Consider the following 57,671-nt stretch of genomic DNA (forward strand, 5'->3'; position numbering starts at 1 on the left):
AAAATACAAAACGCCCGATGAAGTTCATCGAGCGTTTTAAACTGAAAAAGTGTCAACCTATTTCAGGACTAGTCAATGCTTTATAAATTAAAGACGGTCAATCACAGCTTGGGTGAAATCAGTTGTACCGTGGGTACCACCTAAATCACGAGTTGTGCGATCACCTTCTTCAATAACAGCTGATACTGCATTTCGAATGGCTTCTGCTTTATCAGCCATACCCAAATACTCAAGCATTTGGATAGAAGCTAAAATTACTGAAGTTGGGTTGGCTAAGTTTTTGCCAGCAATATCTGGTGCGCTGCCATGTACGGCTTCAAAAATAGCGGCGTCTTTACCGATATTTGCACCAGGTGCCATACCTAAGCCACCAACAAGACCGGCACATAGATCCGATAGAATGTCACCAAACAGGTTGGTGGTTACAATCACATCGAAATTTTCTGGGTTCATCACCAGCTTCATGCACGTTGCGTCAACAATCATCTCTTCAGTGGTAATATCGGGATAGCGCTCACTGACTTCACGGGCGACCTTCAAAAATAGTCCAGAAGTCGACTTCATGATATTGGCTTTATGGACGATAGTGACCTTTTTACGGCCTTCTTTACGCGCGAGTTCATAGGCAAATGTGGTGATTTGCTCGGCACCTTGGCGGGTAATAATACTGGTTGCTTCAGCGGTTGCACCATCATCTGAAACGGTTTGGCCTAAACCTGAATACATACCTTCTGTGTTTTCACGTACGGTAATAATATCAATGTTGTCATAACGTGCTTGGGTTCCTTTAAAAGAAAGAACCGGTCTAACGTTAGCGTATAAGCTAAAGATTTTACGCAAGGTTACATTGATAGAAGTAAAGCCTTCACCCACAGGTGTGGTTAATGGACCTTTAAGAGTGATACGATTTTTTTCAATCAATTCTAAGGTGCTTTGCGGGAGTAATTCGCCTTGTTTCTCTAGTGCAGTTAGACCAGCATCGGCAAATTCATAGTCGAAGTTGCAGCCAGCTTTATCGAGAATCTTTAATGCTGAGTCGATAATGCTAGGTCCAATTCCATCACCAGGAATCACGGTTATAGTTCTTTTTGACATGGAGAGTCCTTCCACGGTTGGTCGTTACTGCTATTGCCTAACCATGTCATAGGACATGGTATTAAAGACTGTGAAATTTATTATTTGTCGTCCCATACATTTTAAACACTTTTAAACACTTTTCACAGAAAAAGGTGAGCAATCTCACGTTTTTTTCTGTAGGGTAACTTGCAATAAATGACGCTTATCACCATGATTGTTCGTTAAAGGTTAAAAAAGACGACTTTAGTCTAATACTTACAACCTAAGCGGATTAACCATAATAACAAAACGGGGAAGACCTTGAAGCCATTATCATTCGCGACATTGGCGGTAGTCAGTGCCAGCATATTCAGCCCTCACTTGCTTGCAAGCAATATAACCCCTCAAACTGTGATGCAGTTTGAGTCTCTTAAAAAGCCAGTTATTTCTGCCGCCGGCAACACGCTTGCTGTTGAAGTTGCCCCCGATCGCGGTGACAGTCATGGCTTAGTGAAAACGCTAACATCTTCGCAACAATTTAATATTGAAAACGCCTCTAAGCCAAAAATAAGCCGAGATGGTCGTTTTGTCGCATTTAAACGCGATACCTTATTGCTTACCAAAGAAACGGCTAGCGATAAACAAAAGAAGAAACTTAAAGCTGGCATGGTGTTACTTGACACAAAAACCGGTAAAGAAACTAGTTTTGAGCGCGTTAAGTCATTCGCCTTCAATGATAAAGGTAGCCATTTAGCAATTTGGTTTGAAACCGATGACGATAGCAAAGCCAACAAAAAGTCGACTGATGAAGAAAAGCAGGCTGAAAAAAAGCCTAAAATAGATAAGTTTGATAAAGGTAGTCGTTTTACCTTGTTGACGCTGAGTGACATGCAGCAACAACAATTTGAGCATGTAACCGACTATGCGTTTAACCGCGTTGGCAGTCACGTCGTTCTGGCTAGCAATGATATTGTTAACGGCAGTCATCAAGTGCACTTAGGTGATCTTAAAAGCGGTAAAGTTCAATTGGTCAAAAGCTACACTGATCAGCAGATCGGTGAAGTCTCAGTCAGCGAAGACGGTTTGCGTATCGCTCATACATATGGCGCAGTCAATGAAGAGCCATATGGGCGTGAGTACCAATTAGCTATCTATTATGTTAGTGACGACCGTTGGTTTACCGTTGCTAATTCAGATGAATGGACGTTAAATCGCTACAGTGAAGTGAGCTTCTCTGACGATAACAAACGCCTATTCTTCGGTCGAGTACCTCAAGTAAGTCAACAATTGAGCCTACCTGAAGTCAAAGGTGCGGCAGACTTGCTTGATAGCAAAGTGATCACCGGTCAGCGAGATCTTGTTATTTGGCATGGTGATGATCCTCGCATCAAACCTAATGAAATAGAGCAATATGATAAAGAGCAAAAGCGCACTTATTTAGCGGTACTGCACTTAGGTAGCAATAATATTGTGCAGTTAGCCGACCAGCAGGTGCCAGATGTTAGCTTAGATCAGCAATCGCGCTTTTTATTGGCTAGTTCAGATATCCCGTATCGCAAGATGATTACCTGGGCTGGTTTTTATCGTGATTATTATTTGATTGATATTAATACCGGGCGAAAAATTGCGTTTTTAAGTCAACAACCTTCTTCGGAAAAACCCACTTTGTCGCCTAATGAGCGCTTCGTTGCTTATTATCAACAAGGGGATATCTTTTTATACCAAATAGCACAAGACCGCCGAGTTAATCTGACGAAGTCTTTGAAAACTCAGTTTAGCGATGAAGACCATGATTATCCGTCAATGGCGCCAAGTTATGGCTTTGGTCCTTGGTTAGAAGACGGCTCTGGATTGATAGCCTACGACAAATACGATGTATGGCAGTTCAATACAGACTCTTTTGATGCATTTAGCTTAACAGCCAAACAAGGGCGTAAAGCTCAAATTCAATATCGCGTGGCTGGGCTGTATGAAGATAAACAGTCGCCAGCAAAGCTAAAGCCAGGACAGAATGTGTTACTGCATGGCTACAATGAGCGCACTAAAGCCGATGGCTTCTATCAAGTTAGCCTAGGTGTGAGTGGCGTTAATCAGTTAATGGCCGGTGAGTATAAACTAACACCCCTTGCAAGGGCGCAGGACAGTGATGAGTTTGTGTTCTCTAAGCAACGTTACGATCTATTCCCGGACCTTTATGTGGGAGATGTCTTAGCACCGCAAAAGGCCAAGCAACAAACCGATTTGGATGCCCAGAAAGATAATTTAAATTGGAGTCATGCCGAGCTGGTAAGCTGGGCTAATGCAGACGGTAAGCCACTTGACGGTGTATTGATCAAACCGACTAACTATCAAGAAGGTCAACGTTATCCAGTACTGGTGTATTTCTATCGTTTTATGAGCGACAGGTTACACGCCTTCCCGCAAATGAAGATCAACCATCGTCCCAACTTCGCATGGTTTGCTGATAACGGCTATGCGGTGTTCTTGCCGGATATTCGCTTTGAAGTTGGCTACCCGGGCCCTAGCTCAGTACAAGCACTAAACTCTGGTGTACAAAAGCTAATTGATATGGGTATCGCCGACCCTGAAGCCATTGGTATTCAAGGCCATTCGTGGGGCGGTTATCAAACGGCTTTTGCTGTAACACAAACCCATATCTTTAAAGCCGCTGTGTCGGGCGCGCCGGTATCGAACATGACCAGTGCTTACAGTGGCATTCGACACGGTAGTGGACTGGCGCGACAGTTCCAGTATGAAACAGGGCAGAGCCGAATAGGTGAAAGTTTGTTTAAATCACCTCATAAATACATTGAAAATTCGCCAGTATTTTATGCTGAACGTATTAAGACGCCAATGATGATCATGTTTGGTGATAAAGACGATGCAGTGCCCTGGGAGCAAGGTGTTGAAATGTACCTTGCCATGCGCCGTGCTGGTAAAGATGTGGTGTTGTTGCAATATGAAGATGAACCGCATCACTTGAAAAAATACCCTAACAAGCTCGATTACAGTATTCGCATGATGGAGTATTTTGACCATTACCTTAAAGGTAAGCCTGCACCGCAGTGGCTACAACAAGGTGAAGCGTATCAAGAGTATAAAAAAGCAGATTAATCAATAAACTGCTAAAACAAGCCGAGCCATATAGCTCGGCTTTTTTGTGCTTGACTTCCAGTAAAGGTCACGGCAATTTAGTGTGTTTAGAAAAACAAGAGTGCTTAAGTAGATGGCAGTGCTTAAGTCGATAGGAGTGCAAGACGTTATGGATGATATTCGCGGCCCACATGTTCGCTTTCCGCCACCTTTGATGTTTATCAGTATGATCTTTATTGCTATGGCGATGGAACTGGTCATCCCTTTAGGGTTTAACCTTGCTGAGCCCCTCCACTACATAGCGTTATTGTTACCGTTAGTGGGCTCAATCGCCTTACTCAAAATAGCGATAAACTTTCGTCAGAAGTCGACCCACATTGAACCTTGGAAACCCACATCAACCATGATTGTTGATGGCATTTATGGCGTGAGTCGTAATCCCATTTACCTATTGTTTTGTAGCTATCCGATCGGTATTGGGTTTTTTATGGGCAAAGGTTGGGTGATTCTCAGTACCATACCGTCATTGGTATTAGTGTATAAATTTGCTATTGCGCCTGAAGAGCGTTATTTAGCCGCCAAGTTCGGTGAGCAATATCACCAGTACTGTCGCAAGGTACCGCGCTTTTTGCTATGGTTTTAGTTTAAATGGCAGCGTTTCTGCACCGCAATTTTGCAGTGCAGTGACAAATCAGGGGCTATTGGGTCGACTCTGCGGCGGGAGTTGCAGCGGTTACATACTGATTATAGGTATCATCGCCCCAAGCTATCAGTTTATTGTCTTTAAACAGCAGTGGCGTACATTCATCTCGGGTGGTTTCACCGTCAGACTTGGTATGGTGGGTGCGGTAAAATAGGACTTGTAAGCTGATACCTTGGCTCATTTTGGCTTCACTGAAGTCAGCTTTGCCGAGCAACTGGCGGATCTCATCAATAGTTTGACCTAAGGATATTTCAGTGAGCTTGGCTGCATTATAGGCCTGCCTGTCTTCCCAATCCATTTCATCTGGGGTTGGTTCATAAACTAATACCACCACGGCCACAAATGCTAGGTAAGCGGCAAAAATAGATCCAATAATGACTGGCGCTTTTGATTTCATATCAATCAACAATCCTTGAGCGTGCTAACACGTGTTATCCGTGTGTTAAGTATTTTTTAATGAGTGATTCTACACTGTCTACTGTCGTTACCTAGATAAGATAACCAGATTCTGGCGCTGGGTAAACGTGATATAAGTAACTTAATGTTTACATTTGCTGTTGTCTTTACTCACGCGGAACTGGCTAAGGTTTACCTGTAGCGGTATATCAGTTTGTAATTGAACAAGTTTATAGCTCAATCTTGCTAGCTGTTTCCCCGCTTGTAATTTTTTGGCCTGCTTAGCACCGATATTGTCGATTGACGCATAAATATTTGCCAAGGTGCGATAGGTGCGAAGTAACTCCATGGCTGACTTGGGGCCAATTCCCGGCACCCCAGGCACTTTATTGCCACTATCACCAGCAAGGGCTAAGTAATCGATAAACTGGCCATGGTCGACACCAAGTTTGCTTTCTCGTTCTGCTATGGTTATCGGCGCCTGAGCAAAATGGTCCCATTGACTAATTTGCGGATGAGTTAATTGGGTAAAGCCTTTGTCGGTAGAGACAATAATCGCTGCCCCTTTGGCCTTTACCAGCTTAGTTGCCAGGGTGGCAATTACGTCATCGGCTTCACTGTCCGCATCTATGGAAAAAACGCCATCGTCTGCCAAGGCACCTTTGATGTGACTGAGGTTGCTTTCCAGTGCCGCAGGCATAGGTTTGCGATCTTTTTTATAATCTTCAAATAAACGCTTGCGCCAAGATTCTTGTTTACCATCCCAAACGATAACGGCATGGCTAGGGTGATGGTATTTTATGAGTTTTTGGCAAGCGCTGCTTAATCGCTGCGCTAGCCCATCAACATGGGAGTCATCTTTTTGGGCGGCGTGCATCCGCCGCACCAAATTGAGACCATCAATAATCAACAGGGTGTTCATTGGGTTAAGCTTTTATCCTTTATTGCTATCCATTAAGTAATGATGCGATAGCAAGGTTCGTAGTCACTACCAGGTAGCTTCATTCTTTGCTGATCGACAAAGGCTTGCAATAGTTCATCCATCATCGCCATTAAGGTTTTATCGCCTTTTATTTCAAATGGGCCATGGGTTTGAATTGCCTTAATGGTATCCATTTTCACATTGCCGGCTACGATACCAGAAAATGCCTTGCGAAGGTTAGCGGCCAGTTCAGCTTTATTGTCTTGAAAGTGCAAGTTCAAACCATGCATAGCTTCATGACTGGGCTCGAAAGGCAGTTGAAATTCTGGCTCAATTTTCAACGACCAATTGTATTGGTATGAGTCGCCGCTTTGCTTACGATTAGTTTGAATTTCATCAAGTCCATGGCTCATAATCCGCGCAACTCGAACCGGATCGTCAATGACAATTTCGTATTTTTGTTGCGCTTGTGGCCCTAGGGTCGCCGCAATAAATTTATCGATTTTATTGAAGTAATCGGCACTGGCTTTTGGCCCGGTTAGTATCAATGGAAAAGGGATATCTTGATTATCTTCGTTAAGTAAAATACCGAGCAAGTACAGCAATTCTTCAGCGGTACCTGCGCCACCGGGGAAAATAACAATACCGTGCCCCATGCGCACAAAGGCCTCTAAACGTTTCTCGATATCGGGAAGAATCACCAGTTCGTTAACTATCTGATTTGGAGGCTCAGCGGCGATAATGCTCGGTTCGGTGAGGCCAATATATCTTGCTGTGGTAATACGTTGTTTAGCATGGCCAATGGCTGCACCTTTCATCGGTCCTTCCATTGCGCCTGGCCCACAACCGGTACAGATATCATGGCCGCGCAGACCTAGCTCATAGCCTACTTCACGGGTATAAAGAAACTCATTGTCGTTAATACTGTGTCCACCCCAACAGACGACGATGTTGGGCTCTTGCCGCGGCATCACCTTGGCGTTTCTTAAAATATCAAACACCACATTAGTGATATGGCTTGGGTTGGTAAGGTTGATATGTTTAAGGTTCTCGTAACGGTCGTTGATATAAACAATGTCCCTTAACACCGCAAATAAATGTTCTTGAATACCGGTGATAATCTTGCCATCAACAAAGGCGGCTTCTGGTGGGTTAGTCAATTCTATCTTAATGCCGCGCTCGCGCCTGAGCACACGGATATTAAAATCTTGGTATTGGGAAAACAGGTTTTCGGCATTATCGCTGTTAAGGCCAGAGGCGAGCACTGCTAATGAGCAGCTGCGGTATAGCTGGTATAAATCACTTTTTGCGTTTTGCTTGAGGCGATCGACTTCCAGTTGAGAAAGTTGATCCATACTGCCTCGGGGACTGATGTTCACTAACATAGCAACTCCTTAGTAGAGCGGCGTGCAGACCCTGGGAATGATGAAAAATCGAATTAAATTGTCTGCCGCTTATACGTCAATAACCACTCTATCTCTACTTTCGTGTTTAGCTTTATACAGGGCTGCGTCGGCTCTCTCAAATGTTTCGTTGATGAGCTCATTATCCATGATTTGCGCAGCACCTATAGATACTGTAACTGTAATTCGCTGATTTTTAAACTTAAAGGGAATATTTTTCACCTTTTCACGAACGCGGTTTAGCAATTGGTCTATGTCTGTTGCTGAAACGTCAGGAATAAGCATGACAAATTCTTCGCCGCCATAGCGAGCGACAAATTCAGTTTCACGGAGCGAATTTTTCAATGCCATTGAGATGACTTGCAAGGTTTTATCACCCGTGCTGTGGCCGAAGGTATCATTGATGGATTTGAAGTGATCAATGTCAGCAACAGCGACCCAAAGTGGATTTTTGTGACGCTGATGATTACGGTATTCTTGCTCCATACGCTCTTCTAATGCAGCGCGGTTAGGCAGTTGAGTTAGGGTATCAAGCAGGTTGAGTTTTTGCTGCTCGAATAAACGCTCTTTATAGGTATTGGCCTCGCGGCTGAGCTCATTGAGTTCAGTACGCATGGTTTCCATCGATTTACGCAGTAGCGCTTGCTCTCTTTGCTCAAGGGCTTCTTTGCGACCAAGGGCGGTGCGCAGTGAGGCAAGGTGTTCGGTTATCTGTGATTTGAGGCTATGAATATCATCGATATCGATAATGGCGTCACCAACATTATCAACACGACTGTTAATTTCACGATTTAACTGCTTTTTGAGCTGATAACTGCGTTGATTATTGTTGTATGAATCACTGACTACTTCACGTACAGCAGATAGGGCATCATTAAGGGCATATAAGAACTCTTGTGATGCGGATTTTTCTAGCGCGATATTCTCAAGTAACAGGGTTAAAATAGTTTGGTAAGCGTCGATTAAACTCTCAACTTCAATATCATCGGTTAAGGTATCTTTGACGACAAGTACTTGGTCGCGCTGATCTTTACGAAATTCAATTTCGGAAATCATCTGTGCTAGTTCATGGGCTAGCTGTCTGTGCTTGGGAAGAATGGTGAGTTTGTCGCCTTGTCTCAATTGCTCTTGCAGTATGGCGTCATAAAAGCCAACTAAACGTTCAACTTTAGGGATGTAGTCCCAAAAGGTATGAAATGGTTTAGCCAGTTCTTGTTTAAAGTAGTTTATCTCTTTTTTGAGCTGCTCTGGTGCAGAGTCGACCCGTTGAAGCTGGCGAATGACTTTTGACAAGCTGGTGCGACCATCTTCAAGTTGCACCATCACGTGGTTGTACTGTTTTTTGAGGATCTGTTCGACTTCAACTAACTCTGGTAATGCCTCTTCGACACGATCAAACCCACCCAACTTGTGGCGTAACTTGGCCAGTTTATTGTCCAGCTCCAGGCTTTGTCCTTTACAGGCAAGGCTTAGGTGACCAATGAACTGCAATAACGACGCTAGCTTTTGATTATTATCTTCATTCATCTCCTCTAGTGCGGCACGTGCTGAGTGCAGCTTTTGTTTGAGGAGCGTTATTTGCGATATGTTAGCTGTCGTGTCCTTCATGTTTACCTTTGTTTTGGCGCCCTTGTGTAAAGATCGATATGGATGGTTTACCAAAGTTTAACACTTGTCATGTTAGCGCATAAATTGCATGCTGAAAATTAGTATTTTATCGGCAAGATTATACGCTAACTTTAACTAAATTAGGCTATCTACATCAATATCTTGATGGCTTTTCCATCTTGGCCACACAATTGTGTCTTTATCACCATTGCAAGTGACCTTCAATAAGCCCCGAGCTATCGCTTTTTCCAAGTGTAAGTATAGCGGAGATGTGAAAATAGCCACTGGGGTAAAATTAAGTGGTTTAAAGGTGACATAGTAATCTTGGCTATTGCCTAAACTCTGCGCGCCAGCCAGTACCATTTGCAACGTGGTGAAGTAAGTTTGTGGCGAAAGCTTGGCATTTGGGTTGTCTAGCAGCGGCAGGTGTAACACGCCCAAATGAAGGGGGGAATCACCGTGATGTGCCGTGATAGCAGTACGAACTTGCTGTAATAGGGCTTCGGGTTCTATTTTCTGCTCGGTGCATAGGGCAAATAAGCCGGGACGAATAACAAACACTTGCGCACCTGTTTGCTCAGCAATAGCCTGGCGTTGGTTAGCCAGCATATCGCTGTTGCAACTAAGCCCTTGGCTAAGATCACTATTAAGCTGTGAGGTTAATGACAAGCAAGCGATGGTTGTGGGTTTATTTGGCAAGCTGACTTGGGCAATAAATCCTCGGTATCCAGGCAGTTCGCTAACCGGCTCTTGCTCAATTAGTGAGGTTAAGTGCTGCTCGCGTTTTGCCAATTTATTGCGTCCTTGGCGCTGATTGAACAGGGTTAGCAGGCTAAATGCCAAAATCAAACTGATTACTGTTAGCGCGATTTTTGTTTGCTCTAAACTCGATTGGCTATCTTTTTGTTTACTGTTTAATTGATTGAGCTCTAACTTTAATTTTTGCTCGGTTAAGGATGCGGTTTGATTGCTGTCTTCAGTATTTGTCTGTTTACCGAGCGCATTAGTATGACTCAGTAGCTGCCCGATAATTTCTAACGTAGTCTCTATTTCACCAAGGTGTTTCAGCGCGTTAGCACGATAAGTGAGTGCTTCAATTTGCTCTTCCAGCAAGTCTTGTGAAGTTGCTATTTCATAGGCTCGTGCAGAATGGGTATCAACCAATTGCCATCGGGCGGCACTTTCTGCCACCTCAGATACCAGTAAATCACTATAGACTAGATAATGATGGCTTTTACGTTGTACGAAAATTTGGTTCGACTCTTTTAACACTTGCAGCGCTAATTCAGTTTGGCCGTTGTTAAAATAAGCTTCGCCTAAGTTATGGTAGTTCAGTGCTTGAGCAGTAAGATTTTTTCTTTTTACATCAAGTTGGTGGGCATTAAGGTAGTAGTCAATCGCTTGATTCCATAACCCTTGCTCGCCATACACCATCGCAATGACAGTCATGGCACCTGATACATAGTTATCATGCTCTAAGCGAGTAAACTCTTCTGCCGCCTTATGGGCATAATCAAGTGCTTCATCCCACGAGCGCAAGTCACGGTATACCCTTGCTAGGCTTAGCTGCAGTTGCGCTTTTAGATAAGGTTTGTTTAGTTGCTCCGACAAACGAATGGCTTCAGCATAATGCTGCAGAGAAAGGGTGAGCTGCTCGGTCTTATTGTAATAGTGTCCCATCGCTGCTTCAGCTTTCGCTATCAAGTAACCATTTTTCAATTGATAGGCCAATTGACGGTACTGGTTTAAATGATATAGCGCCTGATCGTTTTGGCGCACAATACGATTGAGGTCACCGAGGTGTTGATGGATGGTATGTTGCAGCAATAAAGCATCTATATCTTTAAGGTTTTCAACTTTATTCAAGGCTTTGTTGTAGTGCTCTATGGCGTTTGGGTAGTCCTGACTATTGCGGCCAGCGTAGCGACCTTGTAAGGAATAGAGATAGCCAAGGTCATATTTATTGTGAGAGATAATCTCCAGCAATGTTAAAAACTGCTGCGCTTGCGGCAATTTGTTTTCAACCCGCACACCATTGGCTAATAATAGCCGAGTGGTAAGCTGTAATTGACGGGTTAACTCTTGTGCGGTAAAGCCTTGGGACTCGGCAATTTGGTTAAACTCTTGCTCACTGTTAAAGCTGATTGGTAGCGGCAATGATTGGGTGATCTCTTGATACAGTTCACTTGCAGATTCACGGAGCTTTACCTCGGTGGCAATATTGTCCGCCGCTATAGTTACCTTAGGCAGCAGGAGTATGCTGAGTAACGTCAGAATGAATAGAGAGCGCATTGATATAGGGTTACCTACCCATGTTAACTGGGTTTGTTAATTTATTATTACTTATAAAGGCTATTTTTGCCGATACACGATATACTTCTGGCACTTTTCCCTAACAATAATAACAGAAGGAAGCCAGAGTGAAACTAGCTGCTGTCTTGATTTTATTTGTAACTGGGCTTTTTAGTGTCAACACTCGTGCCCAAGTTAGCTATCACATTGATTTAACTGAACCTGAACATCACTTAGCTCAAGTGACCGTGTCGTTTCCTAAAGCCGATAGTGAAGTACTTGATATCAACCTGCCAGTGTGGCGTACCGGTAAATATCAAGTACTGCCACTGGGCGATGTTATTCGCTATTTCACTGCTACAGATTCACAAGGTCAACCACTTGATTGGCAGCGCACAGCCAGTGGGCAATGGCGGGTTCAATTGCCTGAGCCAACGGCGGTGACGGTCAACTATCAAGTTTATGCCAATAAATTGGGGCAACGAGTATCACATATCAATGACAGTCATGCTTATCTTGATGCCAGTGGTGTGTTTGTTTATAGCCCAAGTTATAGAGATGAACCGCTACAAGTGGATTTAACCGTTCCGAGTCATTGGCAAAGTTATTCCGGCATGATCAGCGGTCAACAACCACATCAATTTAAAGCGTTAAATTATGACGTGTTAGTGGACTCACCCATAGAAACGGGCATTAGTCAGCATCGCCAATTTAGTGCAGATGGCCGTGACTACGAGCTTGTTGTTTGGGGAGAGGGTAATTATAACCTTGATGATATGGTTAAGGATTTAACGGCGTTGAGTGGTCAAGCAAATGCGATTTGGTCTGATTACCCCCTTGAGCGTTATGTTTACATGGTCCATGCAACCAGCGGCGCAAGAGGCGCTACGGAGCATTTAAACTCGACGGTGATTCAACGGCCGCGTTTTAGTTTTCGTGAGCGCAAAGATTATTTAGGCTTTATCAAAACGGCATCTCATGAGTTTATTCACACCTGGAATGTCAAAGCGTACCGCCCACAAGGACTCGTTCCCTATAATTATCAGCAAGAGGGGATCACTGAGCTATTGTGGATTGCTGAGGGGTCAACCAGTTATTTCCAAAGCCAGTTGCTGTTGCGAGCAGGTGTTATAACCGCAAAGGAGTTTTTGGTTGATCTGGCAACAAGGGTTGAATCTAGTCTGAACACTCCAGGTCGTGCCGTGCAGTCTATTGCTCAGGCGAGTGCTAACCAATGGGTATCTAGCGGCGGGGATTACGCTAAAAATCACAGTGCCAATATTTACTCTGAAGGATTTATTGCGTCTTGGGCGTTAGATTTTTCCCTGATAAAAGACACTAAGTTGCAGCGCTCTTATCGAGATGTGCACCAAGCATTATATCAACAACATCGCATACCGCTGGGATACAGTGTTGAGGATGTGCAAGCGATTTTGCAGCAAGTCAGTGGCAAAGATTATCAAACTTGGTGGCAACAACATATCAATCAACCTTTAGTACTCGACTATCCCAAATTATTAGCGCAAGCGGGATTAGCGATTAGCTATAGTGATGAAGAGCAACAAGTCGATGCAGGCTTTACTGCTAGAAGTGGTAGTTTAGTTCTGGAGCATGTCGCATTGCATGGGCCAGCGTGGAAAGCGGGTATTGTTCATGGAGATGAGATTATTGCTATTAATGGTTTGCGCGTTACCGCCAAGGGGTTAAAGCAACGACTTGCTGACTTTAAGGCGGGTGATAGCATTGATGTATTGCTGTTTAGTGATGATAAGCTCAAACGTGTTAGCTTGCCATTAGGGTCAAAGCCCAAAGGCGATCTTAAGTTAGTGAGTGTAGATAACCCCAGCCGTGCACAAAAAGCGTTTTTTAAAGCTTGGGCGGGCATTGATTGGCCATTTGATAAAAATGGTGAGCTGTAATTGACTAATTTAAAAGTAGCCAATAAAAAACCACCGTTAAGGTGGTTTTTTATTGGTGTGTCAGTTTGCAGTTATAAACTGTCTTCTAGTCCACCTAGGACTTCAACTAAAGAGTTCATTAATGCAATCAATTCGCTGCCCATCAAAGCAAAGTCAGCATCTAATCGTGCGATGGGGTCATCATTACCCACATCATCATTGCCAGCTCGGAACTCTTCAGAGAATTTCAATCGCTTAATACCAGCATCAGATTGCAATACAAAAGCGATAGACTGACCAAAATGCAGTGCAAGCTTGTGGACTTGTTTACCGACTTCTAAATGCGCAAGTACCTCTGCCTCAACCAAACTTTGCTGTTTGAATTTAACGATGCCGCCTTCATCTGAGTCTGACTTGAGCTCAGCTTCATCTTGCATTTCAAACGGTGCAGGCGCGTGATTATCTTGCAGCCATTGGGTCATTTGAGTTTCAATTGGGGTTTTAAAGCTTAAGGGGATAACTGGCAAGCTTCCCAGTGCTTTACGCAATAAGGCCAGTAACTCTTCCGACTTAGCGGCGCTTGAACTGTCCACCAAAATCATATCAATTTCAGGCAAAATTAGTGCGTGGATCTGACTTCTGCGAGAGAATGCTCTTGGCAGTAATGTCGTGGTAATTTCTTCTTTTAAGGCGTCTTTCTCTTTTTTGGCAAGCTTGCGGTCTTCTTCAGCTTCTAGTTGCGCGACTTTTTCTTCAAGTGCTTCTTTAACAACCTGAGCTGGCAGAATCTTTTCTTCTTTAGTGGCGCAAATCAAATGGCGGTCGTTGGCACTATGCACTAGTGCATCACCATGTTTTCCAAGGGCTTTAGAAAAGCCGAACTTGCTAATGTCTTGGCTAGAGCAGGGAGAAAAAGTGAAGTCTTGTAATGATTTCTCTAGCGCTTCTGTGTCGACAGAGAAAGGTTTATTGAAACGGTAAACGGTGAGATTTTTAAACCACATAACAGGCGCTCAATCAAAAATAAAACGGCAGTGTATGCCATTGTGAGTCCTCGGTAAACCATTAGATAAATACAAATATATGTTATCAAATTGATAATTCATCAAACTGTCATATTTTTTGTGACAGCCTGAAAGCCCAGTTGCAGCGCGGTTTTGCGCTGATGGTAATAACAAATTTGCAACAGTTGTGACTAATTTAGCATTTAATTGAAATAAAACTGCAATATTTTCGATGCACACTTCCGGCCGTCCAAACCAATAACCAGACGAAGTAAACGTCGAAAGGATTAAATGATGAACGCTTTTTGTAAAACTCTACTAGCCTCTGCTCTTGCTACTGCGACTCTTGCCTCAGCACATGCTGCAGATCCTCTTACAGTTTACGGCAAATTAAACGTTACAGCGCAATCAAATGATGTACAAGGCGACTCTGAAACGACAATCCAAAGTAATGCCTCTCGCCTAGGTGTTAAAGGTGCGTTCGAACTAAGCAGCTCACTAGAAGCTTTCTACACTATCGAGTATGAAGTTGATACTGGTGATGATGTAAAAGAAAACTTTAAAGCACGTAACCAGTTTGTCGGTTTACGTGGTAGCTTCGGTGCGGTTTCTGTAGGTCGTAATGACACCATGTTGAAAAAATCACAAGGAAAAGTGGATCAGTTCAACGATTTGTCAGGCGACTTAAAGAGCCTATTTAAAGGCGAAAACCGTCTAGCACAAACGGCGACTTATGTGACGCCTAAGTTCAGCGGTTTTCAGTTTGGTGTGACTTACGCCGCGAGTGGCGATGACGATCAGCTTGAGCAAGATGGCTACAGCTTAGCAGCAATGTACGGTGACTCAGGTCTGAAAAAATCACCTATCTATGCATCGATTGCTTACGATTCAGATGTTAAAGGTTACCAAGTTGCTCGTGCTACCGTTCAAGGTAAAATCGCTGGCCTTAAATTAGGTGCGATGTACCAGCAAGAAGAAAAAGTGTATACAGTCGATGAGGGTGTTGTTAACCCATTTGACGGTGATAGCTATTCAGGTTACCTAGTGAGCGCAGCTTACGCTATCGATGCTGTAGTGCTAAAAGCACAATTCCAAGACATGGAAGACAAAGGGGATTCTTGGTCAGTGGGTGCAGACTACAAACTAGGTAAGCCAACTAAGCTGTTTGCTTTCTACACTGCACGTAGCTACGAAGGCAAAGACCAGAATGATAACTTCATCGGTCTAGGTCTTGAGCACAAGTTCTAAATTGTTTTAAATCATAAACAATAGTGATTAAAAAGGAGGCCTTAGGCCTCCTTTTTGCTATTTAAATCTTCAAATTTATGACATTTATTCGGTCATTATGACAATATGCTCGATGTCGATCATAATTTTGTAATAAAACTGACCAATAATAACGGTGAACATATTCACTGATAAAATTCACTGATAGAAGATCGCAATATGACTGCTAGGATATTAATTGTTGAAGACGAGTTAGCCATCAGGGAGATGCTAACATTTGTATTGGAACAACACGGCTTTACCACCACCGCAGCGGAAGACTTTGACTCTGCATTAGACATGTTGTCTGAGCCTTATCCAGATCTTGTGTTGTTAGACTGGATGTTCCCAGGGGGCAGTGGTATTCAATTGGCGAAAAAGCTGCGCCAAGATGAATATACCCGTCATATTCCGGTCATTATGTTGACCGCACGCGGTGAGGAAGAAGATAAAGTTAAAGGCTTAGAAGTGGGGGCTGATGACTACATTACTAAACCTTTTTCCCCCAAAGAGCTTGTTGCTCGTATTAAAGCTGTGATGCGCCGCAGTGCACCGACAGCGCTTGAAGAGCCGATTGATGTACAAGGTTTAGTGCTTGACCCTGTGAGCCACCGTGTGACCGTGGGTGAGCAAGTATTAGATATGGGCCCCACCGAGTTTAGATTATTACACTTCTTCATGACTCACCCTGAGCGTGTTTATAGTCGTGAGCAACTGCTTGATAACGTTTGGGGAACCAACGTTTATGTTGAAGATCGCACCGTCGACGTCCACATTCGTCGTTTAAGAAAAGCGATTGAACCTTCAGAGCATGACCGTCTAATTCAAACTGTTCGCGGTGCAGGCTACCGTTTTTCTACCCGTCTATAGCAAATGAGTAGGCACAGAATCGCTTTTAGTTTACTCTGTGCCTGTTACTCATATTGGTTACCCTATGTTTGATTCGTATTCTGGTTATCGACTGCTGTCGCGGCTTTTTACTGTGCTTGCAGTGTCGCTATTAGTCGGGCTATTAGTTGGCAAAGTATTGTGGGTGATGTTGCTGGCCTGTATTGCATTGCTAGTGTGGCATTACCGACAAATATCTCGGCTTAACTTCTGGTTATGGCGCGACAGACGATTAACACCGCCTAATGGCAGTGGCAGTTGGGAAGGTATCTTTAACGGGATTTATCGCCTACAAGGTAAAAACCGTAAAAGGGTGTCGCAATTAGCATTCTTACTTGGACGCTTTCGGCAAGGGGCTGAGGCGTTACCTGATGCGGCTGTCGTGTTAGATGCCGAGCATAATATCATTTGGTGTAATAAGTTGGCGCAATTGATGTTGGGGCTAGTGTGGCCGCAAGATAATGGCCAACGCATTGACAACCTGCTGCGTTACCCTGACTTTTCTAAATACCTTAAAGATAATGATTATGACGAACCATTTGAATTAACGGATGGGCATACTGATGGTCGCGTGCTTGAGATCCGCATTATGGGGTATGGTGCAGGACAGTCGCTGCTGATTGCCCGTGATATCACGCGGGTGCGTCAACTTGAGGGAATGCGCAAAGAGTTTGTTGCTAACGTATCCCATGAACTCAAAACCCCGTTGACGGTACTGCAAGGTTACCTTGAGATGATGCAAGGCATGGCTGAGCCCAACTCGCCGAATGTTAAAGCCATGGAGCAGATGCAGCAGCAAACGAATCGCATGCGCTCAATGGTTGAACAGCTATTAGTGTTATCGCGCATTGAAGACGCTCAAGGGGTCAATCTTGAAAATAAGGTCAATATGACTTTAATGATGGAAACCTTGAAAGAGGAAGCCAATGCCTTGTCCCTTGATCGCTACACCATTGATGTTAAGTTCGAGGCAGATTTGGACATTTATGGTAATGAACTACAACTGCGTAGTGCATGCACCAACTTGGTTTCAAATGCGATACGTTATACTGAACCTGGTGGAACTATCACCATCGCTTGGCAGCGCGTTCCCTTGGGCGCTAAGTTCAGTGTTACCGATACGGGTGAGGGGATTGCACCGCAACATATTAACCGCTTAACTGAACGCTTTTATCGGGTCGATAGTGCTCGTTCAAGACAAAATGGCGGTACTGGTCTTGGCTTAGCAATTACAAAGCATGCTTTGAGTCATCATCAAAGTGAATTGCAAATCAGTAGCCGATTAGGTGAGGGAAGTTGTTTTAGTTTTATTATTCCTAACCGTTTATTGATCGGAGAAGACGCCAAAGACAGTGTTGTGGGTGAAACCAGCTAAGCTCAGCGTTTGCAAATTTGCAGAACATAGAATTTAAGCGGCCAAAGGGTCGCTTTTTTATGCTTAGTGACTGACCTCTTTGCCACTCAATACTTTTTACTGAAGATCCGTTTATTGAAGAGCTGCTTTGTGAAGAAATAGCCGTATAAAAAAGTGACTGTGACATTTGTTGTAAACCAAGTAATACCAATCGGCATAAGAAAGTGCTCTACTCAGAGCTATTTTTGGCAAACTAGTTCGAGACGAATAACTTAAGTAATAGTGGTTCTATTGGGAAGTTATTCAACGAAGAAGTAGGCAGCCAAAAAAGCTCCCAAAGGGCGAGTTTTAGCACTTCTGATACTGTGTAAACGAACTTGAACGTAGAGTAACTATGCCCTTCATTCGTTGCCTTGTCTCAGAAGCGCTAAACTCTCGCTGAGCGATCACATCTTTATGCCGATTGGTATAAGGATTTAGTTAAGGCCGGTGAGGGTGATGGCTAAATAAGAGTTAATGCCACTTTGGGGTTGCAAGGAACGTCAGTTTAATAAGGCGGAATTTTTGCAGAAATTTGACGAAACACGGCAGGTTTTCGTTATCAAATGAGCAATAACGCCAAAAATAACCGTTTTTAAGTGAAAATATCGCGCTTTGTCATTTAAGTGTCACATCTTGGTCATAGACTTGTCACTGTTGCGATTGATACTAGCTGCAACTTAATAAAGTTACTAAGCAAGTTCGCTTAACATTGGAGCAAAGAATGAAACTTAAACAGCTTGTCGGTGCGGTTAGTCTTACAGCCGCTAGTGTCTTTTCTGCAGCATCTATGGCTGCAATTGACCAGACTCTACCAGTATATGAAAAAACCAGTGGTGTTTCAGGCAACCTATCTTCTGTAGGTTCAGATACCTTGGCTAACATGATGACTTTGTGGGCCGAAGAGTATAAAGAGCTTTATCCAAACGTAAACATTCAAATTCAAGCAGCGGGTTCTTCAACTGCGCCACCAGCATTGACTGAAGGTACTTCACAATTTGGCCCAATGAGCCGTCAAATGAAGCCAAACGAAGTTGAAGCATTTGAAAAGCATTACGGTTATCAGCCAACAGCGATTCGTGTAGCGATTGATGCACTTGCTGTTTTTGTACACAAAGATAACCCAATCAAAGGACTAAGCATCGATGAGATCGATGGTATCTTCTCTGCAACACACAAGTGTGGCGGTAACGACGTTAAACGTTGGGGCGATGTTGGCCTAGAAGGTGGTTGGTCTGCACGAGACGTACAGCTATATGGTCGTAACTCAGTATCAGGTACTTATGGTTACTTCAAAAAGAAAGCACTGTGTAAAGGTGACTTTAAAGCTAACGTGAACGAGCAACCAGGTTCTGCATCAGTTGTACAGTCAGTATCACAATCACTCAACGCGATTGGTTACTCAGGTATCGGTTACAAGACTGCAGGTGTTAAAGCGGTAGCAGTATCGAAAAAAGGCGACAAGTTTGTTGAAGCAACAGCAGCAAACGCAGCAAACGGTACTTACCCACTATCACGTTACCTATACGTATACGTGAACAAGCACCCAAATAAAGACCTAGCACCGCTAGAGCGTGAGTTCCTACGCTTTGTACTGTCTAAGCAAGGTCAGAAAATTGTTGAGAAAGATGGTTATGTACCACTACCTCGCTCAGTGACTGCAAAAGATTTAGCTAAAGCCGGTATCCGTCTTTAATTAAATAGCAAGATATTGAAAAAGGCCTCTATTGAGGCCTTTTTTGATCGTTTAACGGTTAGCTTGTGAGATGACTTTGATTATTTAGTTCGATTAGCGAACTTAGCTTCTGATGAGCGCCAAACGATAAAACCAAAAGCGAGCCCGCCTAGGGGAAATAATATTAATGCAATTAGCGGCCTTACCCAGATAGGCTCTGTAGGTTCAATAAAGTGCATGATGACTGACCACATCAGCGCAGTAGAGATGCCCCAATATAATACGCCATGTTGAACCACAAAACGTGTTTTACCTTTTGCTCTAATAACTTTCCATTTTTCGATATTCATTAGGAATCCTTTCTTTAATCGCCTTAAATGTCCGACTTAGCTATTTGCAAGGACATGTAATAAAACCTGTCTTCCTCTGAGTCTATGGTAAAACCCACCGCTTGGTATAATCCTACGGCAGGGCTGATTTTAAAAACCCGTAGCCTAAGTTGATTGGCTCCCGCTTTTATCGCCAAGCGTTTGACTTCAGCAATCGCTTCGCGACCTATGCCTTTATTTTGATAATCCTGCGACACTTGCAAGTCACGCAAATAACAACCTTGGTTGTCATAGGCTAAACGAATCGCACCGACAATCTCACCCTTGTAAACAATATCCCAGTTATCTAAATCCGTTAACTGCGCATGGATTTGCGATATCTGCCAGTCAACCGAGTAATGTTCATAGTAGCTACGCATATTATCAAAAGTGATTTGCGCAGAAGCTAACAAGTCACTACAAGGTTGAAACGATATCACGGTTGATGATCTCCTAATCACGTTGCCAACATGAATCTTTTAACAGGTGTTTTAACGTTTAGGTTATTTAGAGAGTAAAAGACTAATTATCGTATTTTCTAAAAATTATGATCCACAGGTAAAATAGAATCAAAATTAACAGCTTGTGGTTCACCATAGATTGGTGTTCCAGACTCTTCTGTTTCCGCCCATAAAGAGTTGCCTAATGGTTGTAGATTATATGGGCTATGAAATTTCGCAAAAGCAACCTTACCAAGTAATTCATCTTGTCCATTTGTGTAAGACAAAGTTATTAGACCATTGGGCTCAACTTTGAATACCTCTACACGGCCTGTATAGAAACCAGTTGCATCAAGAGAGGTAACCTCAAAGTTACTGTCAAAAGATGTTGTATTGGCCGTAAAATCAAGGGAAATGTTTAAATCATTTGCTCCATTATTTAACGGGATGTTTATACTATCAATTAGTCCATTGTCTGTGGTTGCAAAACCATCGTGGTCACCGTCATCAATATCTAGTAAACCATTGTCATCAAAGTCAATAATTTGTTCGATAGCGGGGTGCACAATATTATTATTAAGTGCTAAGCGGAACTCCCATGTATTCATATCAGCGCTAACATGAACAAAGTAGAAAGTAAGAATATGTGTATCACCTAATGAATCAATTACTGGCGTAGATGCTGAATGATTAAAGGTCAAAGGGTCACTATTGTTAAATTCATCGATATAAAGCTCGTTACTATTTTGCGGCAAATTTGTGCTGATTTTTATTTTGTCCGTGGGTTTTGGGCTGCCTGAACTGTAACTTATCCGTATCGGTTGGCTTGTATCAATGCTCACGCTTGATAGGCTTCCATCAGGATTTACAGGAAAAGCTAATAGAGGTGAGCCTTGTTTATTAACTAAATATCCATTTTTGTTAAAGTGTAGAGAGTTTGAATTGGAGTAGTATAGGTCTAGAGACTCAAGTGATTTTCGAAAAACAAAAAAGTCAGTCTCAACTGCTGTTTGTAACTTAAATTCTCCTATGCGACCTTCCTCACTAGGAGGTGTTATGACAGGTGGCTCCGGTATGACCACAGTGACATTATCTGATTCAGAGTTACAAGCAGCTAGGAACAATATTATCATAAAAATATAGTGGGCCGATTTCATTTTATATTCCTTTAAAAATTAAAAATCTATATTCAATAATTAGCTTTGTTTTATGGTGGGCGGTAACAGGCTTTTGGATGATAAGTTATCGACTACAATAATTTCAGTGTTTTATACATCGAAACTGCTGTTTGCTTTTGGATAAGCTAAATTTAACTATTTTGTTTACTTGTTATTTTCTCGGCTGGTAGCGATTGTGTATACATACTAGTTAGACTTTTGAATAGCTTCCTCATCCATATGTGGCGCGCTTGATTGCTGAAGTCATGCTAGCCCAGACTTATCCTTAATTGGTTATACTTTAGTCTATTATATTGCGTTAAATCAATAATCTAGATCAAATATACTCCCAATAACAATTTATATTCTTTGCGCTAAATTACTGTTGGCTCAAAGAGACGCTTCTTGTGAGGATGCGTGTTGACTTTCTGTGGCAGGCTGTCGTGTGTCATCCGTGTCAGTTGTTCATGAATACAGAGGTTGGTACAGCTATCAATTATGTTCTAGCACATTCTCACCGTTGTAAACGATATCCCAGTTATCTAAATCCGTTAACTGCGCATGGATTTGTGTTAGCTGCCAGTCAACCGAATAATGTTCATAGTAGCTACGCATATTATCAAAAGTGATTTGCGCAGAAGCTAACAAGTCACTACAAGGTTGAAACGATATCACTGTCGATGCTCTCCTAATCACGTTACCAACAAGAGTCTACTTTGTACCGGTCTTTTTAGGTAGTCTATCAGTTACGCATTCATTATTTGAAAAAGGTCAATTGGTAGGTCAATGTCCTGCGACCATTTCAAAAGCGAATTTCGCGACGGGAAAATCTTGGTAGCCTCTAACAATACTAGATTTATAAAAGGGGAAATAGCAAACAATCCCTAATGCATTTAGATAACGCAAAATCGAAGAGACAATTAACTTAGTGTGAATGTGTGTTGACTCTCGGCGACAGGACGTCGCCGTGAAGCCTACACGGATGTATTCATGGCGTGTCATAAGCATAATCACACATATCCCCCGCTGGAGGCGCAAACCTGCAATTACTCACCAGGCCGTCGATGGCCACAACTCCTCTCTGCTGTAGCGAAACTCTTACCGCCAGCAATTAGGTTAATGGTTACATATCCACATTCGAATTAGACTAAGTATTTGTTTGATTGATTCTTTTAAGCATACAAATACGAAGCTTCACATTGAAGGCAAATCGAAGCGGCAATTAACCTAGTGTAGATGCGGCTGAGGCCTTTGACAGCATGGATGCTGTCGTAGAGCGCCCATGGGTGGGTTTACAGCGAGCCGAAGAAGTATCTGCACAAACCACGCTGGAAGCGAGACCTTATTTCCAGCCATCAGGCCGATGGCCACAACTTCCCCCGCTGGAGGCGAAAACCCATTGTCGGCCATAGTGGTAAATCGTACTGTCACCCGTTGGCTTTAGAGAAAAGAGCATATGTACCGATGATTAATACTGTGAGCATTGTAATTTGAAGCTTCACATTGAAGGCAAATCGAAGCGGCAATTAACCTAGTGTAGATGCGGCTGAGGCCTTTGACAGCATGGATGCTGTCGTAGAGCGCCCATGGATGGGTTTACAGCGAGCCGAAGAAGTATCTGCATACACCCCGCAGGAAGCGAAAGACTACCACCATCCACAAACCTTGATTCACCAAAATCAAGGCAAAAAAAAGCGACCAAAATAAGGTCGCTAAGGTTCCAATTCGGAATCCGGTGACAGTGGCGCTAGACACTGTCTAAAGGGAATGATGATGAACAATGAAAACATAAATCGACTCACTTCAAAAAAAATCAATCGATACAAATTCTGTTCATATAATCAGAGTCGAATAATCACAAATAGTTCCAAAATTAAGTGAAAAAAATCACATTATTTTTCACTATGATTTAAATAACTGTATTTCACCCTTAATTTAGTTATTCACTCTATCGGTGTGAGTGTGTTGATAGCTATTTCAGTGTTTTCAACCAAGCTTGGAAGTCTGCATCCATACTGGTGCCCCATTGCTTTACTAAGGCTTGGTAGCGAGCATAGTCACCATTGCGGGTAAAACTTAGCATGGTTTCCACTTTCTCCCGTTGCTGCTCCATCATATATCGTACCGCTAGGTAACCCCAGCGGTAGACTCGGTCGCTGCCACCATTGGTCTCGTAACTGGTATTAAATAGATCGCTAAGGGCATAGTTCTGCTCTTTAGTGATGGCTATCGCCTTGGGGTTGTTGTCGCCTTGGCTGATATATTCGGCAATACCTTCACTCCACCAGACTAAGTGTGGTAGCAGCGGGGCAGGCTGAGGGCAGTATTCTGGTGCGCTGTGGGAGTCATGTAATGAAGCGCAAAAATCGCCCCATAAATTAAAGCGGCCATCGAGGTAATGCACATATTCATGGGCAAGATTCCATATTTGGCCTTGCTTTTCGTAGGCGACAAATTCTGCTTGGTTGCCGTCGATGTGTGGCAAACCTTCTAGAAACATACCACCGTTATCACTTGGGACATCAAAGTGAGCGGTGACATACTTTACATAGTCATCCCGTGATGCGTAGATATTAGCGCGCATGCTAGTATTGTTATCATCGCGTACTGGCTTATCAAGTGTATTAAAAAGCTGGTGGAAATTAGCTTCCTGTTTTTGTAACAGTGCACAGGCTTGTTGGGTCTGCTCGTTAGATAAAGACTGTGAACGTAAGATAATCGTATCACTGCACGCGTGTACTTGTATGAGCACTTGCTCAAGTGGCGCGACGCTTTCGGCTTGTGCAGGGGAGATAGCAAGTGGCAGTAATAACACTGCTAAAGGGCTGAGCTTCACGTTAAAGTTCCTCTCATTGTTATTATTGTATACAATATTTAATTTAGTGTTTCATTTTCACCGAATGAAGTCAATCAGCAGTTTCTTGGCTAATGCCATGACGGATTGAAGTAATGGTGAGCTATGGCAATGTCATGATGACAAGGGGAAGTTGTGAAAAAGCAGTGGGATAATAACAAAGATTACCATTCATTTGCTAATGTGGATGAAGTGTCGGTAAAGCACATTAGTTTGGCTGTGGACGTTGATTTTGCCCAGCAACAGCTGTCGGGTCAGGTTAAATTGCATCTGAGTTTTCATGACATTGATTGTCGAACCTTGTTGCTAGATAGTCGAGATTTAATCATCCAGCGTATCGAAGACGCACATGGGCGTTCGCTAAGCTACCAAATGGGGGCAAGCGATGAAATGTTAGGCCAGTGCATTACTGTCTCCTTAATAGATAACTGTGATTATGTGACAGTCAATTACCGTACTAGCCCGGAGGCTCAGGGCTTACAATGGTTAACACCAGCGCAAACTAGCGGCAAAAAGTTGCCATTTTTATTCAGTCAATCGCAACCGATTAATGCCCGCAGTTGGATCCCTTTACAAGATACCCCCAAAGCGAGGATCACTTTTGATGCCACCGTGAGCGTGCCCCATGGCATGCGCGCGGTGATGAGTGCGATGAATTCACCCACAACGCCTTTGCTCGGTGAGTTTCAATTTACCATGGAGAAACCCATGCCAACCCACTTGTTAGCGTTGGCAGTGGGGGATCTGCAATTTGGTGAGATTGGTGCGCGAACCGGGGTATACGCTGAGCCTGAAGTGTTAGATGCCGCGTTAAAAGAGTTTGAAGACACTGAAACCATGGTAGAGATTGCTGAGAGTTTGCTAGGGCCATACCCTTGGGGGCGCTATGACATGATCGTACTGCCACCGAGCTTTCCTTTTGGCGGCATGGAAAACCCAAGATTGGCGTTCATTACGCCGACCTTGATCGCAGGTGACAAAAGTTTAGTGTCGACGGTAGCCCATGAATTGGCTCATTCCTGGACTGGGAATCTAGTTAGTAATGCCACATGGCGTGATTTGTGGCTCAATGAAGGCTTTACCACCTATTTTACCAATCGCATTGTGGAAGCGGTTTACGGTAAAGAACAGGCTGAGCTTGAACTGGTGTTAGAGTACGGTCGCCTGCAAGAAGAATTAGCAAGTTTGCCCCTATCGACACAAACGTTACCAGCCAATGTACAAAACGAAGATCCAAACTTAGCCTTTAATCGGTTTACCTATGATAAAGCGTCGATGTTTATTCATGAGCTTGAAGCGCGTTTAGGCCGCGCCGCGTTTGATAAATTCCTATTTGAATATGTTGATCATTTTGCCTTTAAAGCCATTACCACAGAAGTGTTTGTTGATTACGCAAAACAAACGCTTTTGAAAGAACATGGTGACAAGATAACAGAGCAAGCCTTGCTGGATTGGGTATATGGTGAAGGTATGCCAGAGAGTTTTGTGGCGCCAACGTCAACCAGCCTAGATAAAGTTGACACATTGCTGGCGAGATTTGTGGCTAATGGTCAAATTGATAAGCAAGATTGCCACGACTGGACTGTGCATCATTGGCAGTATTTTTTAAATACTTTACCGGAGCAATTAAGCCAAGAACAGTTGATTCAATTGGATGAGCAATTTGATTTTACCCACTCAACCAATGCTGAAATTGCTTGTGATTGGTTTAGAGTTGCTATTCGTAATCATTATGATCCCGTGCTTGCTTGTCTTCGTGAGTTTCTTGTCAAAATTGGCCGCGGTAAGTTCGTCAAGCCGCTTTATTCAGAGCTGATGCTTAACGGTTATCAGGCTGAAGTTAAGCAGATTTATCAACAAGCTCGTGCTGGATACCATCCATCTATTGCTGTGCAGTTAGACAGACTGTTATACCAACCAGTATAAGAAGTTGGTATTAGCTTGCAACATAACGATTGAGTATGGGGATAAAAAAATGGCGACCATTTGGTCGCCATAAGATACTAAAACAGTATTCTAAACATCAGTGGCCAATGCGCTAGCGTGGTTCTACTGACAGGGTGTTTATCACACCCAAGGGAGATGATGATGAACTGAAAACACCGATATTAATTCTCTCACCTGAGGCCAAAGTGGCTGTCTGAATGATGACAATTAACATCATTAAATTCGGTTACTGTTATTCAGAGTCTCAATCGCTGCAAAAGTTCAATTAACAACAAAAAAACTTCAATTTTTTCGTATTGCTTAAGCCTTTTGCTAAAAGGCTGTTTGCTAAAAGGCTGTTTGCTAGTCCCTGGCTCGCTTACGCATCAAATTATGACGCTCACAATAAATGTTTTATAGAAGTCGGAAAGAATGACACGGTTGGCAACAACCCCCTTTTGTATTGGGTTAGTTTGCAAGATGGAAAGCCGCCTAGCCAAAACAGGGTAAGTGATAAGTCGCGAGCGCAGAATAACTGCGAAACAGGTAAAAAAAATGGCGACCATTTGGTCGCCATAAGATACTAAATCAGTATTCTAAACATCAGTGGCCAATACGCTAGCGTGGTTCCACTGACAGGGTGTTTATCACACCCAAGGGAGATGATGATGAACTGAAAACACAGGTATCGAAAATTGGGGTTGGCAGTCAATTGCCTGATTTTTCGCTACCATGAAAATCGGTTACATATACTCAGAGTATGCTAATAGCAAAAAGTTCATTTACAGATGAAATTATTTGGATATTTTTTTAAAAGAGTGCGGATAAGTGTCGTTTACTCGGCTTGGCAGATTTTAATCTTGTGGCATTATCTTTGTAAGTGTTTGAAATTAAACATATCTACTTTTGTGTATGCAAGCTTAGGCCTTAATTAGTCAGATTATTAAATCGAGTGAGACGATAAATCGGTTTATATGATGCTAAGTCGTTTAGTTGCTTAGCTGTTTATTCGCTATGTTAAAGAATCAAAGCAGATGAATTGCTTTGTTAGGGCGTGTTGACCTTTCGAGCTGATTTTTGCAGCAGTTTGTGGGTTCTTTATACAAGGCAGAGGCTTTGATATGTAGTTGCACTACTTGATAAGCCAATAACGCAGTAGAAAGGAACCACAAACGCTGCCCGAAGGGTTCGGCTACAAGCGTTTTACTCTTTGTTGAGAGGTATTTTGCTTAGCATGCTAGGCGGCAAACCTCTCGCCGCGATAAAAACGCTTGTGTCTCGAACAAAATTTAACCGCGAAAGGTCAACACGCCCTAGCAAGGATAAAAAAATGGCGACCATCTTGGTCGCCATAACATACTCGTTTAACGCTAAACAGTATTCAAATATCAGTGGCCAATGCGCTAGCGTGCTCTCACTGACAGAGTGTTTAACACACTCAAGGGAGATGATGATGAACTGAAAACACGGGTATCGAAAAACAGTATTGGCAGTTGCTTGCCGAAGTTTTACGCTACCTTTGAAAATCGGTGACATATACTCAGGGTCTCACTTTCGCTAAAAGTTCATTGCAGTTAGCAATTTTTGGTAATTTGTTCTGTCGACAATTATCAGTCATTGGGCGCATCGTTATAAGGGGCTGATTTTGTCCTCTAATTTTTGCTATTCGGTGGAGAGGTTAGGTGGAAAGGATACAGGGCGTTTTCGTGTTTGTTCAGAGGCATTAGCTCAGAAGTAGTTTGTTCAGAAGTAATTTGTTTAGTGGTATTGGCTTAGCATGCAAACGTCAAACAAACAGCCGCTCGCCGCGATTGAAACCTATTTGACCAGCTGCTCTATCTGAGAAAAATTTAACCGATAGAGATCAATGTGCCCAAATTTCGAGCATAAAAAAAGGCAACCAAGGGGGTTGCCTGTTGATCGATTAAGATCAAGGGGACTGCGCTAGAAGTCCCAGGGAGAATGACGAACTTGAAAATCAATTTCGCGTTCAATATTTGGAGTCATCCACCACTAAAAAGTTCAAAAAATAATCAAATAAAAATGATTGTTTTATAACCACATGAATTAGTTTAGTAATTTCTCAATATCTTTTTCTAACGCACTGGGTTTCGTTGTCGGCGCATAGCGATTTACCACTTTACCCTGGCTGTCTACTAAGAACTTGGTGAAGTTCCATTTGATTTTTTTACTGCCAAGTAGTCCCGGTGCTTGTTGCTTTAAATAGTCGAATAGTGGTGCGGCGTGCTCGCCATTGACGTCTACCTTGGCAAACAGTGGGAAGCTGACACCAAAGTTCAATTCACAAAACTGATTGATTGTTGCTTCATCGGCCTTTTCTTGCTGACCAAATTGATTACAGGGAAAGCCCAAAACTACAAAGTTGTCCGGACCATATTTTTCATAGAGTGCTTGAAGCTCTTTATATTGCGGCGTAAAACCGCAGGCACTCGCGGTATTAACGATCAATACGACTTTACCGGTATAGGCCGACATTTCGATTTGTTCTTTAGTGATGGATTCAGCGTTGAAATTGTAAATAGACATGGTTGAGCTCCAAGTAGTGGGATAGGGTCACTGTATCACAAATTAAGTTGTACACAATTTAATTTGCATTATTTATCACCAAGTCATTATTGAAAGTGTAGTGTCACTGTAAAAAGTGTAACCCATTTTAGTTAAGTTTGTTGCGTGGTTTTTGTTGTTAAACTCATTAAAAACAAAAAGATAGTTGAATGGTTTTGCTTTTGGTATGCTTGCCGAAAATTGTTGAGGCTAAGTATTATGGCTATAAAATCTCGCGCAGTGCTTGCGCTAAGTTGTGCTCTATTAACGTCGAGTGTTTATGCTAACGACTTTACTGTTGGTTTAAATGATGACGCGATTTCTACTGAGTTAGCAGTTGATTTGAACAGAAATGCTAACGCGGTTTTTGGCTATATATATGCTACTGATGGTGGTCATGCGGCCAGTGGCGCAATGCATATGACCCATGATGCAGGTATCCACCATTTTGAGATTGGTGCTAAGTATTCATACTACTGGGCGAAACGAAGTGCTAATGGCAGTGCAATCGGTATAGGTGGTCGTTATGCGATGGATCTGGGCTCGAATATTTCATTTTTAGCCTCAGGTTATTATGCACCGTCAGTATTGTCTTTTGGCAGTGTTGATGGTCAATATGAATTAGATAGCAAAATTCAATATAAGCTGAACCCATCTCTGGCGTTGTTTGCCGGTTACCGTAATATTCGTTTGCAGTATGACAATAATCATAACTCAACGTTTGATAGTGGTTTCTATATCGGTGGTAGTGCTGCATTTTAAACCGGACTAGGGTATTTGAGCATTAGCGCCGGTCGCTCTTATAGAGATAAAGGGTGAACTTTCACCTGAATCTAAAAAGCCAAACACAAGTGTTTGGCTTTTTTTATGATTGACGCTTGAGGTTTAACGCCACTGGCTGTCGCGGTAATCTTCAATAGGGTCATCAAAATAGGCGTTGTCGCTGTGTTGACGTCGGTGCTGGTTATTGTGGCTGCGACGACGTTGCTTATTACGTTTACGCTGCTGTTTTTCAGAAGCCTCATCGAGCCAAAGGGCTTCGTCGTGGTATTGATCCTGTGCCATCTCTTATTCCAAAACAAATGCTGAATATCGTTTCGCTTTGATGCTAAGTGGCTTAAGTTGCACCTAGATGACACCTGTGTGAAAGGCAGATGACAACTGTTTGTTTGCCTGCCTAGGTTAAGCCAGCAGCTGATCCTGCTGGCTCTTTGGTTATTGATTGCCGCGGTTAACCATTTTGGCGACAAACATACCATCGCTATCAGCTTCAAACGGCAGAACGGTCAACATTTGCGTATCGTTTTTGGTAAACGGATGCTGCACGCTGAGTAGTTCAAATTGCGGATGCTGTGCTAAAAAGCGCTGCACTACGTCTTGATTTTCTGCGGTTGCTAACGAGCAAGTGGCATACACTAAGTAGCTGCCGGTTTTTACCGCTGCGCTGCTGCGTGTAAGAATATCGAGTTGTAACGCGGGTTTGTCAGTAATCGCTGAAGCATCGTCTAACCAGCGCATGTCTGGGTTACGACGCCAAGTACCGGTGCAGCTACAAGGGGCATCAACCAATACATGATCAATGGTATCGGCATCTATCGGGAGGGCTTCACTCACCCAAGGTGCGGTGGTGATATTGTTGTACTTGGCTCGCTTAGCGCGTTTTTGTAACTCCTCGAGTGGTTTCTTACGTATATCTGAGGCGACGACCCCACCTTGGCTGTTGGGGTTTTGCGCCAACATTAATGCGCGTAATTGCAAACTTTTACCGCCAGCGCCGCTGCAGGTATCCCACCAAATCTCATTGGGCTTGGGGGCACAAATTTGACCGATAACTTGTGATCCAAGATCTTGAATTTCCAGTTTGCCTTGCAGGTATAAGTCTAAACCCGTCAAATTGATATTCTTGTGCCCTAAATGAATAGCATCACTAAAATACATCGATGGGCTGGCATCAATGTCAAGCTGACTCAAGTGATCACATGCCTCATTGACAGTCATACTTTGCACACGGCCCCAGATGGGGGGGCGGCAGCTCATTGATTCAATAAGCTGTTGCTGTTGCGATTCATCCATGGGGGTAAGGTGATGCCAAAACCACTCGGGTAGCAGGTCTTGGCCAGAAAACTGATACTGTGGGTAGCACTGATTCAAGTATTGGCATTTTTGTTCAACACTGGCTAAGTCAGTGGTCGATGTCGGTAGCGTTAAGTTAGCAAATGTAGACCAAGCTTCGGCAATATCTGCCCATTTGTGTTGCTCAAACTTTGCAGTTATCGCCAACGCGGCAAACCAGCTTTGTTGTTGGGTGAGCGGTGTTTCTAACTTTTTGAACCAACCCCACCAACGAAAAACACCAAACAGGCTTTCGCGGATCACCCGCCTGTCTTTTGAGCCATGTTTCTTGTTAGCGCGAAAGTAGTCTGCAAGCACTCTATCTGCTGGCATTTTTTCGGCAAATATTTGCGAAATGAGCAAGTGCAGTGTTTGACTGTAACTGAGAGCGCGCTTTTGTGCGCCATTGACTGCGTCGATATTGGCATGCAAATTAGCGGTATTACTTAGGCTTGATGAAGTGTCATCGGTCATCTTGGATGCTTACAGAGGATAAAACTTGGCGCAATTGTAGCAAAGAAACGCGGACAGTGGATAACTTATGTGAGTTGCTCTTTCTGCAAAGAGTGCTGGGTTCATTTTTGCCAGTGGCTTAGTGGTTTTTTTAGCTGGCTTTGCTGCAAGTCCACCGCGGATGCCATATACTCACAGTAACGACATAACCTGTTGAAACCGAGCGCATCATGCAAGCAGAGTTACTTGAAATTCAAAACTTTATACGGCAGTACCCGCCGTTTGATCAGTTACCTGAGCAAGCGCTAATTGATGTGTCCAACAGTGTGGAGATCTCCTATTTCCGAGCCGGAAGTAGCATCATTGAACTTGGCGATAAAATTACCGATTTATATATGATCCGCAGCGGGGTTGTTGAGGTTTATCGCCGCAATGGTGAACTATACAACCGCCTCGACCAAGGTGGAATCTTTGGACAGATGGGACTGCTGACTAACAATAAAGTGCGCTACCCAGCCAAAGCCATAAAAGATACTTTGCTCTATTGCATTCCCGAAAACCTGTTTGAAGATTTTTGTGAGCGTTATGATGCCTTTGCCGAATTTGTTGAGGTTGAGGGCAGCGTCCGATTGCAACAAGCAGTGGAAGACAATAGTGATGATGCTAACTCACTGACCACCTCTAAAGTGAAAACCCTCCTCAGTGGTGAGCCAGTGATTTTGCCTATCAGCACACCGGTAAAGGAAGTGGCGAGCATTTTGTCGCAAGAAAATGTCTCGGCAGCCATCATTAAAGACCCCAATTTGGCCGATGAGGGGGGCAATAGCTTTGTGGGCATTATCACTGTGCGTGACCTATGTGCAAAAGTGGTGGCAGATGGCTTAGCCGTTGATACGCCCGTGGAAGAGGTGATGTCGACAGAGCTGATTTCGCTGGATCACAACGCCTATATTTTTGAGGCAATGTTATTGATGTTGCGCTATAACGTGCATCATCTACCAGTGTTAAGAAATCGCCAGCCTGTCGGTCTCATTGAAGTAACCGATATTATTCGCTACGAATCACAGAACAGCTTGCTGATCGTAAGCAGTATTTTTCAGCAAAACAGTGTTGAGGATCTGGTGGTCCTCTCGGCACAGCTCAAAGATTGCTTTGTGCGTATGGTTAACGAAGACGCTAACTCACATATGGTGGGTAGGGCGATGTCAGAAATAGGCCGAAGTTTTAAGCAGCGTTTGTTAGAACTGGCGGAAGAGAAGTTAGGCCCGCCGCCTGTGCCTTATTGCTTTTTAGCGCTAGGTTCAATGGCGCGTGACGAGCAGTTGATTGTGACTGATCAAGATAATGCCATTATTTTAGATAATGACTATCAGCAGGAACTCCACGGTGAATACTTTGAGCAGTTAGCGCACTTTGTCTGCGACGGCTTAGCTGCGTGCGGCTACACCTATTGCAGTGGCGATATCATGGCGACCAACCCTGAGTATCGTAAAACCCAAGGCCAGTGGGAGGCCTGTTTTGCCGATTGGATTGATAATCCCAACCCGCAGGCCCTATTGAACTGCTCTATTTTCTTTGACCTTTATGGGGTCTATGGCCGGCCTAAATGGGCCGAACAACTTAATGCATTTATCTTACGTAAGGCAAAGAAAAATAATCGATTTTTGGCTTGTTTAGCAAGGAATGCGCTGAGTAGAACGCCACCTTTAGGCTTCTTTAGAGATTTTGTGATGGAGAAGGATGGCCGCCACAATAACTCGATAAATTTAAAACGACGTGGCACCGCGCCATTGGCAGATTTAATCCGGGTACATGCGCTGGCTATCGGCTCGCAACATCAAAACTCTTTTGATCGCCTTGAAGATATTATTGAGGCGGGGATTCTACCGCCATCGAAGGGTAAGGACTTACAACATGCGATGGAGTTAATCTCGCTGGTGCGTATTCGTCACCAAGCACTGGATATTGAAGCGCAGCAAGAACCAGACAATAACATTGAGCCGGAGAATATGTCGGATTTTGAACGGCGTAATCTCAAAGATGCGTTTTTGGTGTTAAGCAGTGCGCAGAACTTTTTGAAGTTCCGCTATAGTGCTAACAGTATGCAGGCAGCCAAGTAATGGAGAACTTTACTAATCAAGAGGTGCTAAATTGGCAAGCTTTTTTGCAAGTTAAGCAGCGTCAAAGCACTGATGCGAGGCTGCAGAGCTTTTACCAAGTTGGCACCTATGACAGTGAAACGCCGTTAAAAGATATCCAATTTGTTGCTCTAGATTTTGAAACGACCGGACTGGATGCGCGTCAAAACAGTATTATCAGTATTGGCTTAGTGCCTTTTACTTTGCAACGAGTGTTATGTCGTCAAGCAAAGCATTGGTTTGTTACACCAGAAGATAAGCTAAAAGAAGAGTCGGTGATTATTCATGGCATTACCCATTCTGATTTAAAAGGTGCTCCGGATCTACTTAGAATTCTAGAGCAGTTGCTAGATGAACTGGCGGGTAAAGTCGTGGTGGTACATTACCGGCGAATAGAGCGCGACTTTTTTGATGCCGCCCTTCGCAGCTTAATCAATGAAGGGATCGTGTTTCCACTCATTGATACCATGCAGATTGAAGCGGATATTCAACAAGCTAAGCGGTCGGTTTTTTTCGACTGGTTTAGGCTAAAGCGTCCGGTTTCACTGCGCTTAGCCAATACCCGCAGTCGCTATCACTTGCCGAGTTACCCCCCCCATGATGCGGTAACCGATGCTGTGGCGACTGCTGAGTTACTTCAAGCGCAAATTCAATACCACTTTAGTGCTGATACCCCCATTAAGAAACTGTGGCTATAGTCACTGCTTGACCATTTAGTTGATTTAACGTCAGCAGATAGCAAAAAGCCAAGCCGCTAATGGCTTGGCTTTGGTATTATCCCATTGTTGTGACTAGCGACGCGGCTCGGTTCTTAGTCCCATGATTAAGCTCAAGCACATCACCAATAAAATCAGTGTGAAAGGCAGGGCGGTGGAAATCGCCCCAGCTTGAAGCGCTTCGATAGCTTGCGTGCCACCAACCCAAACTAAGCCTGCGGCAATGGCACCTTCAATGAATGCCCAAAATACCCGTTGTGGCACTGGTGCATCGACTTTGCCACCTGAGGTGATGCTGTCAATCACTAAGGACCCTGAGTCTGACGAGGTCACAAAGAATACTAAGACTAAGATAATCGCAATGAGTGACAAGATACTGCCCATGGGCAATGCATCAAACATTTGGAACATGGCGAGAGGCACTTCTGTTAGGCCTTGTGAACCTAAGGTGCCGACTTTATTGACGATTTGATCAATTGCTACACCGCCAAATACCGACATCCAAACGATCGTCACTAGAGTGGGGACGATAAGTACCGCTATCATGAATTCACGAATCGTGCGGCCGCGAGAAATACGCGCGATGAACATGCCCACGAAAGGTGACCATGAAATCCACCAAGCCCAATAGAAAACAGTCCAGCCATGCATCCACGCTTGGTCTTCACGACCGATAGGGTTACTTAGCGGAATGATATTCTCAAGGTAACCCATGATCGTTGTTGGAATGGTTCCCATCGCCACAGCAAACGAGACTAAGGCAACAAAAACGACTAAGGCTAGGGCGAGTAGCATATTGATATTACTGATGATTTTTACACCACCGTCGATGCCGCGCATCACTGAGACAACCGCCACTAACGTGATAACAAAGATGATGCCGATTTGCAGCATTAAGCCGTTGTCAAACCCGAATACATGATGAAAACCACTGGCTGCTTGCTGTGCACCGAGCCCTAATGAAGTAGCCAAGCCAAATAGGGTTGCCAGTACTGCGAGAATATCGATGATATGTCCAGGCCAACCCCAAGTTCGATCGCCCAGTATTGGGTAAAATACTGACCGCATTGATAGCGGCAGTCCTTTGTTATAAGCAAAGAAAGCAAGAGAAAGTGACACCACGCCATAAATCGCCCATGGATGCAGGCCCCAATGGAACATGGTTGCACCTAATGCTAACTTAGCGGCTTCAGGGGTGTTGGGGGTGACATTTAGTGGGGTTTCAAACCAGCCGGTAAAGTAAGCTGCTGGTTCGGCAACGCCCCAAAACATCAGGCCAATTCCCATTCCCGCAGCAAATAGCATGGCTATCCAGGACAGTAATGAGTAATCGGCTTTAGCTTGGGTGCCCCCCAATCTCACTTTGCCAAATGGTGAGATGATCATAGTGATGCAAAACAACACAAAAATATTGGCCGACCACATGAATAGGCCATCAAAACTATTGATGATTGTGTTTTTCACGCCATCTAATGCGGCTTTGGAGGTGGCGGGGTCAACGATAAGTATGGCAACCAGAAACAGGCTGATTAAGGAGGCGCTGATACCAAACACCGGGTTGTGAACATCAAACCCCCATTTTTGGATGTTATCTTGGCCGACGGTGTAGTCGGTGTTATCAATACTGTATTTATCTTTATTGGTGGTCATTTATCCTCAGTTAGAACGGTTATCATTCGATGGGAGTGAATTTCATTAGTTAGCGAAAAATGGATTTTGTTAGTAATAGGTTTCCTCTGTTAGTGAGCGAACTATCAGCTCACTGGGGCCACATTCTTATAAGTTTTAGTCACCAAGGCGAGTTTTTCAACCCGGTAGCAGTGATGACACATGTCGTGCACTGATTTAATAATCGAGTCCAAGTGCAAAGCAGAGGTAACTCATCAGCTTTTGCGTGTGGGCAAACTGCACAGCGCACCATTGTTCAAAATTGTCTTGATAGAGCTGCTCAGCGGTAAATGGCCTGATAGCAATGAAATCTTTGCGCTTGAGCTCATCGATAAGTGGATGATGCTTATCAAATCCTTTTGGAGGCCGGATCAGGCTGTCTCCTTGCATTTCAAATTGCCCCTTTGTGAGCGCTTCAAGTGCCTTAGTATAAGCGCGAGGGTTTTCGTCGATACAGGTGCGGATTTGGTTGAGTGCTTTACTGTCTGGATGCCAAATGCCAGCGCCTATGAAGCAGCCATCATTAGCAATATGCAGATATAAACCTGGGGCGTGGACATCTTTGCCCTGAAAATGTCTAAATTGAATACCGACATTAATTTTGTACGGTGTTTTATCTTTACTAAACCGTGCATCACGTTGGGGACGCATTAAGCTGCCACCCACTTTCTTTGCTACGGCATTGAGGCGCGGCGACAGCTCATTGATATGGGGACCCATGTTTTCAATAAACTGCAATGCGGGCCCACGCACTTGCGCTTCATATTGGTCTTGATGCGCTTTAAACCATTGTCGATTATTGTTGTTGGCTAATTGGTGGAGGAAGCCTAAGCAATGCTTATCAAACATGAAGGGTCCTTAAAGTGATTACCTGGCACTGTTCGCTGTCATCAATACCTGTTTAGCAGGGATGACTTCTATTGTCCGCACCATGATTTAGCAGCATTTTTCGTAATGCGCTTTAGAATCTCATCCATCAGCCAAACTAACATAAATGCCAAGGCAGTGACAGTGGCGCAGGTCGCGTTTTATGGCTCATTTCAGAGATTAGGGCTGATTGACTGATTCGATCGCCATTGAGAAGTTGTGATATAGTCGCCGTCATTCAATATCAAGCGGCAACGCTGAATAACCGACAGTAATTTAGGTAAAAATGATGAATATTTGGGTTGATGCGGACGCTTGTCCCACTGTGATAAAAGAAATATTATTTCGCGCCGCAGACCGGGCTAAAGTCCCAACAACCTTGATAGCCAATCACAGTATGCGAGTACCGCCATCGCCCTATATTAAAATGGTCACGGTATCGTCCGGTTTTGATGTTGCTGATGATGAAATTGTTAAGCGTTTAAGTTGCGGAGATTTAGTGATAACCGCTGATATTCCGCTCGCATCTGAAGTGATTGATAAGGGCGGCTTTGCGCTTAACCCTCGCGGTGAGCTCTATACCGAACATAATATTAAGTCGATTTTAAATATGCGCGACTTTATGGATACCATGCGTGCCAGCGGTGTACAAACTGGCGGGCCGGCGGCGATAGGCGCAAGTGAAAAGCAAGCATTTGGCAACCAGTTAGACCGTTTTATCACCAAGTATCATCGTTAGCATCAAGCCGTGCAGGTGAGCTACAGTCATTTTACCAAGGTTAATTGGCCAAAAACATCAGCGGTGATGTAACCCAGGTTTTTATCACCGTTGATAGGCGTTATCTCATGGGTGCCAATAAAGTGCTGGCGAGATTCTGCCCCATCGTTATCACAATAGGCCAGCATAAAGCCCATCACCTTATTTTGGCTGAGCGTGACCCTAGCGTGGTGCTGACTTGCAGGCTCATGTACTGAGTATTTATCTGAGTAGATCTTTACTGCAAGTTCCCAAACGATGTGATGGGGAGATTGTTTGCTCCTTTGCCAACGGCTATGAATATGGTCATTGAACAACATCGGCCCGCCTTTGGCTTGGGCAGTTTCTCCTGGTCCAAAATCGACGACTTGATTATCAACCGCGACATGATAAGCAAATGCATTGAAATTATATTGATGCAAGCCACCACTATTATCTTCATCGACAAATAGCTCCAAACAGTCATCATCCCAATAGCGATGTAACGGATTGGCGTATTGATCAAATATCACATCATCACTAATCACAGCCTGTAAATACAGGTATTGCTGGTCCCACATAAGACGCACTTTACCACTGAAGTCTTGTTCGTCAGGCAGTGGTCCGATAATCGGCTTATTGATGGCAAGCCAAGGCGCGTTATTCCATAGTTTGGCATCGATTTGACCGTCTATATTCGGAGGTGTTGTCGTATAAGGCGCTTGGTAATTGGCTCTGGTAGAAAATGCCAGTATGACTAAGCAAAGTCCGATAACCATAGGGCGAAACAGCGAGTACCCATTAATATTGTTTGTGCGCATCGATGATCTCCATGGCGTGCTGCAATAATTGCTCTGGGGGCAAATCTTGGTCAATACGATATAGGGTTTCTTGCTGCTCGGGCGCCTCAAAAGCGCTGATTTGCGAGGCCAGCAAATTAGGGTTGAAGAAGTGGTTTTGCCGTGCAGATAATCGCGATTTTATCACCGCTTCAGCCGGGTCAAGGTGAATGAAACAGGCTGTATTGCACAGTGGTATGAATTGTTGCCTATGGTGAGCTTTTAGTCCTGAATATGCCATAACACAAGGAGTACCTTGCTGCAGTTTAGTGGCTATTTTTGCGATTAACCGAGCGATCCATGGCGCACGATCTTGCTCGGTTAAAGGATGCCCGTTGGCCATTTTTTGCTTGGCTTCTGGGCTGTGGTAATCATCGGCATCTAAAAAACAGGCGTTGAGCTGCTTGGCTAACAGCTTAGCAAGTAGGCTTTTACCACTGCCGCTTATGCCCATAATAATGATTAGCTGAGGTGTGGAACTCCCCATACTAGCAAGTCTCGGCCGATGTCATAGGGGCTTGAGCACAGGGGTGACTATCAAGCTTAGGTTGGATCACTTCAAGTTGGTATCGCTGCCCAGGCACAATGTTAGTGATGCGATTAGTGTTTATGCGTTGTCCATCTAGGGTAATTTGGCCTTCTTTTACTTGAGCTTGTTTTATGGTGACATCAAATTGTGCCCCCGCAAAATGGCGGGTTAGTTGAATATATTGCCACTGTTTAGGTAGATGGGGAGCGACCACTAAGTCGCCTTTATGGCCGCTTAAGCCGATGATCTCCTCGATAAGGCAGCGATAAACCCAAGCGACGGTGCCAGTATTAAACAGTTGACTGGAGCGGCCAGCATGACTAGGAATTTGATGATAGGCACCGCGATAGTAATTAGGGATAAAGTTGGGTAATTGATCACGCACCTCAGCATCAGCCAAGTTAGGCAACATGAGTGAAAGCTGATCGAACGCCGCTTGATATTCGCCGATTTTGCAAAGGCCATAGGCATAAAATGCGCTGGCGTGATTGTACACAGCCCCATTCTCTGCCGTGCCGGGGTATTTTTGCGTGACACGGCCAATATCTTCATGCATGTGGGTGAAACTGGGTGCAAGCATCATGGCACCGTAAGGCGTATGTAATTTGTGTTTAATGGCGCTTAATAGCTTTGTTTGTTTATCCGTGTCTGCGGTATTTGCCAGCAGTGCCCAACTTTGTGGGTTGAGAAATATCTCACCTTGAGCGTCGCTTGCGCTACCAAATGCGCGACCATCATCGGTAAAGCCGCGATTGTACCAGTGGCCATCCCAGCAATGTTGATTGACAGCATGGTTAAGTTGACGAGCCTGTTCACGATGTTGCTTTGCTTGCACATCAAGGCCGATATCATCACAAATACTGGCCCATTGCTGCAGGGCATAGGCGCTGGCTAGGGTTAACCAAGTCGACACGCCTTTACCTTTATGTCCGACCATGTTCATCGGATCGCACCAATCGCCTTGTTCGATATAGCTAAGTCCGCGGTGATCTCGTTTAGATATTAGATAGTCTAGCGCCAGCTCAATATGGTCGAACACACTGATGGTTTGTTCGTCATCGCTAAAAGGCACGGTTTGCCGCAGCAGGGCGTAATCTGCTGTTTCATTGAAATAGGCTCGCAAGCAAATAGGCAACCATACGTTATGGTCAGTATGGGGAACTTGGTTGATATATTTTAAGCAAGCATCTTTGTGCAACAAAATACCGTCTGGCATGGCGCCATTGCGATGTTGCTGTGACAGTGCAGTAACAAATGCCTGCCGACTGATGTTCGCATCGACATAACACATCCCCAGCGCATCTTGTAAGTAGTTGCGGGTTTGAGGGTCTGTACTGAGGCGATTGACATCGCCATGGTAAAAGACTTGCCTAGGCAACCACTGGTTAATGATTTGATTAAATTGGCTATCTGCGGTTTTTATTGCTAACGAACCTTGTCCTCGAGCGAGGTAGTGTTGATAGTCAGCAAGATGTTGGTCAAACCCATTGTTGAGGTATCTGTTTTTTAGCTGCTCAATCTCTTGCTCATCTTTGGCTGGGGCAAATACAAATTGGTATTGTTTGCTGGCCTTTGGCTCTAATTGCAGTCGGTATTGTAATACGGCAATAGGCGGCTCATAGCAACTTGGCGAATTGGCAAGACAGCTTTGTTGTAGTGCATCGGGGTTGTTTAGGCCGCCTAAACCCTCAAAACCGTTCGCGTGGGTTGTCCAGCTGCAAGGTGGCTGCGCGGCAATCAGTGCGGTTTTATCCTTGAATTGATTTTGCTGATAATACTGAGCCACTTTTTGATAAGGTGTGACACTGTGTGCAACAACCGCATTAAGTGATTGATTAAAGTCTGCGCCTTGGTTCATCCATGACATATACCCAATACTAAAATAGGGATAAAGGCTGAGGCGCTTGGGACTATCAGAGATATTTTTTAAGCTTACCTGCCAGAGCTCCGCAGCGTCATTTGTGGCCAGTGTTAGGCATATTTCAATCACCACTTCAAGCACTTCAATAGTCCAAATGAGTTGATGGGAATACACCTTGAATTCGAACTTATCAGGTTGTTTACGCATCGGCTCAAATGGCAGCGAGTAGGTCTGCTTTGTGTCTTCATCTTTTAGGTAAAAGAAGCGTCCTGGGTGATGGGCATAGTAATGATGCTCCGGTTGCATGAAGGTGGTGGCCGATAAAGCGGGTCCATGGGCGTATTTGGCCGGCTCAGGTTGCATGAATTGTCCGGTAGCAAAACCACGACAATTAACATGCAGCATCATTTGGTTATTCCAAAGGAAGTGGCTGGCGTTTGGCAGACGTGTTGGACTGTGTAACGCGATGTGATCCTGTTTGACGACATAGGGCAGGGCGTTAGACATAGTTAAGCCTTGTTTTGCTGCACAAATAGATCCTGTTGGATCGAATCCATTTTGCTGTTGTTAAGTGGATACAAACGAATAATGAATACCGATATCAGTGCAAACAATGCTGGCAGTAACGTCATTAACCACACAATGCCTTGCTGTGAGTCAGCAGACTGTTCGGTGTTGGCAACATAGCCCATGGTAGCGAGCATCCAGCCAATCATGCCGCCAGCTAATGCACCACCCAGTTTTTGAGAAAACGAAGCGGCTGAGAAAATCATCGCCGTAGCACGACGTCCGGTGCGCCATTGGCTGTAGTCAGCACTATCAGCATACATAGAAAACACTAAGGGCGATTTAGGGCCTAGACACAATCCGATACCGATTTGTAAAGCAAACATCCAGGCGATTTGATCTGCGGGTACCCAATAAAATAACGTCGATAATACTGTGACAATAATCATTAGCCACATCAGTAAACGCTTTTTATCTATGTAGCGTGTGAGCAACGGCGTGATAGCGGCGCCAACGGCGAGTGATAGCATGTAGACCATAGAAAATGCGCCGATTAGGTCGCTACGCTCAACATAGTATTTGAAGTAAAAGGTGCCGCTACTGCCGCGAAGAGAGATAGTGAGCATAATGATCAATGCCAGGCTAAACAATACTAACCAAGGCTTGTTTTGGCTTAAATCAATTAAATCTTGTTTGACCGGGCTTGACTGTTTTGCCGGTGGCGAGATGCGCTCTTTGGTTGTGAAAAAACTGATGGCAAAAAGACAGCTGGCAAGCACACCATAAAACATCATAGTGAGCTGCCAGCCTAACGCTTCATCCCTGCCGCCAAAAAGATCAACCAACTCTGGAGTTAAATATGCTACTAAAGTGCCGCCAGAGAAGGCACCTATAAATCGAAAGCTAGTGAGCGTGGTGCGTTGCTGGCTATTGCCAGTGATCACACCCATTAATGCCCCATAGGGTACGTTGATAAAGGTATAAGCTAACATCATGAAAATGTAGGTAGCATAGGCCCAAATCAGTTTGCCAGGTTCAGACACATCGGGCACCGTGAAAGTGAGTACCCCAGCTGCGGTGATGGGCAAAATCCCCCATAACAGGTAAGGACGAAACTTGCCCCAGCGAGTTTGGGTGCGGTCAGCTAAAGCTCCCATAAAGGGGTCGGATACCGCATCGATAATGCGGGTCACTAACATCATGGTGCCAACGGCTGCTGGAGCAAGACCAAATACATCGGTATAGAAAATAAACAGGAACAGGTCGAACACTCGCCAATAGAAATTGGACGCCATATCGCCAAGCGCATACCCGGCTTTCTCTTTCAATGAGAGTGGCTGCAGCGAATGTGGGTTTTCCATGTCCTTTGCCCCATAGTAAAATCTGTTAACGTAAAAATGTAACCGCTTACATTTTTTACGTTAACACGTTATTAACAGCTTGGGTAGCCCCTTTTTTAATCAGCTAAATTGACAGTGCTGTAGCGTGCTGCAACCCTCTGATAGCAGAGGGTTAGTCACTTTGCCGTGGTGTTTATGTATTGCTAAGGTTTGACGCTAACGTATTGTTTGGGGCTGGTCGTTACAGGAAAATTCATCGACCTTTATTGAGTTAGCAAATTTAAGCGTATAAAGGCAAACATCCCGCCATGGGAGGCGGGATGTTTACTTGGGCGAATGAGCGTTTGTTTTACGCTGTTTTTGCCGTTAAGTTGTCGGTTTCAGCTTCATGGGCTTCGGTATGGTCAACGATGGTCACGACCGCACTGTCACCCACAACATTGGTACTGGTACAGAACATATCAATGATTCGGTCTAGCGCAGCAACCAGAGCTATCGCTTCAACGGGTAAGCCCATTTGATGGATCAATACGCCAATCATGACAATACCACCACCGGGGACGCCACCGGCTCCGATTGATAGCAGGAACACGCTAAAAGCAAGTACTGGAATTTGTTCCATGGTGATAGGTGTGCCAAATGCATTGCCGACAAAGAAAGCGGCAACGGTAATATAAATGGCTGCACCGCTCATGTTCATGGTTGCGCCCATTGGCACTCCAAACCCTGCAACAGAGCGTTTTACACCGAGCTTTTCTGTCAGTGTGCGCATGGTGACTGGGATGGTGGCGTTAGAACTTGCTGTTGATAGTGAAAACAGGAATTGCTCACGGGTTTTACGGCGAAATTCTGCGGCACTGATATTGGTGGTCATGCTAACGACAAATGGATATACAATCAGCGCCCAGAAAGCCAATAGCCCAACAATGACAGCGATATAGCTAAGTACACTGATAAATGCAGAAGGGTCGAAGGTGGCGCCGAGCTTGACCATCAAAGCAAACACACCAATAGGTGCAATCTGCATGACAACAGTGATCATTTTCAACATGATTTTATTGCCGTATTGGAAAAATGCCACTGCAGGTTTTACTTCATCTCCTAAGGCTTTGATAATGCCGCCGGTGAGTAAGGCCATAAAGATGATTTGGAGCATATTGCCTTCGGTAAAGGCTCTAACTGGGTTGCTTGGGATGATATTGACTATCATGTCGATGAAGTTTGGTAGCGCCGTAGAAGTTAAGCTAGCCTCTTGATCGCCAGTAAGCTGCATGCCAGCACCTGGCGCAATCCACAATGCAAGGCCAATTGAAACGACGATGGCAACGATGGTGTTAATTAAGTAAAGTGCAAAGGTTTTGCTTCCAAGACGGCCAAATGATTTTAGGTCTTGTAATTCAACAATGCCGGTGACGATGGAGAAAAACACCAGCGGAACAACGAGCATCATAATCAACTGCACGAACATGCTGCCTGCACCTGAGGCGATGTCAACTAATGTGCCATTGGCAAATTCGCTGGCGGAAAAGCCATATTGGATTAGTGTGCCAAGTAATAACCCAGCGAATAGGCCGATGAAAATCCGACCTGAGAGCGTTTTGAACATAACCGTTACCTTCATATTTATTGTGATACTCGCCTTCCTTAGTGTTTTCTGTGTCCGTTTGTAGGACAAAAAATACTCCGCTATCGAAAATAATTCAGCAAGCATAAATATTGCATTTAACTGAAATTTAACTATTTAACGACTATTCGGCATCACCCATTTCTGCATGGGTTAACAATAAGTTATCGCCCTATTAGCATTTGATAGTGTGATTTTTCAAGCGGTGGTTTAAGGTAACGATCGCCATGAGCAAATTGTGAATTAAGTCGCAGCAGGATAGGCAAGAATATGCGCAATGGTGAATTGTGCTGTAAGTTACTCGTAAACTGAGGTTTTTATTCGGTCGCAGTGACATCGAAAACCGTAATTTAAATGCGCGATGGTGTTTGTCATTGTATAAGCATTTTGTAAACTAACTGGATGTTTAGATAGGAATTGATTACATGGAACCAGAAATAGTTGAGATTCAGGATTTTGTATCATTTACCTTAGCGATTATTGCGCTGTTCGTGGGTAAAAACATCATTGGCCGCTATGAGTTATTACGTAAATACAGTATTCCAGAGCCAGTAGTGGGTGGCTTTGCCTGCGCGGCTATTGTTGGGGTGCTGTATTATGGCTTTAATTTGCAAGTTGAGTTCGACTTAGAAGTGAGAGATATCCTGTTATTGTACTTTTTCGCCGGTATTGGCTTGAAAGCAGATATCGCCACCTTGCTGAAAGGCGGTAAGCCTTTATTGATCTTATTGTTGCTGTCCAGCGGGTTTATCTTCATTCAAAACGTCATGGGTGTCAGTGTGGCGAGTTTGTTCGGCTTAGACCCTAAAGCGGGGTTAATGTCGGGTTCTATTTCGCTTATCGGTGGGGTGGGGACAGCAATGGCCTGGACACCTACTTTCGTTGAAGAGCTTGGGATCAGTAATGCCGCTGAGTTGGGGATTGCATCTAACACCCTTGGCTTGATCTCTGCGTGTGTGATTGGTGGTCCTATCGCAGCTTACTTGATGAAGCGTCATCAATTAACCGCAAGTCATGACAGTGACCTAGATATCGGTTCAAGCCATGGTGCGAGTCAAAGCCTATCGGTCGACTATTTCGGGGTATTGCGGGCTTGGTTATGGCTCAATGTCACTTTGATAATGGGTTACTTTATCGACCTTGGCTTATCAGAAGCTGGATTGAAATTGCCCTTGTTTGTGGCCTGTTTACTGGCGGGTATTATCATTGGTAACTTTGGCCGTTTTGTTTTGGCGCGCCGCGGCAATCAGCACAGTACATACTTAGAAGAAGCGGGTAGAGGCCTGACGCTTATTCAAGATATTTGTTTAGGTATGTTTTTGACCATGGCATTGATGGGGCTGAAGATTTGGGAGCTAGAAGGTAGCCTGCTGTATATCTCTGTTGTGATGGGCTTACAGGTATTGTTATCGATACTGTTTACGGTATTTATCGTATTTCGTGCTATGGGTAAGGACTATGAAGCTGCGGTGATTTGTTCAGGCTTTGGCGGGGTGACTTTAGGCTCGACCGCAACGGCCATTGTCAATATGACTGCGGTGTCTCAGCAGTATGGTGCCGCCCACCGCGCGTTCATTATTGTGCCTTTGGTGTGTGGTTTCTTTATCGATATTGTCAATGCCATGATAATTAATTTTTTTGTTAATTTTTAACGACTAGCAAATCGGTTTACACCAGCTCTTCAACAATTTTTTGTAGCAGAAAGGTCTCTCGAGTAATCGACAGGCCTTTTTTAGGGCTGCTGGCTATGATATCTAAATTGTGCTCAATCGCTTGATGGATATTTATCCATACGGGCTGCATACCATTGCTAATTTCATGTGATTCTAGCTGTGTCTGCCCAAGCTGCTCGTTAATGGTGCAGACATAACAAAATGATTCCATATCAACACAGTCATAATCAGCTTTATGCCAAGGCCTGAGTTCTTTGTAACGGCCAAACTCCGCGACGATTTTGATGTTGCTGGCACCAGTTTCTTCAGCAAGCTCACGCACTAGCCCAGATTGAATATCTTCATTAATATCAACGCCACCACCAGGTAGGCTATAGTCGTCATAGCGCCGAGTGTACATTAACAGAATATCGTCGCCTTTTAACACAATTGCCCGAGCGGCGGCTCGGTAAAACTGCTTGCCAAATGGCGCAGTAAGGTCCGGATGAATATGAGTTTGAAGTAAGCGCATGTGATGTAAGCTAGGGCCAAAAGGGGGTCACTATACCTTGCTGATGCTGAATGACAAGTCAGCGTAAACTAAAGTGACCAAATAGTAACGATCTTGGCAAAACTGCCATAGTGCAAGGCGCTAGTCTAATGTGACATCACCATAGGCACTGAGTATGGTTTGTAAACGCTGCTGTTCTATAACATCTGCTGCTTTGTTGGCACCAATGAGCTGGCGTTGGTAATGGCTAATAAGCTTGCAATGATAACGTTTAGCAATATCTTGCAGGTTCGCTGGCAAGTGAGATGACTGCCAAATTTTACGGCCTACTTTTGAAACCCTGTAGCCTTGGTTTTGGCGATTAGGCTGCGTAGTGATGTGCATGATTTCGTAAAAGCGTTTGTTTTCTTCTATGAGTAATTCGTTATCACAGTAATAAACCTGCTCAGATAAAAACGCTCTTACAAGGTAGGCATGGTTTACTGGGCACAATATCAATGAAATTGCTGCGTTCAATTGATTGAGTACTGGTTGCAAATCGAGCAACAGATCACGCATTAACTCACCACCAATCCCGGCGATGACGATGATAACTGGCCGCTTAGTTGGATAATTTGCCAGTGGTAATTGGGCAACATCAATGCAGTGAACAGTCCATGGTGGTGATTGTTTATCTTCAACAGCAAAGAATTGATTGAGCTTAACCGTTAGGGCATCGGTGATATCGGCTACCACGTCAACAAAATGAACCTTGTGGCCGCGACTGAGCAGTGCCGCGCCTAAATATCCGTGATCGCAGCAGCAATCCCACACTTGTGCTGGTTGTGGACCGATAAGGTTGGCAATGGCTTTGAGCCTGCGACTGAGTTTCATGATAACCGATGATTAAATACTATTTTAGCGCCAACATCTGTTGGTTGTTGACGATATTGACGGGTTTGCTAAGCAGTATTTGGCTGTGTTGCAACATGGCCTTAGCGACAGTCTCTGCTGCGATGGGTTGATACTGCTGTAGTTTGCCGACCATCAGCCACTGCAAGTAAGGCATGAGCGCTTGGCCGAAGTCTTCTAATGTTCGCTGCTGGGGACGCTTACCGAGTAGTAAGCTAGGCTGAAATAATACCAGCTTACTTTGCTGCTTTTGGCAGTGCAGGATGAGTGCTTGTTCTACCTCGCCTTTAATGCGGTTATAAAACACCTTGCTATGGCGGTTGGCACCTAATGCGGTGATCACTAAGTTCGTTTGCGCTTTACATACGGCGACAAAATCCAATACTGCAGTTTTATCAACAGCGATAAATTGTGTTTGGCTACCAGCTTGTTTAATGGTGGTGCCTAAGCAGCAGTAGCTGTGGTGAATAGCAAAAGGGGGCGTAAGCGCACAGATGTCGGTTAATTCGCTCTGGCTGAAGGTGATAAGCGAGTGCTCAATTGCTGGGCGGCGCCTACCGACAACCCAGATATTCTCATAGAGGCCGCTTGAGATCATGGTCTCAAGTAGTATTTGACCTACTAGGCCTGTGGCCCCAACAATGGCAGCATTCATAGTGAGCCTGCTTTTAAATTAATTCCATCTCTAAATGAATATCGGTACATTTTTTCTTGCAAAACACGCCGTAAACGCCGGTTTGAGCTTTTTCCGTTGGCACCAATAATTGTAACGGCTGCTGGCAAGTTTGGCATAGTACGGTATTGCCTTTAAAGAGGCGTTTGATGAGGTTTTTCTGTTCATTAAACGATTTGGCTGTGGTGCTGTTAATGGCAGAGAAATCTAATTTTTGCGTTTTATTGCTGGCGCTGTTTTCCATGCTGCTCTCGATTTTATGTTGATGTTTCTTCGTCAGTATATCTAGGGCTGCGGGCAGACAAAAGTCAAACGCCGATTAAATGCAGTTAATTTGCACAGCTAGCTCGGTTTTCTGAATTCAGTTTTTCTGATACCGCCGCAAAGGGGCTGCTATATTTGAAGCAACTACAGCCGATTAGGGATTGATTTTGTTTCGAATATTAGGATGGCTAGCCGCGGTGGTGTTAAGTGTCATGGCGATGTTCAGTGCTATGGTCGAGGCTCAGCCGCTAGAAGTTGTCGCTGTTGATTATCCCTATTTCACTGAAAAAAATAGCTCGCCTAAACATGGTGTGGCGTTTGATTTATTACGACAAGCCATTGCCGGCAGTGATTTTGAAATCCAGCCATTGTTTTTGCCGCCTGCACGCGCCCATCAAACCATTAAGAGCAGTGACTGGTGTGCCAGTTTTTATCCTGCTGCTGAGCAAACTGCGACCAAAGTCCTGATGAGCTTATCTGATGAGGCTGTGCTATTGGGCTTATATCGCCGGCGGCAAGGAAGTACATTTGCTTGGCAACAACTTTCCGAACTTAAAGGTAAGCGGGTCGCTTATTTACGGGCATTGTCTCGAGATGGTGTCGGTAAGCTGTTAGCTGATGCTGGCCTAGAAATGTTTAATGTTGAAACCATCAATCAAGGCATGATGCTATTAGTTAAAGGCCGAGTGGACTTTGCTTTTGGGGATAAATATTCCGGCGAACTTTTTTTTGGTGAAAACGGTATTGATGCTAACGAGTATCAGTTTTCTACCAGTTACCTGCGTGAGTTGACCGTCGGGGTGTGGTTGAATTTAGATTGTCTCGCCGCGCAAGAGCTACATGAAATATTGCACCAGCGTGGTTATAAAGTGGTGCCGGATTAACCTAGTTATTTAGTCTGTAAAGGTTGCTATACAAATCAATCAAATGGTTGATAAATAAGGCAGCATTGCCTTCTTTTTAATATCTCTCTTGTTTATATGAAATTTGAAAGGTTATAAATATCAAAGATCTATAGCATCTTCGCTTAACATCATTGTGCGCTGACTCAATCTTTACATTTGTGTTTATTTTGTTTTTGGTTTGTTAAATAAATGTATGTTTGCTAGGTTTGAAGATGGAGCGCAAATTAAGTTGAATAAATTGATTAGGTGATGACTTGTAGTTTTTTGTGCTTTTACGTTGATTTATGTAGCTCTAATTACACAAAAAATATAATGGAGATGCTTTATGAGATTAACCAAAGTCGCTGGTGCATTGTTAGCTGTTGGATTGTGCTGCTCTGCCCAGGTTCAAGCCGACGATAGCCGCTATATTATTCAGGTCGAGAATAATGGCAAAGGTGTTGTGAAAGCGCTAGCCAAGCAGCTAGGTGCAGAAGTTCATATTGAAGGTGACGGCTTTATTGCCGCCACCTTTGCAGGTAAAGATTTAACGCAAGTGAAAGGGTTGTTGAACAATCCACATGTGAAGCTTGTTGAAGTGGATCAACGTCGACAATTAATGTCGTTTGCTGACGATATTGGCGATCCCATGTCGCAACAGTTAACGCCCTATGCAGTATATCAATCTCAGGCTGATCAATTAACTTATAATGCTGCCGCTGGAATGAAGGTGTGCGTTATTGATTCAGGTCTAGATGCCAGTAACCCAGACTTTGTTTGGAATAATATAACTGGTGACAATGATTCAGGTACAGGAAACTGGAATGAGCATGGTGGCCCTCACGGTACCCATGTTGCTGGTACTGTAGGTGCGGCCGACAATAACCTCGGTGTAGTCGGTATGGCGCCTGGCGTTGATATGCATATTATTAAAGTATTTAATGCTGAGGGCTGGGGTTATTCTTCCGATCTCGCCCATGCGGCCAATCTTTGTAGTAACGCCGGTGCAAATATTATTAGTATGAGTTTAGGTGGTGGTGGATCTAACTCAACTGAATCGAATGCATTTCAAGCTTTTAGTGATGCGGGCGGTCTAGTGTTGGCCGCAGCAGGTAACGATGGTAATAGCGTACGCTCTTATCCTGCCGGTTACCCATCAGTGATGATGATTGGTGCTAACGATGCCAATAACGACATTGCTAATTTTTCTCAATTCCCTAGCTGTGTTTCAGGCCGTGGTAAACGTGCTAGTGAAGATGAAACTATTTGTGTTGAGGTGACCGCGGGTGGGGTAGATACCTTATCAACTTATCCTGCAGGGATGGCAACATCATCGAGTATGTCAGCGGACGCTGTTGACTATGCTAGCAGCGCCATGGAAAATACCGGCTCTGCAAGCAGTACAACCTTTTATATGGGGACTGCGGAGTCTACCGATTCTGGCGCTAACGGTAACATTTGTGTGATTGATCGTGGTGCTATCTCATTTCATGACAAAGTGGCTAATTGTGAAAGCTCAGGTGGGGTCGGTGCCATTATTATCAATAATGAACCCGGCATGCTGTATGGCACCTTAGGTGATACTAATTCAACTTCAATTCCTGCTGTTGGTGCGGCGTTAGAAGACCGCACTGCGTTAATCGCAGCAAGCTCAGCCTCAGTAAGTATTGGTAGCTCCGATTATGGCTATATGAGTGGTACTTCGATGGCTACGCCTGCAGTTTCTGGTGTAGCGGCTTTGGTTTGGTCAAATCATAGTGAATGTACTGGTGAGGAAATTCGTCATGCGCTAAAAGCCAGTGCATTGGATGCGGGCGCTGCAGGCAAGGATGTCTATTTCGGTTACGGCATAGTGCAGGCTAAAGCCGCTGACCAATACTTGACGGCCAATGGTTGTGCTGGTGGCGATAACGGCGGTGGTGACAATGGTGGCGGTGATGGCTTCACCTTAACTGCCGATGGTTATAAGAGTCGCGGAGTGAAGAAAGTAGACTTAAGCTTTAGTGGTGCAGCGGGTGCAAATGTGGATATATACCGTGATGGTAGTTTCATTGCAACAGCATCGGCAAGTGCCACTTATACAGATACCATTAGTACAAAAGGTGGTGGCTCATACGTGTACAAAGCGTGTGATGAAGGTACGCAAACTTGTACATCAGAGCAGACTGTGACGTTTTAAATAGATTTGCTCATTGATAGAAAAAGCCGCAATTAGCGGCTTTTTTGTTGCTTTGAAAGCAGTGATGTCTGTTATTATGCCCTCATCAGTCAAACAAACTATGTTGGTCATCGTGGGAAATGATTCTCTAGCTTCAGCCAGTGACGAAATTAAGTTGGCGGTGGATTTAATTTATCTTTTTGAAAATAATGAAATCAAAGTAGAGACAGCACTGGCTGCGTTGAAAATTGTCGAGGCAGACTTACTGCGTAAACTGGATGAGTCCAGTGAGTAATAGCAATCAGCATAAAGATGTGATCGCTCCGCGAGCGTTTAGCGCTTTTGAGACAAGGTCATTAAATGCTCCTCGGTAACGGCTCCTGCGTTACTCTACCTCCTATATCCCGATAGTCGTGCATTAATGACATTCACCACATCTGACCTCCAGGGATGGAGGAAATGTCTTATGACTGTCTGGAACAGTCAAGACCATGTGGCTTGCAACGAATGAAGGGCATAGTGACTCTAGGTTCAAGTTCGTTTACACAGGAGCAGAAGCGCTAAAACTCGCCCTTTGGGCGCTTTTTTGGCAGCCTATTTCTTCGTTGAATAACTTTCCAATAGCACCACTATGACTTAAGTTATTCGTCTCGAACTCGTTTGCCAAAAATAGCGCTGAGTCGATCACTTTCTTATGCCGATTGGTATAAAACCAGCAATAAAAAAGCCGCTAAATTAGCGGCTTTTTATTGGTTTTCTCATAGCAGCCTTTCTCATTGCTACATCAAGTTACTTTGGGCGACACTGGATATTAAACAGTTGCTGACTTTGTTGGGTTTTCTCATGGGATAAATAGCAACGTCCGCTATCAATAAGTAAGTTCACCTGTTGTGGCATTTCATAGTTGCGTCCCATGATCAATTGGCCATTGACCTTATGGGCCTGCCGCTCAATGGTGATACTTGAATCAGCGCTAAATGCAGTATCACTCAGGGTGACTTGTTTGAGCGCTAAAAGTTGCGCGACGGCTTGTTTGATCTCTTTGGTGCCTTGCAAAGAGTTGTCAATGCGCAGCGCCGGCAAGGCTGCATCTGTCATCGGTACGCTGGTTGCACCGCAACCCGCAGCGGCAGTGAGCAAACACAACAATGCGGTGGGCTTGAGTTTGATGAAAGTATTTGCCTGATTCATGGATTAATTCCCCATATTGGTCACAATACGGTTAGATTTCCAGAAATTTTGCTGACGATGGTCTGTTAGGGTCATTGATGTGTCAATAGACTGTACCGTCGCACCTAGCTGACGGGCACTGGCAGCAATACTCACTGGACACTGGTTATTGTCACGGTAGTATAAAGCCGCACTGAGCATGGCTTCTTCGGTATCACCAAAATCATGAGTTAAATCATCAGCGATATCACACCCAGGCAATTCACTTGCTAAAGTTGGGTTATTAACGGCAGAAAACCCGTCAGAATATTCGCCAAAACCTTTGTTGTTTTCACCTTGGAACTGAATGGTGAAGTATGTCGTGCCGCAATTGGGGGTAGGGTAAAAGCCATAGGGCTTACCACAGGTGGTATTACCAATTTGAATCACTTCAATATCGATGCCACGTAAGCCGTTCATGATGGCTTCACTGGCTGAGCAAGTACCAGCGCTAGTCAGCACAAATACCCGAGGTAAGTCCAAGGTAGGGAGGCTAAGGCCCGCAGATAATAAGCTACTATTAAAGCCGATGCTTTCAGTGATAAATGGCATGCTGGTGAGTGGTTCACCAGTTACTGGGTTGGTATTCGGGTATTTATCGTTAAAACTGGTACGTTCAAAAATACGGTCAATGGTGGCCTGTTCACCAGCAATCATAAAACTAAGCTGACTGGCCATGGCTAATAAACCGCCACCGTTGTAGCGTAAATCAAGCACCAAATCATCAATGCCTGCTTGGCTTAAGGTTGTGAATGCATCGTAAAGCCCACGCTCAGCAGTGGCGATGTGGGAATTAAATAGCAGGTATCCAACTTTACCTGACGGCGTATCGAGTACTTGGGTTTGCTGCACTGGCGTTGATATCACTGTTTGTGCGGTCAATGTTACTGTACGCTGGGCACTGGCATTTAAGTCAAGGACTGTAAATTCTGTTTGCTGACCGCTTTGTGATGGGAATAAACCATTATTGAGCACATCAATTTCACTATTGCTGCTTGCTGAGGCGATGTTGACACCATTGATGGCGGTGATAATGGCGCCGCGCTCGATATTTGCACTGCTAGCTGGCGTATTGGGCTCAGAGAATGCAATGGTGACTTTACGATCTTGATTGGCACTAGCTTGCTGGATAATAAATTCGAAACCATAACCCACAGACGTACCTGATTGGCTTTGTTGTTCCCATTCCGTGGTGGACATTGAAAAATGGAAGTTGTCTTTATCGGCGCCTGAAGCTGTTTTTTCAGTGGTTTTCAAAACGTCAAAGTATTCTGCGACTGTAAAAGGTGCGGGGTCTTGATCCAAAATTTCGGAATACCATAAATAGGTGTCGTCGCTCCAAGAGCGCAGCCACAGCTTCTCGGTCAGAGCTGAACCTGATTGATCACTGCTGCATTGATTGGCTAAGGTTGGATAAGGGGTAAACTCCCCAGCGACCCACTGTGTTGTTGAACCGTTACCAGAACCTGAGCCATTTCCGCCTGTGCCAATTGAGCCGGTGTTGCCGGAGTTTGTTTCTGCTGAGGTACTACCGCCGCCGCTACAACCGCTAATGGCTAAGCTACTTAAGGCGATAAAAGTACAAAGATATTTGTTTGGGAGTGACATCATAAATAATCCTTTATTTTACCCGGTTAAATCTATTAACTAGATTGTTTCTCGTTATAGCATAAATATTTACATTTGTACCTTGGTGTATCACCACTTTGAGACAAGATAAAGTTTACAAATTGCTAATCTGAGTCGTTGCTAGTTGTCGTTTAACGGGTATTTGCAGTACATTGGATCTAATCACATATAGAGGTAAGTATAGACAATTATGTTGCTGGACTTTTTAGCAGTGATCTGCTTTTTTAGCTGTTGGATAGGTTATACCCGCTTTGCACGCAAAAAAGCCAAGACCACGAACTGTATCGCCCGTTGTTTGCATCAGCATCGAATTCATTGGATGAATGAGTTATTGACTCGAGAAGTACGAGTGGGCGAAGCGGCGCTATTAGCTAACCTTGAACGTAATATTACTTTTTTTGCTTCAACCACCATGCTGGTACTTGCTGGTGTGCTTACCTTGTTCGCTCAAATCGAAAGACTAGAGTTTGTGATAGCATCAATTCCCTACAGTGCGGCACCTACCGATGCGGTGATCCAAATAAAACTTGGATTGTTGACCTTTATTTTTGTGTACGCCTTTTTCCTATTTACTTGGTCTATGCGCCAGTATGGCTTCTTAAATGTGATGGTTGGAGCAGCGCCAATCGACCAAGATGGTAGCAATGATGCCTTACAGCGTTATGCTAAACAGATGGCGGTGGTGCAAGATCAAGCGGCACATTCATACAATAATGGTTTACGAGCCTACTATTTTGCAATGGCAGTACTGTGTTGGTTCTTTCATCCCATACTGTTTATGTTCGCCTCATTGTTGGTGGTTTACACTTTGTATAAGCGCGAGTTTGAATCTCGCGCGGTAAGAGCAATTACGGAAGGGATGACGATTCTTGACGAGCGTAAAGCTCGTTTGGATGATTGATGGAATATGATGTCTATTTCGATTCAGAGATATGATTATTAGCCGATTGTATTAGTATTTGTTTCAATACGATTCAAAGTATTACCAATATGAGTATATATTAGCCATTCAATATATTTGCTTTCATTTCGGTAGAAATAGTGTTTTGTTTTTTATTATTTATGGATTATTGTTGCCGCGGCTAGGAGAGCGAAAATAACAAGACCATGGTTTTGGTCGCAATGGAATGAAATAAAACCCATCGGTTTACCATTATTATGCTTTGTCGTGTTCTCCTAGTTAAACAACTATTAAAAGGGAATATGATGAAAACACTAACCAATATTGCGCTGTTTGCAGCGCTTGTTACACCGCAAGTATTTGCCGCACAAGATAACCCATTTCAGCACCAAGCTGGAGTGAGCTATGGTGCTAACTCTGAAGAAGTGAGTGATGGCGTTTGGAATGCAAACTATCGCTATTATACCTCGCCAGTTGACCAAGCTAGCAGCCCTTATGCGCTAAACGGCTTTCTTGCTCAAACCACCAATTTTGGTGCTCAGTACAGTGATTTTGATGCCGTTGATGCTAAAGGCTATGGGGTTGATGGCACCTACGTTTTTGACTCAAAGTGGTTTATCGGTGCGAACTACCAGAAATCTGAAGTGGGTAGTTTCGATGTGGATACCTATGGTGCTCAACTTGGCTTTTACTTTAATGACACTTCAGCAGTCGCTGCTTTTTATAACGACGGAGAAGATGGTGTAGAAGAGAGTTATGGTTTGCAAGTGCGCAGCTATTTGCCATTGGCTTCTACTTCAGGTGTGGATTTACAAGCTAATTGGACGCATTTCGATAGCGATGATGTGTTCAACGTTGGCGCAGATTGGTACGTCACTGATGCTTGGTCCGTAGGGGCGGGATATAGTTATAGTGATGATGACGATTCGTTTGATGTTCGTACGGCTTATTGGCTGCGTATTTCAGACAATTTTTCAGCCAATTTTGCTGTAGCTAAAGTGCTTGATTCTGACTATGACGGTGTTGGTATGAGTATTGGTGTTATTGGTCGTTTTTAAATGATGCTGGTATAGGTTGTTAAAGCCAGCACTCAAGGTGCTGGCTTTATTGTATTACTCTTGGGTTTTAGCATATTGTAGCGCTTGAGCCACATCACTAATGATATCGTCGATATGCTCTATTCCCACCGAAATACGCACTAAGTCCTCACTCACTCCCGCTTTAGCAAGCTCATCGCTATCTAATTGTCTGTGTGTCGTCGACGCTGGATGGCAAGCAAGTGATTTCGCATCACCAATGTTCACTAAGCGCAAAATCATTTTTAAGCCGTCAATGAATCTCCCTCCTGCGGCTTTCGCTCCTTCGTTAGACTCTGATTTGATGCCAAAACTGATGATGCCTGATGCTTTACCTGCGGTGATTTTCTGGCAGTTATCGTTAAAAGGACTGTTTGGTAAGGCTGCATAATTGACCCAGCTAACATCGTCATGTGCTTGCAGGTATTTGGCCAAGGCTTCGGCGTTGCTGCAATGCCTTTCCATTCTTAGTGCTAAGGTTTCGAGCCCCTGTAGCAGCAAAAATGCACTTTGCGGGGCTAAGGCAGCACCGGTATTACGCAGCGGCACAACTCGGCATCTGCCGATAAACGCAGCAGGTCCAAATGCATCCGTATATACCACACCATGATAGGACGGATCGGGTTCATTTAGCAGCGCAAAGCGTTGGGGATCGGCTGACCAGTTAAACTGACCTGAATCAATAATCACGCCACCGATTGTGGTGCCATGGCCTCCGATATACTTAGTTAGCGAGTGAATAACGATGTCTGCGCCAAACTCAAACGGTTTACAAAGTACTGGTGTCGCTACAGTATTATCGACAATAAGCGGCACGCCATGTTGGTGAGCGAGCTCAGCAAGCTTTGCGATATCGACGACATTGCCTGCTGGGTTGCCAATTGACTCACAGAACACCGCTTTGGTTTTTTCATCAATTAATGCTGCAAGTCCTGCAAAATCATCATAGGCCGCCATTCTGACTTCAACGCCCTGCCGTGGAAGAGTATGGGCGAAAAGATTATAAGTCCCGCCATAGAGTTGGCTAGTACTGACGATGTTATCACCGACTTGTGTGAGTGCCTGAATTGCGTAGGTGATAGCCGCCATGCCTGAAGATACCGCTAATGCGCCGATGCCTCCTTCAATCGCGGCTAAACGCTGCTCAAGTACATCGGTAGTGGGGTTCATTATTCGGGTATAAATATTACCGGGTACTTTTAAATCAAATAGATCCGCGCCATGTTGGGTATTATCAAAAGTGTAAGATGTAGTCTGATAAATCGGGACGGCAGCCGCTTTAGTGGTTGCTTCAGATTGGTAGCCATGATGCAGTGCGAGTGATTCAAGTTTCATATGTCGTCCCTAAAGTGGTCAAATGAAACTTGAACATAACAACTAGACGTCTAGAAGTCTAATTAATTTATTTTAAAGCTAAGCACTTCTAAACCAACCTGTGATGGTTAGCCGAGGTTGCGGGGTAAATGGTGCAACATAAGTGACAGCGTGAATGTGTTTTACATCGAATAGGGTCATTGCGTTATAAG

At 44.1% G+C, this 57,671-nt stretch carries 50 protein-coding genes (1 of these 50 running past the window's edge); 20 read left to right on the forward strand and 30 right to left on the reverse strand.

Going from position 1 to position 57,671, the window contains the following annotated elements:
* Window positions 1–87: 87 nt before the first annotated feature.
* Window positions 88–1,095, reverse strand: coding sequence for an isocitrate dehydrogenase (locus ACHUFW_RS02860; RefSeq protein WP_394200496.1), 1,008 nt, complete (start codon window positions 1,093–1,095; stop codon window positions 88–90).
* Between the two features lie 282 nt (window positions 1,096–1,377).
* Here ACHUFW_RS02860 and ACHUFW_RS02865 point away from each other — a divergent pair, with 282 nt between their 5' ends.
* Entirely contained in the window at window positions 1,378–4,170 is a 2,793-nt protein-coding gene (locus ACHUFW_RS02865) for an alpha/beta hydrolase family protein (RefSeq protein WP_394200497.1), read from the forward strand.
* A gap of 112 nt (window positions 4,171–4,282) precedes the next feature.
* Window positions 4,283–4,792, forward strand: a complete 510-nt coding sequence (locus ACHUFW_RS02870) for a methyltransferase family protein (RefSeq protein ID WP_394200498.1) — start codon at window positions 4,283–4,285, stop codon at window positions 4,790–4,792.
* Between the two features lie 55 nt (window positions 4,793–4,847).
* On the opposite strand, the gene ACHUFW_RS02875 is transcribed toward ACHUFW_RS02870, so the two are convergent.
* The 5 genes from ACHUFW_RS02875 to ACHUFW_RS02895 all read right to left on the reverse strand — a co-directional run bounded on the left by ACHUFW_RS02875 (window position 4,848) and on the right by ACHUFW_RS02895 (window position 11,473).
* A complete protein-coding gene (locus ACHUFW_RS02875) occupies window positions 4,848–5,249 on the reverse strand; it encodes a DUF3192 domain-containing protein (RefSeq protein WP_394200499.1) in 402 nt (133 codons plus the stop codon).
* Window positions 5,250–5,390: 141 nt separating this feature from the next.
* Window positions 5,391–6,170: a flap endonuclease Xni gene (gene xni / locus ACHUFW_RS02880; protein ID WP_394200500.1), complete on the reverse strand. Its 780-nt coding sequence runs from the start codon at window positions 6,168–6,170 to the stop codon at window positions 5,391–5,393.
* A gap of 32 nt (window positions 6,171–6,202) precedes the next feature.
* On the reverse strand, window positions 6,203–7,555 hold the full coding sequence (gene ppnN / locus ACHUFW_RS02885) for a nucleotide 5'-monophosphate nucleosidase PpnN (protein ID WP_394200501.1): 1,353 nt from the start codon (window positions 7,553–7,555) through the stop codon (window positions 6,203–6,205).
* A 69-nt stretch (window positions 7,556–7,624) separates the two neighbouring features.
* Window positions 7,625–9,181: a GGDEF domain-containing protein gene (locus tag ACHUFW_RS02890; RefSeq protein ID WP_394200502.1), complete on the reverse strand. Its 1,557-nt coding sequence runs from the start codon at window positions 9,179–9,181 to the stop codon at window positions 7,625–7,627.
* A gap of 135 nt (window positions 9,182–9,316) precedes the next feature.
* Entirely contained in the window at window positions 9,317–11,473 is a 2,157-nt protein-coding gene (locus ACHUFW_RS02895; protein WP_394200503.1) for a tetratricopeptide repeat protein, read from the reverse strand.
* A 128-nt stretch (window positions 11,474–11,601) separates the two neighbouring features.
* Here ACHUFW_RS02895 and ACHUFW_RS02900 point away from each other — a divergent pair, with 128 nt between their 5' ends.
* Window positions 11,602–13,392, forward strand: coding sequence for a M61 family metallopeptidase (locus tag ACHUFW_RS02900; RefSeq protein WP_394200504.1), 1,791 nt, complete (start codon window positions 11,602–11,604; stop codon window positions 13,390–13,392).
* Between the two features lie 71 nt (window positions 13,393–13,463).
* Here ACHUFW_RS02900 and rdgC read toward each other — a convergent pair whose 3' ends face one another.
* The gene (gene rdgC / locus ACHUFW_RS02905) at window positions 13,464–14,375 is read right to left on the reverse strand and encodes a recombination-associated protein RdgC (protein WP_394200505.1); all 912 of its coding nucleotides are present in this window, start codon (window positions 14,373–14,375) and stop codon (window positions 13,464–13,466) included.
* Between the two features lie 291 nt (window positions 14,376–14,666).
* On the opposite strand from rdgC, the gene ACHUFW_RS02910 reads away from it, so the two are divergent.
* The 4 genes from ACHUFW_RS02910 to ACHUFW_RS02925 all read left to right on the forward strand — a co-directional run bounded on the left by ACHUFW_RS02910 (window position 14,667) and on the right by ACHUFW_RS02925 (window position 19,618).
* On the forward strand, window positions 14,667–15,623 hold the full coding sequence (locus tag ACHUFW_RS02910) for a porin (protein ID WP_394200506.1): 957 nt from the start codon (window positions 14,667–14,669) through the stop codon (window positions 15,621–15,623).
* A 198-nt stretch (window positions 15,624–15,821) separates the two neighbouring features.
* Window positions 15,822–16,511: a phosphate regulon transcriptional regulator PhoB gene (gene phoB / locus ACHUFW_RS02915; RefSeq protein WP_394200507.1), complete on the forward strand. Its 690-nt coding sequence runs from the start codon at window positions 15,822–15,824 to the stop codon at window positions 16,509–16,511.
* Between the two features lie 64 nt (window positions 16,512–16,575).
* Window positions 16,576–17,904: a phosphate regulon sensor histidine kinase PhoR gene (gene phoR / locus ACHUFW_RS02920; RefSeq protein ID WP_394200508.1), complete on the forward strand. Its 1,329-nt coding sequence runs from the start codon at window positions 16,576–16,578 to the stop codon at window positions 17,902–17,904.
* A gap of 742 nt (window positions 17,905–18,646) precedes the next feature.
* Window positions 18,647–19,618, forward strand: coding sequence for a PstS family phosphate ABC transporter substrate-binding protein (locus ACHUFW_RS02925; protein ID WP_394200509.1), 972 nt, complete (start codon window positions 18,647–18,649; stop codon window positions 19,616–19,618).
* Between the two features lie 80 nt (window positions 19,619–19,698).
* On the opposite strand, the gene ACHUFW_RS02930 is transcribed toward ACHUFW_RS02925, so the two are convergent.
* The 4 genes from ACHUFW_RS02930 to ACHUFW_RS02945 all read right to left on the reverse strand — a co-directional run bounded on the left by ACHUFW_RS02930 (window position 19,699) and on the right by ACHUFW_RS02945 (window position 22,237).
* A complete protein-coding gene (locus tag ACHUFW_RS02930; RefSeq protein ID WP_394200510.1) occupies window positions 19,699–19,947 on the reverse strand; it encodes a hypothetical protein in 249 nt (82 codons plus the stop codon).
* Window positions 19,948–19,970: 23 nt separating this feature from the next.
* Window positions 19,971–20,405, reverse strand: a complete 435-nt coding sequence (locus tag ACHUFW_RS02935) for a GNAT family N-acetyltransferase (protein WP_394200511.1) — start codon at window positions 20,403–20,405, stop codon at window positions 19,971–19,973.
* A 98-nt stretch (window positions 20,406–20,503) separates the two neighbouring features.
* Window positions 20,504–21,562, reverse strand: a complete 1,059-nt coding sequence (locus tag ACHUFW_RS02940; RefSeq protein WP_394200512.1) for a flagellar hook-basal body complex protein — start codon at window positions 21,560–21,562, stop codon at window positions 20,504–20,506.
* Window positions 21,563–22,054: 492 nt separating this feature from the next.
* The gene (locus tag ACHUFW_RS02945) at window positions 22,055–22,237 is read right to left on the reverse strand and encodes a hypothetical protein (protein ID WP_394200513.1); all 183 of its coding nucleotides are present in this window, start codon (window positions 22,235–22,237) and stop codon (window positions 22,055–22,057) included.
* 584 nt (window positions 22,238–22,821) lie between these two features.
* Between ACHUFW_RS02945 and ACHUFW_RS02950 the strand changes: the two genes are divergently transcribed.
* Window positions 22,822–22,974: a hypothetical protein gene (locus tag ACHUFW_RS02950; protein WP_394200514.1), complete on the forward strand. Its 153-nt coding sequence runs from the start codon at window positions 22,822–22,824 to the stop codon at window positions 22,972–22,974.
* A 151-nt stretch (window positions 22,975–23,125) separates the two neighbouring features.
* Entirely contained in the window at window positions 23,126–23,269 is a 144-nt protein-coding gene (locus ACHUFW_RS02955) for a hypothetical protein (protein ID WP_394200515.1), read from the forward strand.
* Between the two features lie 265 nt (window positions 23,270–23,534).
* Here the strand turns inward: ACHUFW_RS02955 and ACHUFW_RS02960 are convergent, their stop codons facing one another.
* Window positions 23,535–24,398: a collagenase gene (locus ACHUFW_RS02960; RefSeq protein ID WP_394200516.1), complete on the reverse strand. Its 864-nt coding sequence runs from the start codon at window positions 24,396–24,398 to the stop codon at window positions 23,535–23,537.
* Between the two features lie 153 nt (window positions 24,399–24,551).
* Between ACHUFW_RS02960 and ACHUFW_RS02965 the strand changes: the two genes are divergently transcribed.
* Window positions 24,552–26,342 (forward strand): M1 family metallopeptidase, encoded by a 1,791-nt coding sequence (locus ACHUFW_RS02965; RefSeq protein ID WP_394200517.1) that lies wholly within the window; start codon window positions 24,552–24,554, stop codon window positions 26,340–26,342.
* 2,067 nt (window positions 26,343–28,409) lie between these two features.
* Here ACHUFW_RS02965 and ACHUFW_RS02970 read toward each other — a convergent pair.
* Window positions 28,410–28,889, reverse strand: a complete 480-nt coding sequence (locus ACHUFW_RS02970; RefSeq protein ID WP_394200518.1) for a glutathione peroxidase — start codon at window positions 28,887–28,889, stop codon at window positions 28,410–28,412.
* A gap of 234 nt (window positions 28,890–29,123) precedes the next feature.
* Between ACHUFW_RS02970 and ACHUFW_RS02975 the strand changes: the two genes are divergently transcribed.
* The gene (locus ACHUFW_RS02975; protein WP_394201116.1) at window positions 29,124–29,669 is read left to right on the forward strand and encodes a YfaZ family outer membrane protein; all 546 of its coding nucleotides are present in this window, start codon (window positions 29,124–29,126) and stop codon (window positions 29,667–29,669) included.
* 123 nt (window positions 29,670–29,792) lie between these two features.
* Here the strand turns inward: ACHUFW_RS02975 and ACHUFW_RS02980 are convergent, their stop codons facing one another.
* Both ACHUFW_RS02980 and ACHUFW_RS02985 read right to left on the reverse strand, forming a co-directional pair.
* The gene (locus tag ACHUFW_RS02980) at window positions 29,793–29,972 is read right to left on the reverse strand and encodes a hypothetical protein (RefSeq protein WP_394200519.1); all 180 of its coding nucleotides are present in this window, start codon (window positions 29,970–29,972) and stop codon (window positions 29,793–29,795) included.
* A 150-nt stretch (window positions 29,973–30,122) separates the two neighbouring features.
* On the reverse strand, window positions 30,123–31,493 hold the full coding sequence (locus tag ACHUFW_RS02985) for an RsmB/NOP family class I SAM-dependent RNA methyltransferase (RefSeq protein WP_394200520.1): 1,371 nt from the start codon (window positions 31,491–31,493) through the stop codon (window positions 30,123–30,125).
* A gap of 209 nt (window positions 31,494–31,702) precedes the next feature.
* Between ACHUFW_RS02985 and ACHUFW_RS02990 the strand changes: the two genes are divergently transcribed.
* Window positions 31,703–33,592, forward strand: coding sequence for a DUF294 nucleotidyltransferase-like domain-containing protein (locus tag ACHUFW_RS02990; protein ID WP_394200521.1), 1,890 nt, complete (start codon window positions 31,703–31,705; stop codon window positions 33,590–33,592).
* Window positions 33,592–34,308, forward strand: a complete 717-nt coding sequence (locus tag ACHUFW_RS02995; protein ID WP_394200522.1) for a 3'-5' exonuclease — start codon at window positions 33,592–33,594, stop codon at window positions 34,306–34,308. The genes ACHUFW_RS02990 and ACHUFW_RS02995 overlap by 1 nt, the downstream gene beginning before the upstream one ends.
* Window positions 34,309–34,401: 93 nt before the next feature.
* Here ACHUFW_RS02995 and ACHUFW_RS03000 read toward each other — a convergent pair whose 3' ends face one another.
* Both ACHUFW_RS03000 and ACHUFW_RS03005 read right to left on the reverse strand, forming a co-directional pair.
* Window positions 34,402–35,976, reverse strand: coding sequence for a BCCT family transporter (locus ACHUFW_RS03000; RefSeq protein ID WP_394200523.1), 1,575 nt, complete (start codon window positions 35,974–35,976; stop codon window positions 34,402–34,404).
* Window positions 35,977–36,171: 195 nt separating this feature from the next.
* On the reverse strand, window positions 36,172–36,843 hold the full coding sequence (locus ACHUFW_RS03005; RefSeq protein ID WP_394200524.1) for a DUF2461 domain-containing protein: 672 nt from the start codon (window positions 36,841–36,843) through the stop codon (window positions 36,172–36,174).
* A 307-nt stretch (window positions 36,844–37,150) separates the two neighbouring features.
* On the opposite strand from ACHUFW_RS03005, the gene ACHUFW_RS03010 reads away from it, so the two are divergent.
* Window positions 37,151–37,600, forward strand: a complete 450-nt coding sequence (locus ACHUFW_RS03010; protein WP_394201117.1) for a YaiI/YqxD family protein — start codon at window positions 37,151–37,153, stop codon at window positions 37,598–37,600.
* A 26-nt stretch (window positions 37,601–37,626) separates the two neighbouring features.
* Here ACHUFW_RS03010 and ACHUFW_RS03015 read toward each other — a convergent pair whose 3' ends face one another.
* The 5 genes from ACHUFW_RS03015 to ACHUFW_RS03035 form a co-directional block, all read right to left on the reverse strand.
* Window positions 37,627–38,418: a CBM9 family sugar-binding protein gene (locus ACHUFW_RS03015; protein ID WP_394200525.1), complete on the reverse strand. Its 792-nt coding sequence runs from the start codon at window positions 38,416–38,418 to the stop codon at window positions 37,627–37,629.
* Window positions 38,399–38,923, reverse strand: coding sequence for a gluconokinase (locus ACHUFW_RS03020; RefSeq protein ID WP_394200526.1), 525 nt, complete (start codon window positions 38,921–38,923; stop codon window positions 38,399–38,401). The genes ACHUFW_RS03015 and ACHUFW_RS03020 overlap by 20 nt, the downstream gene beginning before the upstream one ends.
* Window position 38,924: 1 nt before the next feature.
* The gene (locus ACHUFW_RS03025; RefSeq protein ID WP_394200527.1) at window positions 38,925–41,333 is read right to left on the reverse strand and encodes a GH36-type glycosyl hydrolase domain-containing protein; all 2,409 of its coding nucleotides are present in this window, start codon (window positions 41,331–41,333) and stop codon (window positions 38,925–38,927) included.
* 2 nt (window positions 41,334–41,335) lie between these two features.
* Entirely contained in the window at window positions 41,336–42,694 is a 1,359-nt protein-coding gene (locus ACHUFW_RS03030) for an MFS transporter (RefSeq protein WP_394200528.1), read from the reverse strand.
* 328 nt (window positions 42,695–43,022) lie between these two features.
* A complete protein-coding gene (locus ACHUFW_RS03035; RefSeq protein WP_394200529.1) occupies window positions 43,023–44,279 on the reverse strand; it encodes a dicarboxylate/amino acid:cation symporter in 1,257 nt (418 codons plus the stop codon).
* Between the two features lie 443 nt (window positions 44,280–44,722).
* On the opposite strand from ACHUFW_RS03035, the gene gltS reads away from it, so the two are divergent.
* Entirely contained in the window at window positions 44,723–45,949 is a 1,227-nt protein-coding gene (gltS, locus tag ACHUFW_RS03040) for a sodium/glutamate symporter (protein ID WP_394200530.1), read from the forward strand.
* A 16-nt stretch (window positions 45,950–45,965) separates the two neighbouring features.
* Here the strand turns inward: gltS and ACHUFW_RS03045 are convergent, their stop codons facing one another.
* From ACHUFW_RS03045 to ACHUFW_RS03060, 4 genes are all read right to left on the reverse strand, one after another.
* On the reverse strand, window positions 45,966–46,481 hold the full coding sequence (locus tag ACHUFW_RS03045; protein WP_394200531.1) for an NUDIX hydrolase: 516 nt from the start codon (window positions 46,479–46,481) through the stop codon (window positions 45,966–45,968).
* 120 nt (window positions 46,482–46,601) lie between these two features.
* Window positions 46,602–47,333 (reverse strand): tRNA (adenine(22)-N(1))-methyltransferase, encoded by a 732-nt coding sequence (locus tag ACHUFW_RS03050; protein WP_394200532.1) that lies wholly within the window; start codon window positions 47,331–47,333, stop codon window positions 46,602–46,604.
* A gap of 19 nt (window positions 47,334–47,352) precedes the next feature.
* Window positions 47,353–48,006: a Rossmann-fold NAD(P)-binding domain-containing protein gene (locus ACHUFW_RS03055; protein ID WP_394200533.1), complete on the reverse strand. Its 654-nt coding sequence runs from the start codon at window positions 48,004–48,006 to the stop codon at window positions 47,353–47,355.
* Between the two features lie 13 nt (window positions 48,007–48,019).
* Window positions 48,020–48,268, reverse strand: a complete 249-nt coding sequence (locus ACHUFW_RS03060) for a hypothetical protein (protein WP_394200534.1) — start codon at window positions 48,266–48,268, stop codon at window positions 48,020–48,022.
* 187 nt (window positions 48,269–48,455) lie between these two features.
* Here ACHUFW_RS03060 and ACHUFW_RS03065 point away from each other — a divergent pair, with 187 nt between their 5' ends.
* The 3 genes from ACHUFW_RS03065 to ACHUFW_RS03075 all read left to right on the forward strand — a co-directional run bounded on the left by ACHUFW_RS03065 (window position 48,456) and on the right by ACHUFW_RS03075 (window position 51,625).
* Window positions 48,456–49,172, forward strand: a complete 717-nt coding sequence (locus ACHUFW_RS03065) for an ABC transporter substrate-binding protein (RefSeq protein ID WP_394200535.1) — start codon at window positions 48,456–48,458, stop codon at window positions 49,170–49,172.
* A gap of 346 nt (window positions 49,173–49,518) precedes the next feature.
* Window positions 49,519–51,351, forward strand: a complete 1,833-nt coding sequence (locus ACHUFW_RS03070; protein WP_394200536.1) for a S8 family serine peptidase — start codon at window positions 49,519–49,521, stop codon at window positions 51,349–51,351.
* A gap of 13 nt (window positions 51,352–51,364) precedes the next feature.
* A complete protein-coding gene (locus tag ACHUFW_RS03075; RefSeq protein ID WP_394200537.1) occupies window positions 51,365–51,625 on the forward strand; it encodes a DUF2496 domain-containing protein in 261 nt (86 codons plus the stop codon).
* Between the two features lie 494 nt (window positions 51,626–52,119).
* Here the strand turns inward: ACHUFW_RS03075 and ACHUFW_RS03080 are convergent, their stop codons facing one another.
* Both ACHUFW_RS03080 and ACHUFW_RS03085 read right to left on the reverse strand, forming a co-directional pair.
* A complete protein-coding gene (locus tag ACHUFW_RS03080; RefSeq protein WP_394200538.1) occupies window positions 52,120–52,521 on the reverse strand; it encodes a hypothetical protein in 402 nt (133 codons plus the stop codon).
* Window positions 52,522–52,524: 3 nt separating this feature from the next.
* Window positions 52,525–54,150 (reverse strand): S41 family peptidase, encoded by a 1,626-nt coding sequence (locus tag ACHUFW_RS03085; RefSeq protein WP_394200539.1) that lies wholly within the window; start codon window positions 54,148–54,150, stop codon window positions 52,525–52,527.
* A 208-nt stretch (window positions 54,151–54,358) separates the two neighbouring features.
* Between ACHUFW_RS03085 and ACHUFW_RS03090 the strand changes: the two genes are divergently transcribed.
* Both ACHUFW_RS03090 and ACHUFW_RS03095 read left to right on the forward strand, forming a co-directional pair.
* Window positions 54,359–55,069: a DUF599 domain-containing protein gene (locus ACHUFW_RS03090; protein ID WP_394200540.1), complete on the forward strand. Its 711-nt coding sequence runs from the start codon at window positions 54,359–54,361 to the stop codon at window positions 55,067–55,069.
* A 305-nt stretch (window positions 55,070–55,374) separates the two neighbouring features.
* The gene (locus ACHUFW_RS03095) at window positions 55,375–56,127 is read left to right on the forward strand and encodes a putative porin (RefSeq protein WP_394200541.1); all 753 of its coding nucleotides are present in this window, start codon (window positions 55,375–55,377) and stop codon (window positions 56,125–56,127) included.
* Window positions 56,128–56,181: 54 nt separating this feature from the next.
* Here ACHUFW_RS03095 and ACHUFW_RS03100 read toward each other — a convergent pair whose 3' ends face one another.
* The gene (locus tag ACHUFW_RS03100; protein ID WP_394200542.1) at window positions 56,182–57,480 is read right to left on the reverse strand and encodes an O-acetylhomoserine aminocarboxypropyltransferase/cysteine synthase family protein; all 1,299 of its coding nucleotides are present in this window, start codon (window positions 57,478–57,480) and stop codon (window positions 56,182–56,184) included.
* A gap of 78 nt (window positions 57,481–57,558) precedes the next feature.
* Window positions 57,559–57,671, reverse strand: the final stretch of a protein-coding gene (locus tag ACHUFW_RS03105; protein WP_394200543.1) for a 2OG-Fe(II) oxygenase. Its footprint extends 580 nt past the window's final position; only the last 113 of its 693 coding nucleotides appear in the window; its start codon lies off the right edge, out of view; its stop codon occupies window positions 57,559–57,561.

Origin of the sequence: Shewanella waksmanii (genome assembly GCF_043643685.1) — a bacterium.
Lineage (GTDB): Bacteria > Pseudomonadota > Gammaproteobacteria > Enterobacterales > Shewanellaceae > Shewanella > Shewanella waksmanii_A.

What these genes read in the sequence shown, in the direction of transcription:
- ACHUFW_RS03005 (WP_394200524.1), bottom strand. Translation starts at nt 36,843, where the DNA reads ATGTTTGATAAGCATTGCTTAGGCTTCCTCCACCAATTAGCCAACAAC.
- ACHUFW_RS02990 (WP_394200521.1), top strand. Translation starts at nt 31,703, where the DNA reads ATGCAAGCAGAGTTACTTGAAATTCAAAACTTTATACGGCAGTACCCG.
- ACHUFW_RS02910 (WP_394200506.1), top strand. Translation starts at nt 14,667, where the DNA reads ATGATGAACGCTTTTTGTAAAACTCTACTAGCCTCTGCTCTTGCTACT.
- ACHUFW_RS03030 (WP_394200528.1), bottom strand. Translation starts at nt 42,694, where the DNA reads ATGGAAAACCCACATTCGCTGCAGCCACTCTCATTGAAAGAGAAAGCC.
- ACHUFW_RS02985 (WP_394200520.1), bottom strand. Translation starts at nt 31,493, where the DNA reads ATGACCGATGACACTTCATCAAGCCTAAGTAATACCGCTAATTTGCAT.
- phoR (WP_394200508.1), top strand. Translation starts at nt 16,576, where the DNA reads ATGTTTGATTCGTATTCTGGTTATCGACTGCTGTCGCGGCTTTTTACT.
- ACHUFW_RS03070 (WP_394200536.1), top strand. Translation starts at nt 49,519, where the DNA reads ATGAGATTAACCAAAGTCGCTGGTGCATTGTTAGCTGTTGGATTGTGC.
- xni (WP_394200500.1), bottom strand. Translation starts at nt 6,170, where the DNA reads ATGAACACCCTGTTGATTATTGATGGTCTCAATTTGGTGCGGCGGATG.
- ACHUFW_RS02895 (WP_394200503.1), bottom strand. Translation starts at nt 11,473, where the DNA reads ATGCGCTCTCTATTCATTCTGACGTTACTCAGCATACTCCTGCTGCCT.
- ACHUFW_RS03100 (WP_394200542.1), bottom strand. Translation starts at nt 57,480, where the DNA reads ATGAAACTTGAATCACTCGCACTGCATCATGGCTACCAATCTGAAGCA.
- ACHUFW_RS03035 (WP_394200529.1), bottom strand. Translation starts at nt 44,279, where the DNA reads ATGTTCAAAACGCTCTCAGGTCGGATTTTCATCGGCCTATTCGCTGGG.
- ACHUFW_RS03020 (WP_394200526.1), bottom strand. Translation starts at nt 38,923, where the DNA reads ATGGGGAGTTCCACACCTCAGCTAATCATTATTATGGGCATAAGCGGC.
- ACHUFW_RS03010 (WP_394201117.1), top strand. Translation starts at nt 37,151, where the DNA reads ATGAATATTTGGGTTGATGCGGACGCTTGTCCCACTGTGATAAAAGAA.
- ACHUFW_RS03000 (WP_394200523.1), bottom strand. Translation starts at nt 35,976, where the DNA reads ATGACCACCAATAAAGATAAATACAGTATTGATAACACCGACTACACC.
- phoB (WP_394200507.1), top strand. Translation starts at nt 15,822, where the DNA reads ATGACTGCTAGGATATTAATTGTTGAAGACGAGTTAGCCATCAGGGAG.
- ACHUFW_RS02870 (WP_394200498.1), top strand. Translation starts at nt 4,283, where the DNA reads ATGGCAGTGCTTAAGTCGATAGGAGTGCAAGACGTTATGGATGATATT.
- ACHUFW_RS03060 (WP_394200534.1), bottom strand. Translation starts at nt 48,268, where the DNA reads ATGGAAAACAGCGCCAGCAATAAAACGCAAAAATTAGATTTCTCTGCC.
- ACHUFW_RS02950 (WP_394200514.1), top strand. Translation starts at nt 22,822, where the DNA reads ATGGATGCTGTCGTAGAGCGCCCATGGGTGGGTTTACAGCGAGCCGAA.
- ACHUFW_RS02955 (WP_394200515.1), top strand. Translation starts at nt 23,126, where the DNA reads ATGGATGCTGTCGTAGAGCGCCCATGGATGGGTTTACAGCGAGCCGAA.
- rdgC (WP_394200505.1), bottom strand. Translation starts at nt 14,375, where the DNA reads ATGTGGTTTAAAAATCTCACCGTTTACCGTTTCAATAAACCTTTCTCT.
- ACHUFW_RS03085 (WP_394200539.1), bottom strand. Translation starts at nt 54,150, where the DNA reads ATGATGTCACTCCCAAACAAATATCTTTGTACTTTTATCGCCTTAAGT.
- ACHUFW_RS02940 (WP_394200512.1), bottom strand. Translation starts at nt 21,562, where the DNA reads ATGAAATCGGCCCACTATATTTTTATGATAATATTGTTCCTAGCTGCT.
- ACHUFW_RS02995 (WP_394200522.1), top strand. Translation starts at nt 33,592, where the DNA reads ATGGAGAACTTTACTAATCAAGAGGTGCTAAATTGGCAAGCTTTTTTG.
- ACHUFW_RS02925 (WP_394200509.1), top strand. Translation starts at nt 18,647, where the DNA reads ATGAAACTTAAACAGCTTGTCGGTGCGGTTAGTCTTACAGCCGCTAGT.
- ACHUFW_RS03050 (WP_394200532.1), bottom strand. Translation starts at nt 47,333, where the DNA reads ATGAAACTCAGTCGCAGGCTCAAAGCCATTGCCAACCTTATCGGTCCA.
- ACHUFW_RS02890 (WP_394200502.1), bottom strand. Translation starts at nt 9,181, where the DNA reads ATGAAGGACACGACAGCTAACATATCGCAAATAACGCTCCTCAAACAA.
- gltS (WP_394200530.1), top strand. Translation starts at nt 44,723, where the DNA reads ATGGAACCAGAAATAGTTGAGATTCAGGATTTTGTATCATTTACCTTA.
- ACHUFW_RS03055 (WP_394200533.1), bottom strand. Translation starts at nt 48,006, where the DNA reads ATGAATGCTGCCATTGTTGGGGCCACAGGCCTAGTAGGTCAAATACTA.
- ACHUFW_RS02875 (WP_394200499.1), bottom strand. Translation starts at nt 5,249, where the DNA reads ATGAAATCAAAAGCGCCAGTCATTATTGGATCTATTTTTGCCGCTTAC.
- ACHUFW_RS02970 (WP_394200518.1), bottom strand. Translation starts at nt 28,889, where the DNA reads ATGTCTATTTACAATTTCAACGCTGAATCCATCACTAAAGAACAAATC.
- ACHUFW_RS03025 (WP_394200527.1), bottom strand. Translation starts at nt 41,333, where the DNA reads ATGTCTAACGCCCTGCCCTATGTCGTCAAACAGGATCACATCGCGTTA.
- ACHUFW_RS03080 (WP_394200538.1), bottom strand. Translation starts at nt 52,521, where the DNA reads ATGAATCAGGCAAATACTTTCATCAAACTCAAGCCCACCGCATTGTTG.
- ACHUFW_RS03045 (WP_394200531.1), bottom strand. Translation starts at nt 46,481, where the DNA reads ATGCGCTTACTTCAAACTCATATTCATCCGGACCTTACTGCGCCATTT.
- ACHUFW_RS02930 (WP_394200510.1), bottom strand. Translation starts at nt 19,947, where the DNA reads ATGAATATCGAAAAATGGAAAGTTATTAGAGCAAAAGGTAAAACACGT.
- ppnN (WP_394200501.1), bottom strand. Translation starts at nt 7,555, where the DNA reads ATGTTAGTGAACATCAGTCCCCGAGGCAGTATGGATCAACTTTCTCAA.
- ACHUFW_RS02980 (WP_394200519.1), bottom strand. Translation starts at nt 29,972, where the DNA reads ATGGCACAGGATCAATACCACGACGAAGCCCTTTGGCTCGATGAGGCT.
- ACHUFW_RS03095 (WP_394200541.1), top strand. Translation starts at nt 55,375, where the DNA reads ATGAAAACACTAACCAATATTGCGCTGTTTGCAGCGCTTGTTACACCG.
- ACHUFW_RS03090 (WP_394200540.1), top strand. Translation starts at nt 54,359, where the DNA reads ATGTTGCTGGACTTTTTAGCAGTGATCTGCTTTTTTAGCTGTTGGATA.
- ACHUFW_RS02860 (WP_394200496.1), bottom strand. Translation starts at nt 1,095, where the DNA reads ATGTCAAAAAGAACTATAACCGTGATTCCTGGTGATGGAATTGGACCT.
- ACHUFW_RS03015 (WP_394200525.1), bottom strand. Translation starts at nt 38,418, where the DNA reads ATGCGCACAAACAATATTAATGGGTACTCGCTGTTTCGCCCTATGGTT.